Origin of the sequence: Parasphingorhabdus marina DSM 22363 (assembly GCF_900128895.1) — a bacterium.
Taxonomy (GTDB): Bacteria; Pseudomonadota; Alphaproteobacteria; order Sphingomonadales; family Sphingomonadaceae; genus Parasphingorhabdus; species Parasphingorhabdus marina.
Genome location: NZ_FSQW01000002.1, coordinates 1485001 through 1542501, shown reverse-complemented (window position 1 = coordinate 1542501; position 57501 = coordinate 1485001). Strand labels below are relative to the sequence as shown.

Below are 57501 nucleotides of genomic sequence, written 5' to 3'. Positions count from 1 at the left end.
ATTCCGGGTGTTTGACAAAGGATTGCGGATCAGATGAAGCTGATTATCCAGATACCCTGTTTCAACGAAGCAGACAGTCTGCCCGAAACGCTGGTGGCGCTGCCGCGCCGGATAGACGGGATCGATTCCATTGAACTGCTGGTCATCGATGATGGCAGCAGTGACAATACCAGCGAGGTGGCCGCCCGTTTCGGTGTGCATCACATCGTGCGGCACCGGACCAACCGCGGACTGGCCGCAGCCTTTCAGTCGGGCATTGCCAGGGCGCTGGCCGAAGGTGCGGACATTATCGTCAATACCGATGCCGACAATCAATATGAGGGGCAGGATATCAGCAAGCTGGTCGCCCCGGTGCTGGCCGGTGAAGCGGATATCGTCGTGGGGGATCGCGGCGTCCGCAACAATGCCCATTTCGGCCCGTTCAAACGGCTTTTGCAGATGTTCGGCAGCGCCGTCGTCAAGCGGCTCTCCAACACCCAGATTACGGATGCGGTCAGCGGATTTCGCGCGATCAGTCGCAGCGCGGCCCAGCGGATCAACATTACGTCCAGTTTTTCCTACACCACCGAGATGCTGATCCAGGCCGGCCGCAAGCGGATGGCGATCGTCTCGGTTCCGATCCGGACCAACAGCGCGGTGCGTCCGTCACGTTTGTTCAAATCGATCCCGCAATTCATTACCAATACCGGCGCGACCATGATCCGGGCCTATGCCATGTACAATCCGCTTAAAGTCTTCATGCTGATCGGCGGACTGGCAGTGATCGTCGGGGCTGCCCCGATTCTGCGATTTCTCTATTATTTCGCGATTGGCGAGGGCAATGGCCATGTCCAGTCGCTGGTCATCGGCGGGTCGCTTGTCACACTGGGTGTCATTGCGGCGATGTTCGGTGCCATTGCCGATCTGGTTGGGCGCAACCGCCAGCTGCTGGAACAGGCCCTCGAGCGATTGCATCAGGTAGAGGACACACTCCGCTCCGGCAAGGATGCTGACACCAGCGCGGGGCAAGCTCTGAAACAGCCGCGAAACGGAACCGATGGCTGATCTCGCTTCCGGCATGATGACAACGGACAGTGCATCGGGAACCGCAGCCATGACTGGCTCCGGATCTCTGCCGGTCCATCAAACCCGGCTGATTTTCGCGACGCTCGCCGTCGTGATCCTGTGCCAGATCTGGCTGATCTTTGCGAAAGCAATCAACTGGGACGAGTTTCTGCACTTTGGTCAGGTCTACGAGTTGCAGGCCGGGCAGCTGGGCAGCAGTATCCAGACATTGCCAACCCGCTTGTTCAGCTGGGCGACGGACGTTTCGGACGATATCATTTCCCAGATCCAGGCAATACGGCTGGTCATGCTGGCTTGTGCGGTGCTGGCGGCTGCGGCAGTCGTGGCGCTGGCCAGACGTCTGGTCCGCTTCGAGATCGCCCTCCTGAGCGGTCTGGTCTTCCTCACCGCGGGCTTTGTGTTCACCAACGCCTTCACCTATCGCACCGATCCTGTCGCCGCCGCCGCGCTGATGTGGGCTCTCTATGTTTTTGCATCCGGACAGCTGAACTGGAAGCGTGTCGCGCTGACTGGATTGCTGGTCGGATTTGCCGGGGCGCTGACGATCAAGAGCATTTTCTATTTGCCCTGTTTCGCGGCGTTCGCCTGGCTCCGCTGGACCGAAAAGGGTGAGGGCCGGCTGCGCCGGTTTCTGGAATTTTGCAGCGTCGGGCTGGTCGCAATGCTGTGTTTCGCCCTGCTGGTTGGTCTGCATGGTGCGGGGCTGCCTGCGAGCGAAGCACAAGGCAGCAATGTCCAGCGCAGTCTGGGGAATTTCCTGCGCTTTTTCGAGTTCCAGAAAATCCGTTATGTCTTTGCACAAGCAGCCTTTGCACCGGTTGTGACCGCCGGTCTGATCGCGCTGCCTTTCGTTGCGCGAAACATGTCTTCGCGCACCATCATCATGCTGCTCGGACTATGCGGCCCGCTGCTGTGCATATTGTTTTATCGCAATACATTTCCGTATTTTTTCACCTTCCTGCTGCCACCGATCTGCGTCGCGATTGCGCCGGTTCTGGAACGCGCGGTGACACGCTATGGTCAGGTGCCGGTTATCGGCTTTGCCCTGCTGGGACCGATCTTTCTGCTGACGCAGGAACCCTGGGGCACACTGGAACGACAGCGTGCAACGATTGACGAAGTGGAGCGTCTCTACCCCGAGCCGACTCCCTATCTCTCCTATTCGGGATATATGCCGCACTATCCCCGGCAGTTTCCCTCCCTGATTTCGGGAGTCGGACTCCGGCGCTACTGGGAACAGCGCAGTGGCCAGATCGCGGAGGATATCGAAGCGGGCCGCATCGCCTTTGTCATCGCAACGGGCGACGCACTGGATGCGATATATGCGAGTGACGAGCCGACGCCCTTCCTGCCCGAGCGTGACATAGCTGCGCTGCGCACCAACTATTTGCAGCACAGCGACACGATCTACCTTCTCGGCCGGGAAATCTGCCCCGCTGCACAGGTACAGGACGTGTTGATCGTGCGATCCGGGCCCTGGTCGCTGGATGGCGGGAGCCTGACCATCGATGGCCGTCGCATCGGGGACGGTGCGACCGTCCGACTCGAGGCGGGAGTCCGTCAAATTGGCTATACAGAAGGAACCTGCTTGAAACTGTGGGGGCTTGACCATGTCCCGCAGCTGCCAGAGGGTTTCCCAGGCGGACCGATTGCGGGAAGCTTTTAGATGGAGATGCCCGATCACAAGATATTCAGTCGCACTGGCCAGATGAACGTGCTTTTCCTGACCTCGACCCTGCCGCGTTTCGCGGGCGACATGCAGCCGGCATTTGTCCTCGACCAGGCGCGTGCCTGGCAGGCTGATCGCCCGGCTGATCGGGTGTCGATCCTGGCGCCGCATGATGCCTCCGCGGAAAGAGAAGAAATGACCGGCGGCGTCCGGGTCCGGCGCTTTCGCTATGCCTGGCCGGAACGGGCACAACAGCTGGCCTATCCGGCCATTTTGCCGAATATCAAGGAACGGCCGGTGACGGCACTGCTGATACTGCCCTTTCTGATCGCCCAGTTTTTTTCTGCCCTGTTCCTGGTGCGCAAGGAACAGCTGGACCTCATTTACGCCCACTGGGTGATGCCACAGGGGCTGACCGCCTGGCTGATCAGGCTGTGCACGGGCACCCCCTATATCATCCAGAACCACTCGTCCGACCTGGCGGTCTTCTCCCGGCTGGGCGGGCCGGGACGGGCACTGGCCCGGACGATCATTCGCGCATCGGAAAAACTGTTCTGCGTCAACAGTGCCCAGCGACGGGCGGCGCTGGACCTGTTTCCGGCTGCACAGCGCGCGCAAATGGAGCACAAGATCCTGACCCTGCCAATGGGTGTGGAATCGGACTTCGCCGCTGCAGACCAGTCCCGCTATGACGAGACGGCCGATTTTCGTTATGATTTTGGAACCATCTCGCGCCTGTCCCGAAAAAAGGGCTTGCCGCATCTGATTGATGCCCTGAGCGGACTGCAACGGGAAGGATTGACGGTTTCGGCTGGCATTGCGGGTGACGGGGAAGACCGGGAAGCGCTGGTGGCCGCGGCAAGCGACGCCGATATCGAATTTCCCGGCTATCTGAGCGGAGCGGGCAAGAAGCGGTTTTTCGAACAGACCAAGGTCTTTGTTTTTACCTCGGTGGCAGCCGGTTCGGATGTTGAAGGCCTGCCGGTCTCGCTTCTCGAAGCGCTGTGCCTTGGCAAGATGGTCATCGCCAGCCGGGACACGAATATCGAAATGTTGCCCGAATGGGATGCATTGCAACAGGAGATATTCTTTGTCGCCGATCCGGCCGATCTCGACAGCCTGAAGCAGGCGCTTCGGTCCGCACAGGAGCTGGACATGACAGAACTTTCCAGGCGTTCGGCCCGCATCCGGCAGATCATGTCCCGCTATCGCTGGGAACGGCTGATCACCGAATATCTGGGTTCAGCCGGTATTGCGTCCCAGCCGGTCGCGTAGTTCCCCGACAAGCTGCGCATATTGCGCGTTCAGCCTGGGCGCGGCCTGTTCGACACATTTCCAGAACGGGGCCGGATCTTTCCGCAGGGCTTCTGCCTGAGCGGCAACGAGGGCAGGATCGAATGATCGCGCATCATGCACCCACTCGCCCAGTCCGAGATCTTCATAGGCTCCCCAGCCCTTGCGTTCATAGGCAAGGTGGATGGCAGGCCGGCCGGCAATCAGGCTCGCAATCGCTCCGTGCAACCGGACCGAGATGACAACTCCGCCGGAACCTGTTTCCAGCATCGTCGCAAGCGGTCCGTCATCCACAATATTCTGCCGCTGATAAAAGGCGCGGTCGCTGCGGTCTCCGGCGACATCCGCCTGGACCGCCCAGAGCGGATCGGTGAGCTTGTCACCCAGCGATTGCAGGCGGCTGACATAGTCTGCCGGGCGGGGAAGGTCTCTTCCGACAATGATCGGGGCGCCGTCCACTGCCATTGACTGTCCGCCGATGTCGCCGCCCCGGGCGAGTTTCAGCACGGCAAGATCGGCGCAGCGGATAATATTGTCGCCGCCAATCTCCTCCAGCGTAATATCATCGCGGGCGCAAAACAGGTCGACGGCATTGAGGTGGCGTTTCACCGCCTGGCCTACAGGTCCCTGCAAGGGGCCAGCGCTTTGTGGAAGATAGATGGACGGGATGGACGCGCGGGCGGCGGTTCGCAACTGCGCCAGATGGTTGAGCAAAACTCCCGACTGGCGGACAAGGGAATCCGCCACCAGATAGCCTCCGCCAACGGCAATCACACCCTGCGCCCTGGCGACAAGGGTTTCGATCTTGCCCGAGGCCAGCTGGTTGGCCAGTAATTCCATGCCGGCACCGACCAGTTTGGGCGACAGTTCGGCAAAGGGTTCGCCTGGTGCGCGATGCACTTTGGGTGGTTCTTCAAAGCTTTCCGGGTCGAGGGCGAGGATTTCGATTTGCGACTGGTCTATCCCGGCGTCAGCCAGCGCCTCGAGTGTCAGATCGACGAGCAGGCCATCTCCTGAATTCCTGCGGCTGAATGCGTGAAGCACGAGAAACATTGACACTCCAAAATGGCATTATTCCGGATGCTTGCACATCGCCTGATCACCTGTGATAGCGTGATCCGGTAAGGATTTGGTAACCATATTCGGGCTAGATGGAAAGCGATATTCCGGACATGTGCTGCCGGTATGCACCAATCGAGGTCAGGGACTGGATTTTGCCCGAAATACTGCGAAAATTTCTGGCTGTAGCCGACCATGTCATGGGCTTGATACCCATGAAAAGCCCGCGATTTCGCCGGTCGGTCCTGATTGTTGCGGTATTGGCCCTTGTCGCCGGGATTTATCTCTCCCTGCGCAACCAGCCGGAGCTGCTCCAGGACGTCCAGTGGACCCCGCTGGTTGTTCTTGCCCTGTTTGCGGTGCCCGTCACCATGTTTTTCAACGCGCTGGAATTCGTTTTGTCAGCCCGGTTGATTGGTCACCGGGTGGGCATGAAATCGGCGGTAGAAACAACGATTGTTGGCAGCGTTGCCAATCTCTTGCCTATTCCCGGCGGCGCGATCGTCCGCGTCGCTGCACTGAAATCAGAAGGTGCCAGCGTGGCAAAGGGAACTTCAACAATGATATTCGTTGTTGCGATTTGGGCGGCCGTTTCATTCGGTTATTCCGGTATCTGGCTTGTTGCCGGTGGTATCGGCATGCTCGGGCTGCTGTTTTTGATGATCGGCCTTGCGGGCGCCATTGCCTGTTTCGCGATGAGCAGGCAGCTGCTGGATGACAGCCTGATCACGGCCCAGCTGTTTGCCTGCAAGTTCGGGCTGGTGCTTTTCGATGCACTGCGGCTCTATCTCTGTCTTCTGGCACTGGGTGTCATGGCCGGATTTGGTCAGGCATCCGTACTCACGGTTTCCGGATTTGTGGGCGCTTCCTTTTCCATCGTGCCGGCCGGGCTCGGCATTCGCGAGGGTGTTTCCGCCTTGCTCGGTCCCCTTGTCGGCCTGACAGCTGCGGCGGCTTTTATGGCTTCTGCGGCCAATCGCCTTGTCGGCTTTGCGGTGAGCGCACCGCTGGCCGCCATTCTGGCCTGGAAGACAGATCATTCGGACAAGCCGCAGATGCCGGCAAAGGGAAACGAAACATGAAATCCTTTATCAGGCGGTGGGTGTTTCCCAACAGCTCGCGCGAATATCTCAGGCGGTATAACCAGGCCTTTGCCGCCGAAACCGAACCGGGCATGCGGGTGCTCGATGCTGGCGCCGGCGAACAGCCCTATCGGCCATTTTTCGACCATTGCACCTATGAGAGCGCAGATTTCGAGATGGTCGACAAGCCGTATGCCAGGTCAACCTATGTTTGCGATCTGGCTGACATACCGACCGAAGACAATCTGTTTGACCGGATCGTGTTCAACCAGGTGCTGGAGCACATTCCCGAGCCCGACAAGGTGCTGGCCGAGCTATACCGGGTGACCCGGCCGGGCGGGCGGATAATCTGTACCTGCCCGTTCTACTATGAAGAACACGAAAAACCCTACGATTTCTATCGCTATACCCAGTTTGCGCATCGCCATATCTTCGCCAGGGCCGGATTTGAGATCGACCGGCTGGAGTGGCTGGAAGGCTATTTCGGAACGCTCGGCTATCAGTTCCAGACCATGGCGCATCGATTGCCGGCAAGTCCGTCGCGTTATCTGAAAAAGCCCTGGTGGCCGGTGCTGTTTTGGCCGCTCCTGTTGCTGGTCAAGGGAAGCGCTGCACTGCTTGCCGCCCTGTTCTACCGGCTTGATCTTGCGTGCAAGATCACCGACCGGGGTCATCCGAAAAATTATGTGATTCTGGCCCGGAAACCTGCCTAGCTGGCGAGCCGCAGGTCGGTGACGGCCTGAAGATTGTCCGGCTGATCGGGCCATATTCCCCGTGTGTCATAAACCACCTTGCCGGAACGTTCGTCGAGCGGAATTGACCGGAACATGTCATGATCGGTCAAAGTGATCATCACGGGACAGCTTTCCAGCGCCTCGTCAATATCGATCAATTTTGTATCGGTGCCTTCAAACCCGGCCGGCAACTCGCTGGCATAGGGTTCAACGATATTGATGCGTCCCGGGTAGCGGCGGGCCAGTTTTGCGGCAATCTTCAGCGCCGGGCTCTCGCGAAAGTCATCAATGTTCGCCTTGAACGCCAGTCCGAAGCAGGCCACCTGGACGCCGGGCAATTCGTCGATCATCAGCGAAGCCTGTTCGAGGACATGTCCGACCTTGCCGTCATTGACTTCCCGCGCAATGCGGATCAGCGGCGTATGCTCCGGCGCGCCGTGGATGATGAACCACGGATCGACAGCGATGCAGTGACCGCCAACGCCGGGGCCGGGTTGCAGAATATTGACGCGCGGGTGGCGGTTGGCCAGCCGGATGACTTCCCAGACATCGAGATCCATCTGGTCGGCAACAATGGAGAGCTCGTTGGCGAAGGCAATATTCACGTCGCGATAGCTGTTTTCCACCAGCTTGGTCATTTCTGCAGCCCGTGCAGAAGTGGTCACGCATTCTCCGCGCACGAACCGGCGATAAAATCCCAGCGCCTTGCGGGCACAGCGCGGCGTGATACCGCCAATACAGCGATCGTTATTGGTCAGTTCCTCGAGAATTTTCCCGGGCAATACGCGTTCGGGACAATAGGAAATCGCGATATCGGGAATATCCTTGGTCATTCCGGGGATTTTGAGGTCCGGACGGAGTTTCGCGATCAGGTCGCGCATCTTCTCGGTCGTTCCGACCGGGGAGGTGGATTCCAGAATCACGCAATCGCCGGGTTTCAGCGCGGCCGCGACATTGGTCGCTGCTTCCATGACATAGCTGGTATCCGGAACATGATCGTCGCCAAAGGGTGTCGGAACCGCAATGACGAAGACGTCGGCGGGTTCAACCATCAAAGACGCGCGCAGTGTTCCGCGTGAGACCACGCCCTGGACGAGGCCATCAAGGTCGACTTCCTCGATATGGATTTTGCCGCTGTTGATGGTGTCGACGACATGATCGGTGACATCCACGCCCAGCACCTTGCACCCGGAACGGGCGATCACCGCGGCAGTCGGCAGGCCAATATATCCCAGGCCCAGAACGCAAACGGAAGGCTTCTCGTCGGACAGCATCGTGCAAAAATCTCCTCAAGACGCCAAAAAGGCGCAATTTTCGGGATTTCAGGCTAGCGGAATATCGTAAACAAACCGGTAATGACGCTCTTGCCGGGCGGGTTGGTCAGCGGGTCAGGCTCGCCGCGACAATATCGGCGATGCGTTCGCTCGATTTGCCGTCTCCGAAGGGATTGTGAGCCCTGGCCATGCTGTCATAATAATCCTGTTCATCCAGCAACCTGCAAGCCTCTGTCTCGATCAGATCCGGATCGGTACCGACCAGCTTTGCGGTGCCGGCCTCGACACCTTCCGGACGCTCGGTCGTGTTGCGCATGACCAGCACCGGTTTGCCGAGAGCCGGCGCTTCTTCCTGCACGCCGCCGCTGTCGGTCAGCATGAAATGGCACGCCCCCAGCAGACCGACGAAATTGGGATAGTCCAGCGGCTCGATCATCGCGACATTGTCCAGCCCGCCCAGTGCATTGTTCATCACGGCACGGACATTGGGGTTGAGGTGGATCGGGAAAATCAGGGCCACGTCATCTCGCGCGGCGATATTGCGCAAGGCGGCGGAGATCTGGTTCAGTCCGTCGCCGAAATTCTCCCGGCGATGACTGGTCACACCGATGATTTTCCGGTCCGCAAAACGGCCCAGCAGCGCTGTCAGTTCCGGGTTCAGGGCAATGTCCTTGCCGACCTTTTCTGCTGTGACCAGCAGGGCATCGATTACGGTATTGCCGGTAATGCTGATCTGGTTTTCCGGAATGTTTTCGCTACGCAAGGCCTCTGCCGATGTCTCCGTCGGAGCGAAGTGCTGGTCCGCTATTGTCCCGATAATCTTGCGGTTCACCTCTTCCGGCCAGGGGTGATAAATATTGTAGCTGCGCAGGCCGGCTTCGACATGGCTAACGGGTATCTGCCGGTAATAGGCGGCCAGTGCGCCGCACATGGCGGTGGCCGTATCGCCCTGGACGATTATCCGTTGCGGCTGAACAGCATCGAGTGTCTTCCCGATGCCTTGCAGTAACCTGGTCGTCAGTTCATCGAGGCTTTGATCTGCACGCATCAGGTCGAGATCATGATCCGGCCGGATTTCGGCAATATCCAGCACCTGATCCAGCATTTGCCGGTGCTGGGCTGTCACGCAGGTGACCGTCCGGAGAGCAGGCTGTGCCGACAAGGCACGAACCACCGGAAAAAGCTTGATTGCCTCCGGGCGCGTACCGAAAATGACCAACACCTTCGGAGCAGAGCTGTTTGCGTTGTTCATGGCCGGAAGATCTATCAGCAATTGGCTAAAAATCCGATAATCATGTTTTTCATTCATTGACGGTTAGGGATGGATTGGACAGAAGCCCCGCATGGAATGGTATGAAATCAAGATCTGGTTCGCGGAAACCCTGTCCCTGGATAGAGATGCGCTGCATATTTACGGGGCGCTGCTGATACAGATATTGACGGCCATAATTGTGCGGCGTCCGCTGAGCAGCCCGCTGCCATGGATTGCCGCGTTGATTGTGGCGTTGCTAAACGAATATCTCGATCTGCAACATGCTGGCCCCCAGCAGTGGAGTATCGACCTTTATCGCGCTGCCTCGCTACATGACATGCGCAACACCATGATCCTGCCAACGGTTTTGTTGCTTGTCGCGAGATACTGGCCGAATCTGCTTACAGGCCGAACAGATGACCAGCCGCTTGTTGAAGAAAAAGACTGAAGAACTATCGGTCAAGCAACTTCCGCCCTGGGCGTCAGTTCTCGCGGTTCAGTTCCATCAGGATCTTCTTGACGTTCTGGGATTCTCCGCGCGGGAGCACCAGAACCTGGTTTCCGCTGGTGACGATTATCATATTGTCCACGCCATAGGTTGCCACGCTGATTCCGTCGGACCGCAGGAAATTGCCTGTTGAATTCACTGCCAACGCGTCACCGCTGGTCACATTCCCCTGATCATCCGGGGTCTGCACTTCGAACAGCGAATCCCAGCTGCCGACATCCGACCAGCCCGGGTTCACCGGTGTTACCGCGACTTTTTCCGCCTTTTCCATGACCGCATAATCAATCGAGTCCGAAGGAGCTGCGGAAAAGGCCCCTTCCTCAGGGTTCACCCGGTTGCCGTCATGCACAGCCTTGTCCATGGCTTCCCGGGCGGCTCGCAGCATTTGCGGATTATGTTCTTCCAGCGCTGCCAGATAGCAATCTGCCCGAAACAGGAATATTCCGGCATTCCAGAAATAACCGCCTTCATCGAGCATCCGTTCTGCATTTTCGCTATTGGGCTTTTCGACGAAGCTGCGCGCGGCAAAGCTGTTGGCGCTGCCGAATATCGGTTCCCCCTGACGGATGTAGCCATAACCGGTTTCAGGGGCCGCTGGCTCAATCCCGAAGGTCACCAGCCAGCGGGCCTTGGCCAGCGCGAGAGAGTTGCGGACAGCTCCCTGGAAGTCGGGTACATCCTTGATCAGATGATCACTCGGCATGACCAGCATTGGTGTTTGCGGGTTATCGCAGGCGAGAGCGGCCAGAGCGATGGCCGGGGCAGTATTGCGCGCGCAGGGTTCGAGAATATGGGTTCCGACTTCTGCTCCAACCTCGTCTATCTGTTGTTCCGCCAGTCCGGCATGACGGGCCCCACCAACGATTATCGGTGTGTCAAACAGGTCATCTTGCTGGCAACGCTGCAATGTCAGCTGGAACAGACTGAGCGGGCCGAGCAGATGAAGGAACTGTTTGGGCTGGTCATCGGTGGACAGGGGCCACAGACGGGTTCCGGAACCACCGGACAATATTACGGGAGTTATCAGATCCTGATCGGTCATCCGATGCTCACTTCACCGTGGTCGCGATCAGGCATCGCTGGTTTTGAGACAAGTCGATCTCGGACAGCTTTGTGCAAAGGCCGCATTCTCCGGGAGCGATTAGCTTGTCCCGGACCGTGGTTTTCCCCTCGAGCGGAACGACTTGCCACTCTGCCGCCTTCGCCTCGCCCAGCGTTCCCACATCAGTCCCGGCGACATGGAACAGGCGAAAATGCCGGCCTTCGCGCAATTGCGCGGTGGTACCGGGATCGACTGCCAGATGATTGTCGTCGGCATAGGGTTTCAGCGTTGCCGCTTCCAGTGCCTGTTCGAGATGCAGCTCCCGGGGACGGCCATAATCATATAGCCGATAAGTCAAATCGACATTTTGCTGAACCTCGATCAGAGTTATGCCCGGACCGATGGCATGGATGGTGCCAGCCGGGACATAATAGAAATCACCTGCCCTTACCGGTTTCCAGTCGATCAGGGGCTCCAGCTGTCCGCAGGCAACAGCGGCATGCAATTTGGTGCGGCTCACCTCCTTGGTCAACCCGAGACCAAGCAAGGCTTCGGGCTCCGCGTCGACAACATACCAGCATTCGTCCTTGCCGTGCGGATAACCCTCCCGCCGGGCGAGCCGGTTGTCGGGATGAACCTGGATGGACAGCTTCTCGCTGGTGAACAGATATTTGGTCATCAGCGCCGGCGTGACACCCTTCGGCGCCTGAAACCAGATTTCGCCAGTCTTCTCCTTCTGCTTGCCGCCAAAAATCTCCGGCAGTGCCGTCTGGCCCCACGGTTTTTTAACTATTTTGCGCCGGAGTTTCATGTGACTGTTCCCGCCCGGTCAGCTGCGCCCGACGCTGGTATAGGTCAGACCGCTTTTGGCGACGTCCGCCGGATGATAGATATTGCGCAAATCGACCAGGACGTTTCCTGACATGGCGTTGCCAAGCTTTTCCAGATCAAGTGCGCGGAACGCGTCCCATTCCGTCACGATGACCACCGCATCAGCATTCTCGGCGGCGCTGTAGCTGTCGGACATCATTTCAACGTTGGGCATCAGTTCAGCTGCAATCTCCATGCCTTCCGGGTCATAGGCGCAGACTTCAGCCCCCGCATCGACCAGGGTCTGGGCAATGGCAATCGCCGGTGCATCGCGCATGTCGTCGGTATTTGGCTTGAAGGTGAGACCGAGCAGCGCGATTTTCTTGCCGCGCGCTTCGCCGCCCAGTGCATGCACGACCTTCCGGCCCATCGCACGCTTGCGCTGGTCATTGACCTGGACAACTGCTTCCACAATGCGCACCGGACTCTCATGATCCTGGGCCGTTTTGAGCAAGGCCAGCGTGTCCTTCGGGAAACAGCTGCCGCCATATCCGGGGCCAGCATGCAGAAATTTGGATCCGATACGATTGTCGAGACCAATACCGCGCGATACTTCCTGGACATTGGCACCCACTTTTTCGCACAGATCAGCGATCTCGTTGATGAAGGTAATTTTCGTCGCAAGAAAGGCATTGGCAGCATATTTGATGAGTTCAGCGGTGCGACGACCCGTGAACAGGATCGGTGACTCATTGAGAAACAGAGGCCGGTAGATCTCGCTCATCACGTCCTTCGCCCAGTCCGTTTCCACCCCGATAACGATCCGGTCTGGCCGTTTGAAGTCTCCGATGGCCGCACCTTCGCGCAGGAATTCCGGATTGGAAACAACGGCAAACTGGCTGGGGTCGAGTTTTTTCGACAGGATCATTTCCACTTCGTCACCCGTGCCCACGGGAACGGTGGACTTGGTTACGACAACGGTCGGCCGGGTGATTGATGCCGCGATTTCTTCGCTGGCAGCGTAGACATAGCTGAGATCGGCATGACCATCGCCGCGCCGGGAAGGAGTCCCGACTGCGATAAAGACAGCATCGCAATCCTTTACGGACTCCGGGAGGTCGGTCGAAAAGGACAGCCGGCCATTATCGACATTCGACTTGACAAGATCGGCCAGACCCGGCTCGTAAATCGGCATGATATTCTGGTTCAGGCGCTCGATTTTTCCAGCGTCCTTGTCGACGCAAACGACCTGATGCCCGAAATCCGCAAAACATGCACCGGACACGAGTCCCACATAGCCCGAGCCAATCATCGCTATTTTCATTACTATTCCTTAAAACCCAAATTGTTTGCCGCCCTGAAAAAGGTGCTTACCCGACCGCTTGTGGCCTGTTGCACTTTGCCGGTCAAGGTTGGCAAACGAATGGCAAACGGCCGTTGTTAATGGACTGTTTCCTAAAGAAAATGTGTAAATTTACCGTTGCGTTTTCGACCCTGACACCGATTTTTTCCCTGTAGGCGAAGGGTTTTGAACATCCATGCGTTGAATCGGTACAGGCTTTTCGCGCTGAATGATTTGGCAAGCAGACGAGTCTCGACTAAAAGCGCGGGCCAGTATTGTTGTACAAGTTGCGAAAAGGGCCAAGGCCTAAGATATGGAAACTCTGACTGCCATTGTAACATCCTTGCTCAAGCGCGTTGCCGGACTTTCCAGGTGGCAAAAGCAGGCAGTCGTTGTCCTTCTTGACATCGTTTTGTGCGTTCAGTCCATCTGGATAGCCTATTCGCTCCGCATTGGTGTCTGGGTATTCTGGGACCTTGCCGTGCAGAAGCTGGTATTCGGGGCCCTGTTGTTCATGCTGCCGATCTTTTATTTTACCGGCGTCTACAACGCGATCTTCCGCTATGCGGGCTCCGGCATGATGAAGACGCTTGCACGCGCATTCATACTCTTTGGAATGCCGATGGTGGTCGTATTCTCGGTCATTGGCATCGATGGCGTTCCCCGCACGGTGGGCGCTATTCAGCCGATGCTCTTTTTCTTCCTTGTTGGTTTTTCCCGGATCATGGCGCGATATCTGATGGTCGACATCCTGGGTCGCCGGCTGTTTGGCGGTCAGGTGAAGACTGTTCTGATTTACGGTGCGGGAAGTGCCGGACAGCAGCTGGCTTCGTCGATGCGCTCCGAACCTTCCACCCGCTTGCTGGGATATGTGGATGATGATCGTCGACTGGAGGGCCAGAAACTGGACGGAGACAGGGTTTTCTGGAGCGGGAAGCTCCAGAGCATTATCGAGAAGCATGAAATAACCGACATTTTGCTGGCGCTGCCAAATATCTCGAGAAAAAAACGGCGGGCCATTGTTGACCAGGTCCAGCAATTCCAGGTGCATGTTCAGACCCTGCCGAACATGAAGGAAATCATTGATGGCAAGGTTTCGTTCAACGACATCCGGGAGCTGGACATCGAGGATCTGCTCGGGCGGGAACCGGTTGCACCGAACGAATTGCTCCTGGGCCGGACAATTGTCGGAAAGACCGTTCTCGTAACCGGAGCGGGGGGCTCGATTGGCAGCGAACTTTGCCGCCAGATCGCGCAATGCGGTGCACGCCGGTTGATCATGTTCGAACTGTCGGAATACTCGCTTTATGCGATCGAGAAAGAATTGCGCAATCTCGGGAAATCCCGGTCGCTGGAAAACCTTCAGATTGTTCCGGTTCTGGGATCCGTGACCGATGCCGGCCGTGTCAGGGAGATCCTGGCACGCTGGAATCCCGACACAATTTTTCATGCCGCAGCCTACAAACATGTGCCGCTGGTGGAAGCCAATCCGGTCGAAGGGATCCGCAACAATCTGTTCGGGACGTTTGAAGTTGTGAATGCCGCCCACGAGGCGGGCGTCAGCGACTTCATTCTTGTCAGTACCGACAAGGCCGTCCGGCCCACCAACATCATGGGAGCCTCCAAAAGAGGTGCCGAACAGGTGGTGCAGGCCTTCGCCGCGATCAGCAAGAAAACCAGATTTTCGATGGTTCGTTTCGGAAATGTGCTGGGATCCAGTGGCTCGGTCGTGCCGCTTTTCCGTCAGCAGATTGAATCCGGTGGTCCGATCACTCTCACCCACCGGGATGTGACCCGGTATTTCATGACCATACCAGAGGCCTCACAACTGGTCATTCAGGCGGCCGGGATGGCCAAGGGCGGTGAAGTTTTTGTTCTCGACATGGGCAAATCCGTGCGCATCGCCGATCTGGCGAAGACCATGGTACAGCTGTCCGGCCTGACGGTCAGATCCGAATCACATCCGGATGGAGACATCGAGATTCAGGAAGTCGGATTGCGTCCTGGTGAAAAACTCTACGAGGAACTGATCATCGGCAACAATCCGGAGAAAACGGTGCACGACCGGATCATGATGGCGCATGAAGATTTTCTTGACCGGGACAGGCTTGAGGAGCTGATCCATCGGTTCCGTAATTCTCGTGAACGCTCAGAAGTGATTGACCTGCTCAACCAGCTGGTACCCGAATTTGAGCACGAACGGGACAATGATGCGGAACAGCAGGCGTCCTGATCAGGAGGCTGAGCAGCGGGTGATGTTCAGCTGCTGCCAACAAGTGCCAGAATGGTTTCCGCATCCTGCTTGTGACAGATCAGCAGGTCAGGAAGATAGGGATTGCGGCAATTATAGGCGAGCGGCCCGCCATCTATCCGCGAGCAATGCAGGCCGTGCGCCTGCGCCACGGCTACCGGCGCGCAATTGTCCCATTCATATTGTCCACCGGAGTGGAGATAGACGTCCGCTTCCCCGCGCACAATTGCCATTGCCTTGGCGCCGGCTGATCCCATCGGTATCAGCTCGGCATCCAGTTTTTTCGATACCGCCACTGCTTCCTTCGCGGGTCGCGATCGGCTGACGACCATCCGAAGCGTATCGGCCCGCCGCGGAGAGATATCGGGCCGCTCGCTGCTCAGGGTCATTTCGAGCGCGGGCAGGGCGACCGCGCCGATGGCAGCCTTGCCGTCAACTGACAGCCCGACATGCACCGCCCAGTCGTCGCGCCCTTCGCCATATTCCCGGGTGCCATCGACCGGATCGATGATCCAGACCCGCTTTTGTGACAGTCGGTCTTTGGTATCCTTGGATTCCTCCGACAACAGACCATCATTCGGTCGCGCCTTGCGCAGGGCCGTGACCAGCAGTTCATTGGCAGCGGCATCTCCGGCATCACCCAGTTCCCGGCCTGCCATCCCGGAGGATGTACGCAGGTCAAGCAGCAGCGCACCAGCCGCGCGGGCCAGGGTCTCGGCCAGTTCTCCGTCGGACATGTCGCTGCGGGTCATATGGTATAAGACCAGATGCCGGTAATCTTGTTCACGATGAGTTCGGCCGCTTCTTCCGGGCTGGTTCTGGTCGTGTCGATCCGGATTTCGGGATTGCGCGGGACTTCATAGTCACTGTCAATTCCGGTGAAGTTTTTCAGTTCACCGGCCCGGGCCTTTTTGTACAGCCCCTTCACATCGCGCTCTTCCGCCACTTCCAGCGGGGTATCGACAAACACCTCGAAAAACTCGCCTTCCGGGAGCATCGACCGGACCAGCTGCCGTTCGGCGCGGAACGGAGAGATGAAAGCGGTCAGCACAATCAGTCCGGCATCCGCCATCAGCCGGGCGACTTCGCCGATGCGGCGGATATTCTCCACCCGGTCCGCATCGGTAAATCCGAGATCCCGGTTGAGCCCGTGACGGACATTGTCGCCGTCGAGCAGGAAGCTGTGTTTGCCCAGCGCATGGAGCCGTTTTTCGACCATGTTGGCAATGGTGGATTTGCCAGATCCGGACAGGCCGGTGAACCACACGACCCTTGGTTCCTGATTCTTCTGCAGGGCATGGGCGTTCCGGTCCACATCGACCGCCTGCCAGTGGACATTTTGCGACCGCCGCAGACAGAAGTGCAGCATGCCCGCCGCCACGGTGGCATTGGTCAGCTTGTCGATCAGAATGAAGCCGCCAAGATCGCGATTGTCGGCATAGGGCTCGAACACAATCTGCCGGTCGGTGGCCAGTTCCGCGACACCGATGCCGTTCAGTTCCAGAGTTTTGGCGGCCAGTTGCTCCATATTGTTGACGTTGATCTGGTATTTCGGCGTCTGGACAGTGGCGCTGACCATCTGGCTGCCGATTTTCATCCAGTAGCTGCGGCCGGGGAGCATTTCATTTTCATCCATCCAGACCAGCGTGGTCTCGAACTGATCCGCGGTTTGCGGCGGGGCATCCGCGGCGGCAATGACATCGCCGCGCGAACAGTCAATTTCGTCAGCCAGCACCAGCGTCACCGACTGGCCGGCAACGGCCTCATCCAGCTCGCCATCCATGGTCACGATCGACTTGACCGAGGATCGTCTGCCGGAGGGCAGCACCCGCACTTCGTCACCGGGTTTGATCGTGCCGCTGGCAATCTGCCCGCTGAATCCGCGAAAATCGAGGTTGGGGCGGTTGACCCACTGGACCGGCATCCGCAGCGGTTTTGTGCGATTGACCGTATTTGTCAGTTCGACCGTCTCCAGATGCGCAACCAGATCCGGTCCGTCATACCAGGGGGTGTTGGGCGAAACGCTCGTGATATTGTCGCCCGCGAGACCGGAAATCGGAATTGGCGTAAAGTTTTCGATACCGATTTCGGTGGCAAATTTCGCATAGTCCGCGATGATCTTGTCATAAACGGCCTGATCGTAACCGACCAGATCCATCTTGTTCACGGCCACGACCAGGTTTTTGATGCCGATCAGATGCGCGAGATAGCTGTGCCGGCGGGTCTGGGTCAGGATGCCCTGGCGCGCATCGATCAGGATGATCGCCAGATCGGCGGTCGAGGCGCCGGTGATCATGTTGCGGGTATATTGTTCGTGCCCAGGGGTATCGGCGACGATGAACTTGCGTTTCTCGGTGGCGAAGAAGCGATAGGCGACATCGATGGTGATGCCCTGTTCGCGCTCGGCTGCGAGCCCGTCGACGAGCAGGGCAAAGTCAATCTCCTGCCCCTGGGTGCCGACCTTTTTGCTGTCGGCTTCGAGCGCGGCCAGCTGATCCTCGAAGATCATCTTGCTGTCATAGAGCAGCCGCCCGATCAGCGTCGACTTGCCGTCATCCACCGACCCGCAGGTGATGAACCGCAACATCGACTTGTGCTGGTGCTTTTCCAGATAAGCGTCAATATCCTCGGCGATCAGCGCCTCGGTCTGGTAGCTGGTATCCAGCTGCTCGGTATCGGACCGGGCCATCAGAAATACCCTTCCTGCTTTTTCTTCTCCATGCTCGCTGTGGCATCATGATCAACCGCGCGTCCTTCGCGCTCGGAAGAGGTCGCGAGCAGCATTTCCTGGATAATCTCCGGCAGGGTTGCCGCTGAACTTTCGGTGGCACCGGTTAGCGGATAACAGCCCAGCGTCCGGAACCGCACGACTTTCTCTTCCGGAACCTCGCCCTCTTCGAGCCGCATGCGCTCGTCGTCAACGACCAGCAGCAGTCCGTCGCGCTTCACGGTTGGCAATTTGGCCGCATAATAGAGCGGGACGATGTCGATCTGCTCGAGATGGATATATTGCCAGATATCGAGCTCGGTCCAGTTGCTCAGCGGGAAGACACGGATGCTTTCGCTCTTCGCCTTGTTCATGTTGTAGAGCTTCCACAGCTCCGGCCGCTGGTTCTTCGGATCCCAGCGATGGCTGCTTGAGCGGAACGAGAAAATCCGCTCTTTCGCCCGGCTCTTCTCTTCGTCCCGCCGTCCGCCGCCAAAGGCCGCGTCAAACCCATGTTCGGTCAGCGCCTGTTTCAGCGGATCGATCAGCATTTGCTGGGAATAGACGCCTGCGCGGGCATCAAACGGATTGATTCCGGCATCGGCGGCTTCCTGGTTGTGCGCGACGATCAGCTCCATGCCGATTTCTTTCGCTGTGCGATCGCGATGGTCGAGCAGCGCCTGGAAGTCCCAGCCGGAGGCGATATGAAGCAGCGGGAAGGGGGGAGGCGACGGATAAAACGCCTTTTTTGCCAGATGCAGCATGACCGCACTGTCCTTGCCAACCGAGTAGAGCATGACGGGTTTCTCCGCCTCGGCCACAACTTCGCGCATGATGTGGATGGCTTCGGATTCGAGGCGCTGGAGGTGAGTGAGGTTCATCGGTACCTTCCTTTGGGGTGAATAATTCCAGACGAGAAGCCTGTGAAGTGCCGGATTGCGTGCGCTACCCCTGCTCATATATACAAATTGTCCGGGCGTGGCGGATAGATTTTCTAGGCCGAACTAAAAGTCTTGTATAAGTGACGACCGGCAGATATTCGACCGCAGTTCATTACACGTGAGATTGGTAGGGCCGCAACGTTGCCTAGAAATAAAACGCATGTCAAAACGGCTGAAGAGCTGGTGTCCGCGCTTTCTTCCGATCGTGCAAGGCTTTTCGCCTTTCTGACTTTCATTCTGTGTGTCTTTGCGCTTGGCGGCGGATCACGAGACGACATACAGTCCCTGATTATATTGAGACCGCTGGCGATATTGTTCTGCGCCTACGCCGTGATACAATGCAATCGGCGAATTCTCGCGCTACACAAAATGCCTCTTTTGCTTATTTTGGCCTTGATGATTCTGATGGCTGTGCAACTGGTGCCGTTGCCGCCAGCGATTTGGACACAGTTACCTCAGCGCGAAATATATCTGGAAATTGCGCTACTGATGGAAATGGAGCAACACTGGCGTCCGTTATCGCTTGCTCCGACCAAGACATTGAACAGCCTGTTTTCGATGAGCATCCCTCTGGCCACATGTCTGCTGTTCATTATTCAAACCCCCGAGTCGAGAACCAGGATCATGCCATTTATTGCTGTGCTGGGGCTTGTGAGCGGAGGAATCGCACTGCTTCAGTTGCTTGGTTCGCCAAACGGACCACTCTATTTTTACGACATTACGAATAATGGAGCAGCTGTCGGACTGTTTTCGAACCGCAATCATCAGGCGATATTTCTGGCGAGCGTGATTATCATGCTTGCTTGGCACTTTTCCGTCATTGGCGCAGGTCGGCATCCATCGACTCTTTCCCTGCTGGCAATCACTCTGGCAGTCCTCGCAATCATTCCGCTGATCCTGGTTACCGGATCTCGGGCCGGGATTCTGGTGATGTTGGTCGCGATTTTCCCGTGCGCATATTTCTACTATGCCGCGGTCAGGCGCAAAAACCGGCGTTCAGCAGACAAGATTTCGAAGAATCGCAAGCTGATCATCATGGGCCTGGCCGTCGCCTTCTTGTCAGTGATAGCTCTGGCATTCGTTCTGGCAAGAGCGGAGGCTCTCGACCGCCTTTTGAATACCCGCTTTTTCGAAGGGATTCGCGCTAATTTGCTGCCTGTTCTCTGGCAGATGGCGAAGGATTATTTTCCATTCGGATCAGGTTTCGGCTCCTTTCAGCACATATTTACCCGTTACGAGAGCCTGGAATTGCTGCGACCTAACTATTTGAACCAGGCCCACAATGACTGGCTGCAATTCTTGATCGAGGGTGGTGTAGCAGCGGTGTTTGTTGCGATCGCCCTGCTGATCTGGATATCCGCGAAGACGATTGACGTGTTTCGCAATACACGGGCCTATTCCGGCCAACGACGACTGGTCATTGCCAACTTGTCGATCTTGGGAGTAATGGCTCTTGCCAGCGCTGGAGACTATCCGCTTCGGGTGCCGATTATAATGATGGTCAGCACTGTGTCCCTGTGCTTGTTGGGATCACTGGAAAGGGTGGAGCGACGATCGGTTAAGACCGGGTAAATTTTGACTGACTATTTGGTAATTTCTGCGTACAGGTCTTGCCAGGAATTGCCAAAGATGGCGCAAACTCTTCGAAGGAAAATTGCACCAATGAAATCAATGGATGATCTGGTATGAGAGAAAAATTGACAATGCTGCTGGTCGTGCTGTTGCTAGGCGGCTGCGCGAGCAATCAGTTTGGCTTGGGCGCGGATGTTCAGGTTGTTTCGACAGATGCATTTCCCGAGCCCAAGCGATCTGACCTGCTGGCGGCAAACCGGCCCTATCTTATCGGACCCTTCGACAAACTGAAGATTGACGTGTTCGGAATTGAGGATCTGGAGAAAGAAGTTCAGATAGATGCCAGCGGACGTCTCTCATTCCCGCTGATTGGTGTGGTGGAAGCTGCCGGATTGACACCTGGTGAACTTGCAGAGGAAATGGAATCCCGTTTGCGAGGACGGTTTGTTCGAAATCCGGAAGTGACGATAAACCTGGAAGAAACGGTGAGCCGTGTGATTACCGTTGATGGAGAAGTAAATGAGCCGGGCCTCTATCCCGTAGTGGGCCGTATGACTCTCATGCGTGCGGTTGCGACGTCCGGGGGTACCACTGAGTTTGCGAAACTGAGCAACGTAGTGATTTTCCGTGTCGTAGATGGTCAGCAAATTGCCGGATTGTACAATCTGAAGGCAATCCGTAGGGGAAATTATTCCGACCCTGAGGTATTTGCCAACGATGTGATCATCGTCGGTGATTCTCAGGCGCGCCGGATTTTCAAGGATGTGCTGCAGGCTTCGCCCCTGATCACAACTCCATTGATCATCCTGTTTAACAGAAGATAACGCTTGCAGAAAACATGACCGGGAACACAGAGCAATGCGAGAGATCGGAGATATAGTTTTTCAATGGTAGTTGAAGCCAAAAACACGACAAGTCCACACAATATGAATCAAGTAGATGTGAACTCCGACGACCGCCGCGATGAGCAGGTGCCCTTGCTGTTGCAATATTGGCAGGCGGTGTCCCGATATCGCATCGGCATAGCTTGTATTGTGCTGGGTACAATTGCGCTGGGAATCATCGTCACGTTGCTGATGACGCCCTATTATACGGCAACGTCCCGTATTGAGATCAACCGCAATCAGGACAAGGTCACCAATGTTGAGGGTCTGGAAGCCGAGGATGTCGGACAGAATCTGGAATTCTATCAGACTCAATATGCCCTGCTCGAAGCCCGGTCTCTGGCAGATCGGGTGGTCCGTTCGGAAAACCTGGCGACGGGAGATGCTTTTTTTCAGACGTTCAATGTTGACCCCGACGAGAACGGCATAATCTCCGGAAGTGATAGCCGCCAGTCATCCGAAGACCGTCGCCGACGTTTTGAACTTGCGATACGATTGCTGCTGGACAACGTCTCGATTTCCCCGGTGCGGGGCTCCAGCCTCGTTGATGTCAGCTTCCGCAGTCCCGATCCGCAGCTGTCAGCTTCAATAGCCAACGCATGGGTTGCACAATTTGTGGACTCTAATCTCGACAGGCGTTTCGATTCCACAATAGATGCCCGAAAGTTCCTTGAGGAACGGCTTGCGCAATTGCGTGCCAGGCTGGAGGATTCGGAACGACGGCTTGTTCGCTATGCTGACAACAAGGAAATTGTAACGCTTTCTACGACAAGGGACGCCGAGGGGAGCACGGTAGGTGGTGATACCTTGATCTCGTCCAATCTCGCAGCTTTGAACAAGGCGCTGACGGATGCGACGGCCGATCGCATTGCTGCTCAGGCTCAGGCCGATCAAAATGGTCTTAACAAGGACGCAATCGAAAATCCGGCGATCAACGGCATGCGTCAAAAACGAGCTGAAATTGCATCTGAATACGCCAAGATACTGGTCCAGTTCGAACCGGAATATCCCACCGCGAAAGCGCTTGAAAGGCAAATATCTGACCTTGATGAGAGTATCGAAAAGGAAGAGTTGCGAATGCGAACGGGCGCACTTACGCGGTATAGTGAGGCGCTGAAACGGGAACGCAACCTGCAAAACCAGGTAGCGCAACTGAAATCCAAGTTCAGCGGGGAACGCCAGGATACAATCCAGTACAATATTTTTCAGCGGGAGGTTGATACCAACCGCCAGCTTTATAACGGGTTGCTTCAGCGGTACAAAGAGATTGGTGTTGCCGGGGTGGGTAGCAACAATATCGCAGTTGTTGATCCGGCCCTGGCACCGGAACAGCCTTCCAGCCCCCGGATATTGCTTAACATGGCGCTCGCCATGCTCATGGGTCTGGGGCTGGCGGGCGCCTATGTTGTGGTGTCGGAGCAGATTGATCAAACCATCAAGGACCCATCGGATCTGAAAAACAGGCTGAATCTTGCGCCGTTGGGTTCTGTGCCCGATATGCGGAAAGACGACATTATCTCAATGCTGCAAGACAAAAAATCGGTAGCTTGGGAAGCCTATATTTCCATTCAGACCAGTCTGTCTTTTCTGACGTCTCACGGGGCGCCGCGTTCTTTTCTCATGACCAGCACCCGCCCGAACGAAGGCAAGAGTACTTCGGCATTTGCCCTGGCCGCGGTGCTGAGCAGTACAAACCGGAAGGTTCTGCTGATCGATGGCGACATGCGCAATCCCTCTCTTCACCAGATGATCGACCAGAAAAACGTGCAGGGTCTGAGCAACTATCTGTCGGGCGATGATGACATTGACAACCTCATCCAGAAAATGCCTGATCAGGGGTTTTGGGTCATGACAGCCGGCCCAATTCCGCCCAATGCGGCGGAACTGCTCAGCAGTCCCAGGATCAAGAAACTTTTTGATCATCTGGAAGAGAAGTTTGACTGTGTAATTGTCGATGCGCCGCCGGTTCTGGGGCTAGCCGATATTCCGCTTTTGGCCAATGCCGTTGAAGGGGTCATTTATACGATCGAAGCCGGCGGGGTAAAAGTTCGCGGTATTGAGTCGGCTCTGCGGCGAGTGCGATCATCTCATGCAACGATTTTCGGAGCGATCATTACCAAGGTCAAGTCCAGTGGGACGGGTTATGGGTATGGCTATGACTACCAGTACAGTTACGGGCAACAGGATCCTTTGCCGGCACCAAGCGCATAGGCGGTGTTGATGTTTCGACTTATAATTTTCTGGTCATCGGCTATTCTCTTGGCCGTTTTGGCTGCCTGTTTTTCAATCTCCAGCGCTGCTCGAAAAAACAATACGGAGCTGGCGCTGTCATTTTGGCAAATGGACGGCTTTGCCCACCAGCAAAAAGCGAGCGCCGAATACCGGGAATATGCCTCCGGATCAAAGCCGTATGAAGAGATCGTCGACTCCAGACTATTTGACACGGCGAGAAAGGCTTTCGTTCTGGAACCGACGGCTTCAAAAGCGCTGGCGATTTTGACGCTTGATCCCGATATTTCGGAGGCTGACAGGCTGGGAGACTATGCGGTCGAGCTGTCCAGGCGGGATCCTCTGACAAACGGCCTCATGATTCAGCGCAGTGCTGAACGAAACGATCTTGAGGCCTTGCTTGGTTTCTACGACGTCGCAATGAGATCAAGTTATGCCGCTGCCAGTACGCTGAACATCAACATGAGCCAGGCGCTGCACCATCAGCAGGCGATCAATCCAATCACAAGGTTGCTGAGGCGGAAACCGCCTTGGTCGCGATCATTCTGGGACGTTGTTGTGAAGGACCGAGATGCCTTGACCAATGCCTCAATCCTTCGCCAAAATCTGACGCGTGACAGCGCTTCAACTGCCAGTTTCAACGACACGGAGCTGTTCCGGTACCTGATTGGCTACGGAAAATTTGCGGAAGCAAAATCTCTCTACAACTATCTCCAGGACGAGTCAGACGAGAAGCGCCAGATCGTCGCCAATCCGTCCTTTGAGAGGGTTCCCGCCTATCCTCCCCTTGACTGGCAGTTCTTTTCCGAAGGCGATTTCAGTGCCGACATCGATCCCGCAAAAGAGATGGTCAGCTTCGAGACATTTAGCAGCGGTGAAAAGATCTTCGCGCGCCAGCTGCTGGCCCTCGAGGGCCGCAAATTTCGCCTCGATATTGCGGCAGACAGCGAACAGCCTGCGGGTCAGTTTTTTGTCAGACTGAAATGTTCCCGTCCGAGAGAAGCAACCGGGGAACCGCTCAGCTTTGAAGTCAGCAAAACCAGGCAGCAATTCGAATTTGCTGCCGCGGAAATCGGCTGTGTCCATGTCTGGCTGGAACTTGTCGGTCGACCGACATCAAATAACTCGGCAACTTTTGCCGACCTCGAGCATGTACAGATTCATGTTTCATCATGATGCCCGGCCTTTGACCGAGGCCCACCTGGTGTTTTTTGCAATTGCCCCTGGTCAGAATGCGGCTTGTCCGGATCCGGCGACGGCCTGCTGATCACAAAGGATTGTTGATGAAAATCGTAGTGACAGGGGCCAGTGGCTATATTGGCAGGCATCTGGTTCCGAAACTAAAATCAGACGGTCATGATCTGCTGCTGGTTGGCAGGTCCCCGGAGCAGCTGGCCAGGCTACATCCGGACTGCGCAAGCTGTTCCTATGACTCTCTGGAACAGCATGTTCGAGGCTACGAAGCCCTGGTTCATCTTGCCGTTCACAACAACACCAGTGATGCGGATCTGGAGCAGTTCACAGCGGTCAACGTGGGATTGCTGAAACAGGTTTTTGACATTGCAGCATCTGCAAATATTGCGAGATTTGTCTACATTGCAAGCTTTCACGATCAGTCAGGAGGCGATCCCTATTCAGTCAGCAAGGCCGAGGCGGCCGATTGGCTGGATCAGCAAAACGGGACAAGCATAACCAAGATCCGGATACCAGCCGTGTACGCAGAAACTTTTCAGGGAAAGTTGTCCATGGTCAGCAAGTTCCCAAAATTTGCGCGTCCTGCGGTTCTGACATTTGCCCGGGCTCTGAAACCGATTGTGGCCATGGACCTGGTTGTTGCAACAATCACCCGTTCGCTTGTGGAACCACATTTTCCCGAGACGATGCATGTTTCTGACGATGTAACCGGAAATATGCCATATCGAATCTGGGACAGCATACTCAACGCATCATTCGTGCTGGTCGTTGTGTTGGGCTTCTGGTGGTTGCTTGCCGCTTTGTGGGTCGCGATTCGGGTTACTTCTCCGGGACCGGCAATATTTGCACAAAACCGCGTTGGTCTGCATGGACAGGTTTTTACTTGCAGAAAATTCCGAACAATGCACGCCGGTACGGTCCAGGCGGGTACCCACAAAGTCACGGCAGACTCCATTACGCGCATAGGAGCCGTGTTGCGGCGCACCAAACTTGATGAACTTCCGCAGGTGTGGAACATTTTGCGGGGACATGTGTCGCTGATTGGTCCGCGCCCCTGTCTCCCGATCCAGCATCAGCTGATTGAAGAACGCCGACGAAAGCATGTTTTGACGATCAAACCGGGCATCACAGGGTTCGCGCAGGTCAGAAACGTCGACATGAGTGACCCCAAGCGGCTGGCGACCGTTGATGCTCAGTATCTGGTAAGGAAAAGCATCACCGCCGACATCGGGATCTTGTTGGGAACGCTTACCGGTCGCGGACTGGGAGACCGGGTTCGGAATTAGGTGCCCGCGGTCGAGGAGGCCTTGCTGTCAACATTTTCGGACGCTTCTCTCAACCATGCGATCAGGTCTCCGTAGACTTTGTCCCGGGAATATCTTTCAAGAAAATAGGTGCGCGCAAGTTCGGACATTTTCTGACGTTCTGCTGCACTGGAACTGACCATTTTGCGTATCGTTTCAGCCAGTTTTGCCGGACTGGATGCTTCGGCGACATAGCCCGCTCCGGATTGTTCGAGAATGCGGGCACCTTCGCCATTCAGTGAGCCGACAATTGGTTTCCCGCACGCCAGGTAACATTGCATTTTGAACGGCACGGTCAGATTGAATATCGCATTGTCCTTGAGACTGACCAGCATGGCGTCTGCATGTGAAAAGAAATTGGGCATCCTGTTCATGGGGTGGCGACCCAGGAACAAAAACTGATCTTCCAGACCCAGATCGGTTATCCGCTTGCGCGCAGATTCCAGACCTCGCCCTCCGCCGATGATCACCCAGACGAGTGCCGTTTCTGCACGCAGCAACCGGGCCGCCTCGATCAGGGTATCGAAATCCTGACTTTCGCCGATATTGCCCGCAAACATAAGACGAAAACCATTTTGGGGTACAAGGCACGCCTCGTCCTTGCTTTCGTCTCGCGTTTTTGGTGCATATTCTTCCGGTGCAGTGTTGGGCAAAAAACGAATTTTGTTTGACTGTACGTCGAATCTCTCGATCATGGCCGGGAACTGTTTGCTCTGGACCAGAACCAGATCCGCCTGCCGATAAATCCAGCCACAGATCCATTCCAGCGGTTTGACGATCAGGGCACTTTTCAGATTTAGGGTCAATATTGGGCTTTCAGGCCAGATGTCCTGTACCCAATAGACCAATGGCACTCCTTTTGTGCGTTTCAGGAAAATGCCGGCAATTGCCTGGGTCAGCGGGGAGGGCATGGAGACCAGAGCAACATCCGCCTGTTTCAATTTGCGTGCGATCTGCCACGATGCTGTTACCGGGAAGGTCAGATAGTTCAGCAGTAGCGCGATTTTCGATTTGCCGCGCGGCAGCGTCCAGGCACGATACACATTTGCGCCGTGCAATTCCTCCTCACGTCGATCGCGGTTCGAATATCCCTCGTAAAATTCGCCGGCCGGATAATTGGGGACACAGCAAAATACGTCGACGGAATGCCCATTTTCAAGCAATGCCCTGACCATGTCCGTATTGGAAAAGGGCTCGGGATGAAAATACTGGGAAATGAATGCGATTTTCAACTCAGGCGCTTTCTTGATCATTGAGGCGGATGCCGTCCCACTTGTTCGAAACTCGCGCTGTTCCAAGGATGTGCTTGACGACCCGTTCGGACGTGTTCGTGATGGTATAGTCAGCAGGTATCGGAATGCCTGATCCGTCTTTCCCGCGTTCCTCGTACATTCGCGTGACGATTTCGACGGCGTTTACAATTGACTCCTTGTCGACACCCGTCATCATGATGCAGCCAACGTCAATACCTTCCGGACGTTCGATAGCGTCGCGTGGTGTTATTGCCGGAAAACCCAGAATCGATGCTTCTTCAGCAATGGTGCCACTGTCCGAAATCACGCAAAAGGCACTTTTTTGAAGCCTGTTATAGTCGTGAAAACCAAATGGTTTTTCAAAAGCCACGTTTTTGTGAACTGACATGTCAAGTTTTTCCAGGCGCTGTCTCGTTCTCGGGTGGGTCGAGACCACGAGCGGATAGCCATATTTTTCGCCAAGTTCGTTTAGCGCTTCCAGCAAGACCTTTAGTCTGGCCTGATTGTCGACATTTTCTTCGCGGTGAAGTGAGACGACAAAAAACTCCCCCCGGGTCAGGCCGAGCGTGGAAAGAATCTCCGATTCCGCTATTTGCCGGGAGAATTGATCCAGCACCTCACGCATGGGGCTCCCAGTCAGATTTATCCTGCGGTGGGCAATACCTTCCGTCAGGAGATGCCGGCGCGCATGTTCCGTATATACCAGATTGAAATCCGCAATATGATCTACCAGCAACCTGTTCGTTTCCTCGGGCACATTCCGGTCAAATGACCTATTGCCTGCCTCCATGTGGTAGATCGGGATTTTCATGCGGCGCGCCATAATGGCCGATATCGCGGAATTGGTATCTCCAAGAATGAGAACCGCATCGGGCGCTTCTTTTTCCAGAACTTTTTCCGTTTCCGCAAGAATTCCACCAAGCGTTTCTCCGAGACTTCCGCCTCCGACGCCCAGAAAATAATCCGGTTTTGGAATCTCGAGATCCTCGAAGAACACCTCGTTCAGTTCATAGTCCCAGTTCTGTCCGGTATGCACCAGTACATGATCACAGTACAAACGCAGCCCCTTCATTACCTGTGAGAGCCTTATGATCTCCGGCCGAGTGCCAAGGATCGTAACAACCTTGAGTTTTGTCATGTCATACCTTGTCTGCATAAGTGTCGGGATATTCAGGATCGAATATCTCGTTGCTCCAGAACATTGTCAGCAGCGGCGTTGAACCAATATTCTCAATATTGTGCGTGTGCAAAGTGGGCATATCGATAAATACCGGTTTTTCACCGCACACGCGAAATTCCCGCACAGTGTTGCCAAGTATATGCCGTATCCGGATCATTGCTTCACCCTGGATGACGAGGAAGCGCTCGATCTTGTTGATGTGGAAATGATCGCCGCGAACTATTCCGGGTTTTGTCACAGACATAAAGGTCTGTCCGCTCGAAGCCTTGACTGCCTCAAACAGCACTCCGCGATCGTCCACATTCAACTCGACCTGACGCGGCCAGCCCTCGGGGTAGGTTGCCGAGCGATAAGTGTTGAAAAGCTGCACGTCAAAAACGGTTGAGAGCTCCGGCACGGTCTCTCCGACATATTGGGAATGAAAAGTCTGCAGCTTTTTTGCCAGATCCGCTATGCTGAGCGGCAAGCCTTCCGGTTCCATAATCCCTGTATGGCCCTGGTCCATAGCGTCGACAGCGATCTGTGCCGCTTCTCCTGCATGCAGCAGGCTTACCTGCCCTTCCGGATTAATCGTCAGCGGTTCCTCTTTCAGAAGCTGATCGACAAGCGTTGCAGTGACATTATTGTAATAGGGCCGGGCTCCTTCCCCGAAAATGTGAGGCAAGGTCAAATCCGTATATCTTTCGGCAAAATTCTCAAGTTTCTCTCCCGCAACTCTCTTCGAGCGACCGTACGCACTGTCAGACCTTGAATGGGTGGAATTTGCATAGATAATGTGAGGCGAAATCCCGGCCTTGATGCAACTTGCAATCAGGTCGTCCGCAATTTTTGGGTTGGCTTCTTCAACTTCGTTTTCCGGCCCGCGGTTCACTCCTGCAAAATGGAGGATGCTGTCCACGCCTTCCAGCGCCTCGGCCAGTTCGACTGGATCGGAAAACAGGGCATGATCAATGGCAACAATATCATGGACGATGTCCTTTCCCGCGAACCTGGCCGCGCAATTGGCAGCATGCAGTCTGGCATGGGCGTGCGAGCCGATAAGTCCCTGTACACCCGTAATGGCTACCTTCTTCACCGACCTTGTCCTTCCGCGAGTTCTTTCTGAATTTCGGGCAAACTGAGCAACAGCGACTCGACTTCTTTCACGGACAGTCTTTGAGTATTGTGCGAATGATAATCTTCCAGTTGAGACGTTTTCTGATCACCTTCACTGAAGTAGGACTTGTAGTTCAGGCCCCGGCTGTCGAGCGTTATGCGGAAATAGTCTGTCATGTCCTCTGATGTTGCAAGCTCCTGCGCGCTGGCCAGGGTTTCGTAGAGCTTTTCCGCATGGCGCCAGCCGATAAATTCAACCGGGTGCTCTGGCGCACCGAACAGATTCTTTAACGCGGTTACCAGATCGATGATCGTCGATGCAGGGGACTTCTTGATGAACAAATCACCCTGGTTGGCATGGTCAAAAGCATGATTTACCAGCGCCACGGAGTCGCGAAGCGGCATCAGGAATCTTGTCATCTTCGGTTCGGTGACAGTGATTGGAATCCCCGCCTTGATCTGTTTTACAAAAAGAGGAATGGCCGATCCGCGAGAATACATGACATTGCCATATCTCACACATGATATTGTGGTGCGAGAGTCGTCCCCCAATTCCCGGGCGGCTGCCTGGGCAGTTTTTTCCATGATCGCCTTGGACATGCCCATCGCATTGACCGGGAAAACAGCCTTGTCGGTTGACAGGCAGACCAGACTGCCAACGCCACTGGCAATGGCAGATCTGATCACGTTCTCGGAACCGAGCACATTTGTCTTGACGGCTTCCAGGGGAAAAAATTCGCACGACGGCACCTGTTTGAGGGCAGCCGCATGAAAAACGCAATCTACTCCCGCCATGGCCCGGTCAACACTGTCGCGATTCCGGACGTCACCAATATAATATCGAACACGGTCATCCTGCAGGTCGTTACGGAGTGCGTCCTGTTTCTCTTCGTCCCTGCTCAGAATCCGCAGTTCAGAGACACCTTTCTCCAAGATATCCTTCAGCATCATTTTCCCAAATGATCCTGTTCCGCCGGTAATGAGCACTGTGTTTCTAGTTGTTTTCACCAAGAGTGTCCTGTCGTTTCTGTTGAGAGGATGATTTAACCATTTGCGCCGCCGGCGCCCAACGTTTTCCATAGCTGGTTTGCCGAATTTGACCAGCTATAGGCTTTGCTCAACTCGTAAGTCTTCTTTCCCAGACTGGTCATCTGTTCCGGCTCGGCTGCCAAAAGCATGATGGCATCCTTGATGGAAACGGGGGAAAATGGATCAAACAAGATAGCAGTTTCGTTTAGAATTGACGGCATGGGTCCCTTGTCCGAGGACAGGATGGGCAATCCGGACGCCATTGCTTCAATGAGTGAATTGGGGAGGTTTTCGCATGACGAGGCATAAAGAAATGCATCAGATTGACGAAGAATCTCTCCCACCTCTTTTGATGAACGCTGCCCGGCCAGATTTATCCATTCTCCTTCCGGATCATAGGCATTCATTGCTGATTCCAGTCGCTCGCGAAAGGGGCTGTCCATGTTCCCGACGAGGTTCAATGTTGCCTGAACTCCGGAAACGCGCGCAGCGGCCACGCCTTCTATGACGTTCCACTGGTGCTTGTATGCGTCGAGATTGGAAACATATGTGATCTTGAGCGTGCTGCGCGTTCGTGTCTCTGACTGTTCAGAAGGATAGAACTGTTCCCGGTTGACACCATGAGGAATGATCGGGAATTCTTCCGGGTCATCATCCAGATATTCTGCAACCAGATCACGGGCATATTCGGACAAGAAAATCACTTTTTCGGCGTTTGAATAAGTTCGCAACTGTAGCCAGCGGTTAAGTCGCAACCTGATTTGCTGTTTCGAGTGCCACGGGTAAAGTTCCCGCTGTCCAGGTTCGAAACACAAAAGATCCCGGCACATTGCTACCTGGGGCTTGTATCTGCATACCGAGACGCCATTCGGGATGTACAGCAAGTTGCAGCCCGTGCGATCAAGCTCTTTTGGAAGTTTCGTGCGCTGCCAGAAAACTTCGCGTAAAAGATGATCGGCAGCTGAGCCAATGGAATGAGGTTTCAGCCATGTCCGATCGGGTATGGCGTCAAGTATATGCGGTGCCGCCCAAAGATGTACTTCCGAGATGCCAAAATCGCGCGGATCGCCATTTTCAAAAATGTTTTTCAGGTAGCCAATTGCTCCTCCGGAGCGGCTTCGCGTGCCATCAATGCCAATAATCATTTCTGTCGACCAGCCTTTACCTGAGGACCTTGCTGATATCGTCCAGGTAGGATTCCGCAACATGCTGTTCACGGGCCAGCTGAAGCGCGCCTCGGGATTTTTTGTTATAGGCAGATCTGCTGGAGTACAAGCTCGTCAGAGACTGGGCCAGGGCGCTGCTTATATCTGTACTGTTCAATGTTACGACCGCATCGAAAGCGCTTGCGTTGCGGGCGAAAGTTGAATGGTCAAGGACCATGACCGGCACACCTTGAGCCCAGCTTTCGACCGCCTTGGTTGGAAAGCCGGCTTTTTCATATCGCGCATCGTCCCGGAATACCGCCGAGAAATCGCTCTGCTGATACAGCGTTACAAGATCTTCTGATTTCAGGCGTCCGTGAGCAACCGTCGTAAACTTGTCAGTGGAGGCAGGAAACAGATTTGCCAATTCGGAATGCTCGGGACCCGCAATATGCAATTCACAGGCGAAGGGCAGTCGGGGTGCAATTTCGTGCAGGGAATCAGCAAGCAATCGAACCTTGTCCTTTGCCCCTGGAAAGCCGGCATATAAAAACCGCACTGTGTCGCCTGTTGCGAAATCCCGTTCGCGTGGTCCATCGAGAATTCGGTCTTTTCTGACGAGTGGAGGAATAACCGCAGAGTTGGCAATCGAAAGCTGGCTGTCCAGAAACGGAGATACCAGAATTGCTCGACGAAACATTCGGTAGATGACGTACATCCTGGCGATGACTTCCAGTTTTGCATGGACGGAATCCAGATGACTGGATTCGTACCATTCGGTGCAATCGAGCACCGCCTTGAATCCGCTGACCTTCGATCTGACAAGACATGCCAGGGCCAATGCCGAACTCGGATTGTACAGGATCACGTGGGAGTAGCTTCGCGACTTTGTGGCACGGATGCCTGTTGACACTATGTCCCGGTATGAGCGATCCCGACAGTCTCCCGCCGCCTCATACAGATTCCCGGGTTCAAACAGGACTGGCACTCCGTTTGCGCTGTTCATGGGAAGCAGGTAGACTTCATGACCCAGAAGATGCATTCCAAGAGACAGTTCGAGAACGCGTTTTCCGGCAGCATCAACAGGATTCAGCCGGAAATTTCCGGCATAAAGGATACAGGTCATCGTCTGGCCAAGCCCGGATCTTGATTGTCCGCTTTCTTCGATGTCCTTTTTAGCAACGCGATGAAGACAAAAAGAACGGGAACGAGAACCGTGTAATATCTGCCGTTGATCTGCGGATTCAACAATATGGCGGCGAAGATTGAGATCAGGCAGTAATAAGTGATTTTCAGGTTCCCGTCCCAGTGTGCCCGGCCTTTTACATAGGCACCAAAGGCTATGGGGATCTGTAGCAACAAATAAATGGCAGCGGGTGCTCGCAGGAATTTCGCGGCATCGATCTGGCCATTCTCGTAGATAAATACACTACCAAAAAATTCCCATTGATACAGCGCAATTCGAAGCGGCACTCCGAATGGAGCGAGGATGGGATTCTGATAAAAATATCGCGTGATTTGTCCCGTAAAGCCCTCACCCAGTGTATCGAGCGAAATGAAGCTTTCCGCACGTAGCACAAGGATCCCGAGTACACTGGTGACACTGAACAAGGCTATCGTATTGAACTTCAGGCTTTTTTGCGTCAAAATGGACAATGCCATGAAAGAAGCAATGAAGTAAACCAGTTGCTGTCTGATCAGAAAAGCAGGAATAATCAGCAACAAAACATAAGTCCACTTTCGGCACAATCCGAAATAAAGGGCGGCAACCACTATCGCGAGCGTAATCATGTCCTTGTTGATCAGCAGTGAAAAATAAAGCACCGATGTATTTAACATGATCAACAGAAAGGACTGGATCGGAAGATCAAGTTTCTCGCAAATTTTTACATAGAGGATTCCGTAGATCCCCAGGAAAAAGCAATTGACGGCAAATGAAACCTGTTGAATGTCACGCCCAGGCAACAGGTTGTATATAAAAGAAATTCCATAATTATTGTCAAATAACCGGAATTCAAATGCTGATCGGTAATTTATATAGTTATAGTAAATCTTGTGATCATGGATATTGGCAGGACGTGACCAGAGATTATCCAGGGAATACAGATACGCATCCCCAATAAATAGATAGTACAGATAGGAGCTGGCCAGCAGTGTGACCACGCAGCCATATCCAAATTTTTTCCTGTCACTTAATGTCATCATATTTCTTTGCAAAATATGCCCGCAAAGCCTTGTCTTTTTCTGGGCCCTGCAATCTGCCAAAGCCAAGCGAGCGTTTGCGCGCGGAGTCCAGATATTCATCAAATGTTCGGATGATGCGGGCCGGGACACCGGCCACAACGGAATTGTCCGGAACATCCTTTGTCACCACTGAGCGTGCGCCGACAACAACGTTGCTGCCAATCGTAACTCCCGGCAAAACGAGTGCGCCCATGCCGAAATACACATTGTCGCCGACAACAATTCTGTCGGTTAATTCCAGATCTGGATCCAAATGACGCAGAACCAATGTGCCACCGTCATGCGTCACAAAATTTGTTCCGGAAACGATGTGTACATTTTTCCCCAGTTTCACGAGCCATGGCTCACTACCAAACGCGCCGGGTTTGAGTCCGTAAAAATACACCGGACCTTCAACATCCACACCGATCTTCCTGGCGTAATGCAGGGCTCCCTTGAGTAGCCAGATTCGGTGAATAATTGATGTCTTTAATGATGAAAGCCTAGACATTCTCCGGTTCCCTGTAGTTGTTCGCGGCGATCCAGCCACACAGAATGGTGGCAAGATTCTGCACGATCAAAACTGCTCCAATCATTGTGATCCAGTCGAACGCGGAGCGATATGGGAAGAGCAGAGTAAGGGCAATGAATATTATCGTCATGAAATCGATGCCCAGTTGCCATTTTTGTTTTTTGCAAATCCTGATCATCTGGCGGAACGGGGAGGAGGCGAGGAACACAATCGCCGCGCTGAACATTATCGGGCTTATTCGGGCTGCCAACATCCATTCGGTCGACAGAATGAATAACATGATCGGTTGAAGAACGATCCAGGAAAGGCTGACCCCCACAATTGCCAGCAACAGCAGGTGATAATATCGGATTTGTTTCAGCACCTCGAAAAACTGCGATGGCTTTTGACCCACAGCACCGAGAAAAGCCCAGCCAAAACCAACTGACACAACGACTACCGGCCCCCATATCAATCGGTGTGCCATTCCGAAATTTCCCAGCTCGGCTTCGGAGAATAGTCTTGCACAAAGAAAAAATGGCATAAACACGACTGCCACGGAAACGAATTCCTGAATTGTTCCCCAGAATGAGAAGTCTGAAAACTTTGCAATTGTTGCCTTTTGGAGTCCCTGTTTAACATGGCTGAACAGCCGGAGTCTCTGACGGCTTTTCAAAAACAGGAACAGGCAAATGCACGCTTCGCCAAAAATTAATCCGGCTACCAGTCCGTTCAGTTCGAGATTGACCATCACCGCCTGACCACCAACGATGCATACAGCACGGCCCAGATTGGCGAGCGCAACAAGGTGGATCCTGTTCAATCGAACCAGCATGGCTCTGCTGCTATTGGACAGGCAAACCAATATTCCAATGAGAGCACCCGTTGCCAGAATTCCATCAAGCAAAAGAAGTACGGCAGTCGATATAGCACCAAGAATCAAGGCGTTACATACGATCGCGTGAGCAATGTCGTTTACTGTTCTTTCATCTCTGACCGTTGGGATGGCAAGATGCAGTTGCAGGCCAAATGCAATTGCACACAGCGCTGCAGTATTGATCGCCAGCGTTAGCTCGCCAAAGGATTCTACCGCATAAACCTGCGTCAGCAAAATGATGCCAACAAGTTGCAGCGCCTGGCCAACAGCGCCTGAACCGGACATCAAGGCCGTCGAATTTGCGATTCCCATGTGCTTTGGCATTATTGCACCGGATCCCGACTCTGCATGCCGAAATCAATCATGCCGGAACTCGATGGAGATGATGATGCTATACTCCTTCAGCCGTTGGGAAAGAAACCGGACCTACAGGCACCAGTATATTCGATCGTCAAACCTGTTGTCAGCCAGTCTCGACTTGATATCCACAATCACACCGCCTTTTCGGACCATTGACATGACGGACGATGGACTGAGGTTTATGGAGCGGTGGGGAACGGCATAGATCAGGCAGTCGAGATCTTTAAACTCTTCGATGCCACAAAGCTGAAGGCCATATTCATCCATTGCTTCTTCCGGATTGGCGTGTGGATCATGGATGAGGGGCTGGATCCCGTAGTCTCGCAACTCCGATACAATGTCGGGAACCTTGCTGTTTCTGAGATCGGGAACATCTTCTTTGAAAGTGAGGCCCAGAATACCAACCTTGCATTGCCTGACCGTGAAATCTTGTCTGACCATCAGCTTGACAGCTTTTTGCCCGATCATGGCCCCCATATCGTCATTGATCCGCCGTCCTGCCAGGATTATCTCCGGATTATATCCAAGTTTCTGGGCTGCGCTGGTCAGGTAGTAAGGATCGACACCAATGCAATGCCCCCCGACGAGGCCGGGTCTGAACGGCAGGAAGTTCCACTTTGTTCCGGCGGCTTCCAGCACGTCGCTCGTCTTGATCCCCATGCGATCAAATATCAGCGCAATCTCATTGATCAGTGCGATATTGATGTCACGCTGGGTATTCTCGATCACTTTTGCAGCTTCTGCAACCTTGATGGATGGGGCGACATGAAGGCCAGCCTCGACGATGGAACCGTAAACGTTCCTGAGCCGATCGAGGGTTGCATCATCATCGGCCGAAATAATCTTCACAATCGATGACAGCGTATTGACCTTGTCGCCGGGATTGATCCTTTCGGGACTGTAACCCAGCGAGAAATCCTTTCCCCGGTCAAGCTTTGAGAGCCGGGAGATAATGGGCGCACATATGTCGTCGGTCACACCCGGATAAACAGTTGATTCAAAGACAATCACCGTTCCTTTCCGGATTCTGGGCCCAATAAGGGCGCACGCATCACGGATAGGTGACAAATCTGGCCGGTTGTCGGCGTCAATGGGTGTCGGCACAGTGACAATGATGAAATTTGCGTCGCACAACACATCCGGATTATCACTGACTTTCAGTTTCGTGGCAGCCATTTCCCGGTCACTGATCTCCCCGGTCCAGTCATTTCCTTTTTTGAGATCTGCCACACGCTTTTTCGAAATATCAAACCCCGTGACATGGTCGAATTTTTTTGCCAGCCCGACAGCGACCGGCAACCCGACATATCCCAGTCCCAGCACAACGATTTTTTCCACTTTTCCCTCCAAGGACAGAATGGTATTTATGGACTCAACTTGTGATTTAACTGTCACATCCGGTAATATTCGCGATACCATTGAACGAACTTTTTGACGCCTTCACGATAATCCGTCGTTGGCTTGAAGCCGGTGAGATCGTGAAGAAGCCGGGAGCTCGCCCAGGTGGCTGGAACATCACCGGGCTGCATGTCCAGCATGTTCATTTTGGCTTTCCGGTCTGTTTCCGCTTCGATCGCCTGAATATAGTCGAGCAACCGCACTTTATCGGAATTCCCGATATTGACGATCCGGAAAGGAGCGACCGGCGACAGGCTGTCTCCTGCAATCTCCGACGTTCTGTTGTCCTGATCCGGCGGCGGAGTATCAATCAGTTTTGAGATTGCACTTACCAGGTCCTCCACATAGGTAAAATCCCGCCACATGTTGCCATGATTATAAACATCGATCTCGGTGTCTTCGAGTATGCCTTTGGTGAACTTGAACAACGCCATGTCCGGACGGCCCCAGGGGCCGTAAACCGTAAAGAAGCGGAACATCGTTACTGGCAGGTTCCAGAGATTTGCATAGCTGTGACCCATTGCCTCGTTGGCTTTTTTGGTCGCAGCATACATGGTGAGCGGTGTGTCGGTTTTTTCATCTTCCCTGAATGGCATGTTGCTATTGGCACCATATACGGATGATGTTGACGCCATCAGCAAATGGTCAACTTCAAGCTCGCGAGCGCAATCCATGACATTAAGCGTACCGACCACGTTGGCGTCGATATAGGCCCTTGGGTTTTCGATGCTGTAGCGAACGCCGGCCTGGGCGGCCAGATGCACGATTACATCCGGGTTTGCCTCGACGGCAATTTTCCGGAATGATTCGGTTTCTGTAATGTCTGCAATATGGCAAGTGAAATTATCATGCCGGGAAAGAATCTCATGACGCGCTTTCTTGATCTCCACATCATAATAGTCCGTTAGCGCATCTACACCGATCACCCTGCAGCCTTGCGCCAGCAACACTTGCGACAGGTGAAACCCGATAAAACCGGCAGAACCGGTAACAAGAACAACACGCACGACATACTCCCGCTTTTTTGGTGAAAGGGTCTGTAAACTTATATCCCGAGCAAGCCCAGTGGAATTATGAGCTTTTTGCGCTTTGCGGTCCTTTTCGAGGTTTGACGTTCCAATTGCCAAATTCGTTTTTGCACCGGGAGCGGTGAACGGGCAAGTTTTTCAGGCCAGTCCCCTCATCGGCGCATAGCTGACATCCGGGGCCGGACCGGAATAATCAATCTCGATGATATCACCCGGTGCGATGAAGTGAGTTTCCGGTGTGCGGTCCGAACCCTGCCAATTATCGCTGCCGCGGTGGTATGTTACGGTCAGACTTTTCCCGGACTGGATAATCACGGAAGCCCATGATCCGGTATCGTTCCGCCATCTCAGGGGAGATTGACGAGCACGCAGCCGCTTGCGCGTGTCATGGGGATAAACATGCCTTGCCTGATCGAGATCATAAATGTTGCTCCAAAAGGTCATGCTGCCTTCATCAAGCAAGCCTCCGTTACCGGTGTTCCAGGCATTGATCGAAACATCTTCAATTCGGCAACCTGTCGCACTTGCGTGCAATTGGATGGATTCATAGTATCCGCCGATCACACGGCAATTTCGACCCTGCAAAACCATCTTGTGGGATGAGTAGCAATTCGAATAACATGTTGAAATCCCGGCGTCACTGACGTCAGCAGACATCGCGTCCAGATTTTCAAATCCCACCGCCAGAAAGCTGTTGTATCGGCATTTCGGACTGACCAGCAGCCCATAAACGCTGCATGCCTCCGCTGATCCGCCGAGAAACAGATTCTGGTCGGCGCCGGTTAATCGGACCCCGATGGCGATGGTTTTTTTCTTTCGCCTGCCGCCACCTTCGAAATAGCAATTGGTAAAAGTATTGTTCGAACTGTTCCCCAGCGGCGTTAAAGCATTGATCCGCAATCCCTCCCGCGGAGGGCTGGCCATGGGTTGCCGGTTGAGGGAACACATGACCATGCTGAACTGATTCAGCGAACAGCCATCCATTTGCCAGGCGATTCCTGTTGTTCGGGAGCCTTCGCACAAATTGATGTCCGACAGGCAGGATCGGGAAAGAGCGATGGTTCTCAGGATAATGCTGGTGCGGGAATTGCCGCTAATCGTGAAGCCCGAAATTCTGACCCCGTTCCGGAAGCCTGATTCGGTGCCGATGGTCAGAGCCACGCCGCCCGCTGTACATTGCAAAATCGTATAGGCCGACCCCGCTCCGGTCCATCTTATGTCCTCGCTATCCAGACCTTCCAGACTGGTGAACAAATAACGACCAGCCGGAAAATAGAGCGGTTTTCCCGATGCAATGGCCGCATTCAGCGCGGATGTGTCATCGGTGTGGCCATCTCCCGTGGCCCCAAAATCCCTGACATTTGCATATGCGATCGCCCGCTGTGCGTCGGCCTGCAGTTCTGCAACTGCCTGCTCCGGATCGACGCCGGCCATATCGTTTGCCGACGGATTCGCGCCTCCCGGACCAGTCGCGAGGGCTGTTTTGGCATCGGCGACATTCCGGGCGGCCAGGATATAGGGAGCAGCTCCGACGCCAACGAGAGTAGTCAAGGTCCTCCGGCGCGTCTGGTTTGCGGGTCCGGCGGGCGGGTCATTTGCGTGTGCGGACAGGATTCTCCGGGACCTGTCAAGAAGCCATGTTAGCAGCCTGCGCATTGTTCGGCACCTTGTCCTGTGAAACGGCACTTTAGTTCCGGAAATTCCGGAATGCCAATGGATAAAGCGGCTTTATCCTTCGAATCGAACAGGTCGTCCAGTCAACTGGAAATGTGGCGTTTGCCCGGGACTTCTGATCTCAATCCGGCCCCGTCAGCCACCGCAATCAACCCCCGCCGCAAAGCGCTGCACCGCCGCGATCACCTCCGGCGTGATCCCTTCGCCGGTACGGATATTGATCCGCCGCTCGCCGGTCCGCTCCTGCTCCTGTTCCAGCCGCGCGCGCATGCGGTCGAGCTTGGCATCGATCCGCGCCCGGGTATCGCCGTATAGCGTCACCGCATCGACCTTCTCGCCGCGCCCGTCAAAGCCCATCCCCGCGCGCCATTCGTCCTGCGTCAGGATCTTGTCGGCGGTGCGATTGCCGATCCGCTGCCGCCCCGCGCCGTCACCGCCCATATCACCATGCTTGATCAGCAGCGCCAGCATCGCATCGCTCGGCTGGATCCGCCGCTCGACCTCCTCGCCCTTGCGGATAATCACCGTCTCGCGCCCGACCACCGCCCGCTCATGCGCCACCGCAATCAGCCCCCGCCGCGCATCGGCCAGCGCTTCATCCCAGGCGGCCCGAAACACCGCATCCCGCTTGCGCAGCCGATAGCCGGAAGCCGTCGACATCCCGATCGTCCGCGCCGCATCGGTCACACAGCCCGTCTGCCGCAACGTCGCCAGAAAGGTTTTCGTGCGGGCCGGCGTCCAGCCATCATGGCGGATCTTGCGATTGCCCGGATTGTAGGAGGGGATAAGGGGGTTTTTGGGTTTCTTCGCTGTCACCCGAGGGGTGTATCAGGGGGTGGGGGGTGTAGGAAAGGGGGGAGATTTATTCTAGTTAGATCAATAAAGATCTAGATAGATCGAAAAAGATCTGATACAGCGGCATCAGGAGAATGACCATGAGGCAAATTGAGGTCGATACTGACGTTTTCGCGAGTATCTGGGCACATCGTGCAGAAGGAGAGGAATCTGAGAATGATATTCTCAGAAGACTGCTTGTGCCATCCGCGCCTGGTGAGGAGGAATTTGCAAGGTGGAGAGATGATGTGCGTTCAGCTTTTCGGTGCCTCGATGGTGCGGTTGAACTGAAAAAGATCTACAAGAAAGTAAGAGATATCAGAGCCAAGAATGGGAGATCGCTTCCCCGGAACACCGAGGCGATTATCCGGCGGGAAATAGAGCAGAATAGCTCTGATTCAGATGCCTATTTGGGGCATAGGGATTGGTTCAAATCAGTTGGTGGCATTGGATCTGGGCTTTGGACTATTCGGAATTAGAGATTGCTGTTTGCAATCAAGGCCTGTTGCCTTTGTAGGCGGAAACTCATTGTTGGATATATTTTTTGAGTTTGATTGAAGGTACTATTAAAGAAGACATACAGAATACACATATATTCAACAGTATGTTTTTTGGCTCTAGTGTATTGGATGCATTTTAATAATGTGTCGATGTTTTTGGGAACACAGTTATGGACGCACTAAACTTCCATTTTCAGGGTGGATTGGCCGATTCAAATCGCATGGATTTTTATGAGGCTGCTAGGTTTCAATACGCTGCAGCTCGTCTTTCGGTGAAACTTGATCAATTCAGGAAAACAGGTCGTTTCTCCAAAAGAGTAACAGCAGCTTCTCGAACAAACATAGATTTGTTTCCATTTGAAAAGGGAAGCTTTAATCTCAATGTGGCGGCGTCAACATCCGAAGATGACGAAGCAAAAATAGATGTCCCGCTGACAGCACTTTGGACCTATATTATAGAACGGGTATTTCAGCCCATAGAAACCAGTGCAGCGCTAGATCTTATCGATGACAATGCGCTCCGCTCCGAGTTCTTTGAGTTGGTCGATCACAATATCTTCGACAGTAATGAAGCGATTGAGGTCCTTCGATCTCGTTTTGAGACAGATCGAGGATTGGAGCCTAGTGAGAACGAGTTGCTCGATAGATTAATATCTGAAGTTGAACGGCGAAGTTATCTCAAAAGTCACAGAGACTTGCTTGCGCAAATCACCCCAGACCAAGATGCTGCACTGGTGACAATGGCCACTCCACTCCTCAGCGAATTGGCTGTACCACTAAGACGTAGCGCAAAACTAGTGACAATTTCCACGATCGACGGGCTTGGCAAAAGGCCAATACTCACCGCCAACCAAGAGACTGCAAGTGCATTGGAATCAATCAGAATTGACAAAGAAGTAACTTCGATTGATGTTAATATTGTACAATACAACAAGGAAACAGGTTGGGGGAAGTTTCGGAATGTTTACTGGGAAGGTATTCCATCGTTCTCCGTTCCAGCTGATCGAAAAGATGATCTGAAATTCGATCTTCTATCGGCGATGCAGGAGGACAAAGTCAGTGTCGATGCTTACATTGTGCGGAGTACTTCTGGAGAGCCTCTTCGTCTCATAGTAGTTGATGTTAGCACCATTGATGAAATCGACGATTTGCTTTGAGTTTGAGGATGCCTTCGAACAACAAACAAAAAAATCGGCCAAGGGAAATCGGCCTTGTAGATAGCGTTTCTGACGCGCTTATTAGAGTGCAAAAACTGTCTGATGAATCAGATACGTTCAGTTGCTATCGAGGCCATGGCTCCATTTCTTGGACGGCAACTCCAAGCATATTTAGACAATCTCAGAGAATTTTGAGTTCCGAGTACACAATTGTGCGAGATCTGGTGTCGAGATACCCCGATCATTTTTTGCATGACAACACGATGTTTGACCGGCTTGTGCGGATGCAACATTTTGGATTGCCAACGCGGTTAATGGACGTGACCAGTAACCCGTTGGTGGGGCTTTATTTTGCTGTAACCGAGTGCGAAAATGAAGACGGCTCATTAATAATCTACAGAATTAGTGCTGACAGAAAAAAGTATTATGATAGCGATTCAGTGAGTTGTGTGTGTAACCTTGCAAATTTAAAAATGTCGGAAAAAGAGATACTTGAGAATACTACAGCATCCAATATTTCTGATTTTCATAAGCTACATCCGACTGATCGCTTGCTTCAGTTTATCCGGGAGGAAAAACCTCATTTTCAGGCCAGGATAAAAAAGGATGATCTTTTTCGACCCTACTATGTTGTCGCAAAGCAGAACAACGCCCGGATCATTGCTCAGAGTGGTGCGTTTCTGGCATTCGGTTTGAAACTGGAGGACAGTTCTGCATTTTCGAAAGAAATTTCCTCATACTCCATTCGTATACCTAAAAACGCCAAGAAAAAAATAAGGAATGAGCTGAGAGCAATCGGGATCGACGCAGGTACACTGTTTCCAGAGATTGATCGGGCAGCAGCACAAATAGTGGAAAACTATAAGTAGAAATCAAGGCGCTTGCTTATTGAGATCAAGCCCCGCAAGTATAACCGATTGCAACTCGCCGGAATCAAAACTTGTTACCGTCCAACGAACAAGGATCTCCAAACAGCTAAGCTTCACAGCTAGCAAGCCGAACTCACGCTAGTTTTGACTTTAGGTACTGTTGACGCAATACTTCCCATTGCCACTCCGCCCCTCATTCACTAAACCCTCACCCGCAGCGGGCCAATTCCCGCTGTGAGGCATAGTAACCTCATGATTGCACGCTCTGGTCGTTATAATAACGACCGGGTGGCCGTCACGCATGTCCAGGGTCCGCCTAAAGGTGGCGGCGCTTCATGCGTGCATGGGGTTACTATCACCCGGTTCGACCCTGCCGCGCCTCTTGCTTTAACAAAAGAGGTCGCACTCCATGCCGCGCAATCCCGCCCCCAATCCTGATCGCTATGAAATTCTCGTCCGCCGTCTGTGTGCGGTGGCCTTTGCCGGGCTGGGGCTATGGATGCTCTGGATGGTGGCGGCATGACCGGACCTCGGCGCGGCAGGCGGGCGCGGGTGGTTGAGGGGCTGGTCTTTGCGGTCTCGGTGGTGATCATCCTGTTGCTGGCGCGCGACTATGCGCGGTGGTTGTGGGCGCTGGTCCTTCGACTGTGCTCAGGATGAGCGGGGCTTCGCGGCTTCGCACGCATCTGTTGCGTGTCGTCGCTCTGGATCCCAGCCTGCGCTGGGATGAAATGGGGTAGGGTGGGGGCTGGGGATTTACCGGTGGTTCCGCTTTTCCTTCCCGTCATCCTGAACTCGTTTCAGGATCCATTGTGCCCCGATCACAGGTGGCGCGGGAGGAGGAATGGGCCCTGAAACGAGTTCAGGGTGACGGTTGGGGCGTTCAGGGTGACGGATTGGGGCGTTCAGGATGACGGGTTGGGGAGTTCGGGACGACGAACCGGGGCGGTGCTCCCGGTGACGGGCTATGGGTTCCAGCTGCGCGCCGGCCCTTCGTGCCTTCGCGGCTTCGCGTGAGTCTGTTCCGTACAGCCGCCCGGGATCCCAGCCTGCGCTGGGATGACATGGGGTGTGGACGAGCGGTCGGGTGTGGTTGCCTGAGATCCCAGCCTGCGCTGGGATGACGATTTCGACCCATGGAAGCCGCCAGCAACGAGAATCCCACAATAATTCCCGTCGCCACATTGCACCAGCCACGGTGCTGCGCTAAAGCGCTCCCGAACAATCGATTCACCTGCTTTAGCCTGATTGTCTCCCTTGCGGAGGCTTTCCCCAATCCGGCAAAAAGTACCACTTTTTGACGAAGGACCTTCCATGACCACCACCGGCAAAGACGCACTCGGCACGCGATCCACCCTTTCTGTCAACGGCACCGACTATGCCTATTATTCACTGGCAAAGGCCGCCGCGAAGCTCGGCAATATTGACCGGCTGCCCTACACGCTGAAAGTGCTGCTCGAGAATATGCTGCGCTTCGAGGATGGCGGTCACACGGTGGCGGCCGAGGATGCGCAGGCGGTGGTCGACTGGCAGAAGGATGCCCGCTCGGACAGCGAGATCCAGTACCGCCCGGCGCGCGTGCTGATGCAGGACTTTACCGGTGTTCCGGCTGTTGTTGATCTCGCGGCGATGCGCGACGGGATCAAGGCGCTGGGCGGTGACGCGGAAAAGATCAACCCGCAGGTGCCGGTGCATCTGGTGATCGACCACTCTGTCATGGTCGACGAATTCGGCACCCCGCAGGCGTTCGAAAACAACGTCGCGCTAGAATATCAGCGCAATATGGAGCGCTATGAATTCCTGAAATGGGGTTCCAAAGCGTTTGACAATTTTTCCGTCGTGCCGCCCGGAACCGGCATTTGCCATCAGGTGAATTTGGAGAATATCGCAAAAGCCGTCTGGTCGTCAAAGGATCAGAATGGCGATCTCACCGCCTATCCCGACACCTGTGTCGGTACCGATTCCCATACAACCATGATCAACGGGCTGGGCGTGCTCGGCTGGGGCGTTGGCGGGATCGAGGCGGAAGCCGCGATGCTGGGCCAGCCGGTGTCGATGCTGATCCCCGAAGTGGTCGGGTTCAAGCTGACCGGCAATCTCGCCGAGGGTATTACCGCGACGGACCTTGTTTTGACCTGTGTGCAGATGCTGCGCGAAATCGGCGTGGTCGGGCGCTTTGTGGAATTTTACGGGCCCGGCGTGGCGGCGCTGTCACTGGCTGATCGCGCGACGATCGCAAACATGGCGCCGGAATATGGCGCGACCTGCGGCTATTTCCCGATTGATGACAAGACGCTCGACTATCTGCGCCTGACCGGCCGCGACGAGCAGGATATTGCGCTGACCGAAGCCTATGCGAAAGAGCAGGGCTTCTGGCGTCATGATGACGAGGTCGAGGCGATCTACACCAAGACGCTCGAGCTCGACATGACCAGCGTTGTGCCGTCCCTGTCGGGGCCGAAGCTGCCCCAGCAGCGCGTGTCGATGGCCGATCTCGACGAGGGCTTCAACAGTGACATTACCGAAGTGTTCAACTCCGCCGACCCCGACAAGCGGGTGCCGGTCGAGGGTGCGGATCATGATCTCGGCCATGGCGACGTGACCATTGCCGCGATCACCTCGTGCACCAATACCTCCAACCCGAGCGTGCTGATCGCCGCCGGGCTGGTCGCGAAAAAGGCGCGCGAAAAGGGTCTGCAGCGCAAGCCCTGGGTGAAGAGCTCGCTCGCGCCGGGATCGCAGGTGGTGACCGATTATCTCGACAAGGCCGGGCTGTCCGATGATCTCGACTATCTCGGCTTCAACCTGGTCGGCTATGGCTGCACCACCTGTATCGGCAATAGTGGGCCTTTGCCGGCACCGATTTCGAAGGCGATCAATGACAATGATCTGGTCGCCGCCTCGGTGCTCTCGGGCAACCGGAATTTCGAGGGCCGCGTGTCGCAGGATGTGCGCGCCAATTATCTCGCGTCGCCGCCGCTGGTCGTGGCCTATGCGCTGAAAGGCACGGTGCGCGAGGACATGTATGAAACGCCGATCGGGCAGGGCAGCGATGGTGAAGATGTCTATCTGAAGGATATCTGGCCGACCAATGACGAGGTCAATGCGGCGATGGGCGGGGCGGTTTCGCGCGAGATGTTCGAGGGGCGCTATGCCAATGTCTATGACGGCGATGCCGCGTGGCAGGATATCGATGTGACCGGCGGCGACACCTATAGCTGGCGCGCCGGATCGACCTATGTCCAGAACCCGCCCTATTTCGAGGGCATGGAGATGACCCCAGCGCCTGTTGGAGATATTATCGATGCCAAGACATTGGCATTATTGGGAGATTCCATCACAACCGACCATATCTCCCCCGCTGGCGCGATCAAGGAAGACAGCCCCGCAGGCGAATATCTCCGCGACCACCAGGTCTCCAAACAGGACTTCAACTCCTACGGCAGCCGCCGCGGAAACCACGAAGTCATGATGAGGGGGACATTTGCAAATATACGCATCAAGAACCTGATGGCCGACGGAAAAGAAGGTGGCTACACCAAATATAATGGTGAGATCATGCCGATCTACGACGCCGCGATGCGTCACAAGGCGGATGGCAATGACCTGGTCGTCATCGGCGGTGAGCAATATGGCACCGGTTCGTCCCGGGATTGGGCCGCGAAAGGCACCAACCTGCTCGGCGTCAAGGCGGTGATTGTGGAAAGCTATGAGCGCATCCACCGTTCGAACCTGATCGGCATGGGCGTTCTGCCACTGCAATTTGCCGAGGGCGTCGACCGCAACACGCTGAGCCTCGACGGCACCGAGACATTTACGATCAAGGGTGTCGCCAGCCTCGATCCGCGTCAGGAAGTCGAAGTCGAAATGACCCGTGCCGACGGGACAACATCGACCTTCATGACCGACTGCCGGATCGATACCGCCAATGAAATGGAATATTTCCTCAACGGCGGCATCCTGCACTATGTGCTGCGGAACCTGGCGGGGTAGAACCGGCTGAAATTATGTGCATAGTCGGGGCACAGGAGAGAAGCCCATGCCCCGACTGCGCGAGATTCCGCGATCTGAAGTGACTGATGAATATGTGCTGGCGCTTTACGGCACATTGTTCGGAGACCGTGATCCGGTGACCGAGCCGGGAACCGCGACCGGCACGCCGGGCAACTGGTGGACAGTTTTTGCGCAGGTGCCAGATGCGTTCAGGCACACAACAGAGGGGTTCGGTTTTTACCGCTCGCCCAATCGACAGCTCGATCCGAAGCTTCGCGAACTGGGGCAGATCCGCGCAGGCTATGCGGTGGGCTCGCAATTTGTCTATTCACAGCACAGCAAGGCGATGCGCTTCGAGGGATATTCGGAAGAACAGGTCAAAGCCATTCCGAACTGGTCCACCGCTGCTTGCTTCAGTGAGGTCGAGCGCGCGGTGCTGGCCTATACCGATTGCCTGGTACTGGAACGGGGCCGGGTGCCGGACGGGGTGTTTGAACTGCTGAAGAAGCATCTGAGTGAAGTCGAGATCCTCGAACTCACTTACATCACTTGCACCTACATGATGCACGCGGTGATGAGCCGGGCGCTGAAACTGGAATTTGACGATGTCGCGGAGCGCGTGGTTGAAGTGCCCGCGCCGGAAGGGGCGACCGCCGATGTCATGGGCATGGTCGACAAGCGAAAGGATGCCGACAAATGAGTTACCACCATCTCGCGCTGGCCGCGAAAGACATGAAGGCGATCCATGCCTTTTACGAAGACATTATGGGGTTCGAGCTGGTGAAGGTGGAAATCGCACCGGTCATGGGCGGCGGCTGGGGCAAACATTTCTTTTATCGCATGAATGGCGACGACAGCCGGTTTATCGCATTCTGGGAGCTGAATGACACGCCGGGTGAGGGGACATATGCCTTCGATCTCAATGAGGCTGCCGGCACCCCGCAAGGGACCAACCATTACAGTTTCTCGGTTGATAGCCAGCAGGAACTGGATGAGTGGCGGGCCAAATGGAATGCCGCCGATCTGGACGTGCTGGAAATTGATCATAACTGGTGCCGGTCGATCTACACCCGTGATCCGAACGGGAACATGGTGGAATTCTGCCTGACCACGGGCAGTTTTTCCGACGATGACCGGGCGCGGGCGATTGCCGCGCTGGATGAAAGGGAAATGCATGCTTCCCCGCCACCGGCGATGATGAAGCAGTGGCTGGCCAAAGACGCCTAGAGCATTCTGCCGAGAGCAACCGCCCCGGCGATCAGCAGCAACACCAGGACAAATCCGCGCCAGACGGGTTCTGATATCGCCCCGAAAAAGCGTGATCCGAAATGGTTGCCGATGACCATCAGCGGGCAGGTCAGGGCAGTCAGGATCAGGGCCTGTTCGTCGATCATCCCGCGCCACCAGGCTGCAACGGTTCCGGCAATCGCGGTGACGAAAAAGATCAGCATCATTGAGCTGCGGGAGACAGCCGGCGCCACCTGATCCCGAACGAAATGCAGGATCACGGGCGGGCCGGGAATCGCGGCAAAGCCGTTCAGAAGGCCGGACGAGCTTCCGACAAGCAGCAAACGCAGCGGACTGTTGTTCATCACAGGCGCGCGCTTCAGCATGAACAGGAAGAAGCTGCCCAGAGCGATAGCCGTGATCAGCAGCCGGGCGATATCGGCACTGACCATGTCGAGCAGCCACAGGCCAAGCGGTGTGGTGACGCAGGCGAAGGCCGAAATTTTAAAAATGAGTGCTTTGTCGGCAATCCGCAGATTCTGCCGGATTCCGATCGGACCCATCAGCAATTGCATCAATATCGCCATGATCACAGCGACCTGTGGGGTAGCAACCAGACCGACAAAAGGAACCGCGAGTATTGCGTAGCCGAAGCCGGTCAGGCCGCGGAAAAAGGACGCTCCGCCGACGGCACAGCATACCAGCAGGAAAGAGAGCAGCGACATGTCCGCATGGGACTGGAACCACGTGTCGATTGCGAACATCATGGCGGCTCATCGCCGAATTCGCGGGATCAGGCAATATGAAACGGAGCCGGTCATTTTTTGAGTGCACATTATCGCCTGAATTCTGGCGATTTTGACTGGTCCGCAACCGTGTTGCGAACCTCCCGAAGGCCGCCGACGTGTAACCCAACCGGCCGCTGCGGCGAATGACCAGTTGTTCCTATCCCCCAAGGAGACAAGTAATGATCAGGTTTTCATCCCTCGCTTTAGCTGGTCTTGTTGCGCTCGCCGCATTCGCTCCGGCTCAGGCTGCCAATATCTCAATAACCGGGCCGGGTCCCGTTGGTGCATCGCCCATCAGCCCTCTGATTTCGGGCGACACGCTGGCCGGGAAAGCCGAAAACCGCGGCCATGTCCGTTCGCGTGGCTTTGGCCGCAGCAGATTTGGTCACCGCGGGTTTCGGTCGCATCGCGGCTTTGGTCTGCACCGCAACAGCCATCGCGGTCTCTCTGGTTTCAAGCACAAGACATTCCGGAAACATCACCGCGGATTGGACCGGCATTTCCGGAGCAAATTCAAACATCACGGCAAATACGGGCATTCCCGTTTCAATCGGGACAATGTTTTCCGCCACCGCTAGACCGGCGGAAAAGACCCTCACATTCCCGTGAGTGGAGGGTCGCAGGGTCAGGCGGTGTGTCGGAAGACAGGCCGCCTGATTCTTTTTGCGTCAGGAATCTTTCTGAACCGGTCGTTCATCGAAGAGCAAATCGGTCTCGCCTATCTCTCATGGTGGAAGGGAGAATATTACATGCGACATGTTTTCGGCCTGGCTCTGGCGCTGATGGTTATCGCACTGGCCCCGGTTCATGCGGAGGAGGTGCAGGTTCCGGCCAACCCCCAGGTGGACTATCGCGGTTTCGTTGAAATGGCAGCCGGGCTGCAGGATTATCGCAGCAAGCGCCTTGTCGATCTCGCGACATTCCGCCAGCTGGCCGCACAGCCTGACGCGATCATTCTCGACACACGATCCGCTGCCGCCTTTCAGACGGGACATATATCGGGGGCAGTGAACCTGCCCTTTTCGGATTTCACAGAGGAGAAACTGGCAGAGGTCATCGGCGACAAAAATCGCCCGATCCTGATCTACTGCAACAACAATTTTTCGGACAATATGCGCCCGGTCCGGCTAAAATCTGCGCCGCTCGCACTCAATATCCCGACCTTCATCAACCTCCATGGTTATGGATATGAGAATATCCATGAACTGGCGGATGTGGTCAGTATCCGGGATCCGGACCTGGCGTGGAAAAGCGCGGCAGTATTTGCGCCCCGATAAACCGGATTACCCGACGACGTGCAGGGCCTTGCCGTCCATGGCGCGCTGGGACGCATTGGCATTCAGCCCGGTCAGGATTGTCCCGATCACCTGGCGCAACCGGTCTTCGGTGGCGAGGTGCATCATCTGCATCATCAGCTTGGGATTGCAGAAGGGCTGCATCATGGTGTTGACCAGAGACACCACGGCATCGAGCTCTAGTCCCTTGAAGTAACCGGCCTCCATCGCTTCGGCGAGGATCGTGGCCATATAATGGTCAGCGAGGTCGACATAGCCCTTGATGACTTCAAAATGCTCGTCGCCCAGCTCCATATAAGATGCAAACAGCTCGGGATCTTCTTCAAACCGGGCACGCTTGATTTCCAGCCGCCGGGCGAAAAAGGCGAACAGCTTTTCCTCCACCGGCATGTCGGCATCGACAAGCTCGCGCATGATCACTTCGAGATCGGCAAACCATTCCCCCGCCATGGCTTCGGCGAGGGCATCCTTGCTTTCGAAAAACCGGTAGAGGTTGGATTGTGACATTCCGGCCGCTGCGGCGAGATCGGTCATGGTAAAGCTGATCGCGCCCTTGTCCTGAATGATCTGGTCGGCCGCTTCCATGATCTGCTGTCGCTTGGCTTCCATGTCGGTTTCGGGACGGGGCATGAGGGAGTCTCCTGGGGGAATTCACGGCGGCACCATAGCCGCTGCGCTCTATATAGTTGATACGGTTTTCTGATAAAAGAGGAAATTGTTCATTTTTCAATTACCCGGCAGGTAATATTTTTCGTTTCACGCGCTGATCTGAATGGTTACAACAGCTTATGACCGACCCAAGGGCATCTGCGCCTGATCAGGAAAAACGGCTGGATCAGGAGAAAATGGAGGCGAAGCGCCGTTCGGGCATGTTTTCGCCGATCAGCGGCAGCTACCGGCTGCTCCGGCGCTGGTGGCGCATGGCGGTCCAGGCGGAAGTCGACCAGCCGGCGGTAATTGAAAAAATCAAGGCCGACTGCAGCTTCACGCCGCGCTATTCCTTTCTGATATGCATGTCGGCTGGCATAGCCATTCTTGGCCTGTTGCTGTCCTCACCGGCGGTGGTCATCGGGGCGATGCTGCTGTCACCGCTCATGTATCCGATCATGGGCGCCGGATTTGCATCGGCAACCGGCGATTCTGCATGGCTGAAAGACACCGGCTGGGCGCTGTTTCTCGGGACCATCATCGCAGTCCTGTTTTCCGCCTTTGTCGTGCTGCTGTCACCGCTGCAAACCGTGACTCCGGAGATTGCCTCGCGCACCCGGCCCAATCTGTTTGATCTCGCGGTCGCCCTGTTTTCCGGACTGGCGGGAGCCTATGCAATGATCCGGGGTGGAATGGGCACGATCGTGGGTGTTGCCATAGCGACGGCCCTGATGCCGCCACTGGCCGTGGTCGGTTTTGGGCTGGCCACCGCAAACTGGGCGGTCTTTGGCGGCTCGCTGCTGCTCTATTTCACCAACCTGATGACCATCGCGCTGACCGCAACGGTCATGGCCTGGCTCTACGGCTTCCGGTCCTATCTGTCGGAACGGCAAACCCAGTTTCAGATTTTCGCAATGGTGGTGGTTTTTGTTGGCCTCGCCATTCCGCTCGGGATCTCGCTGGTCCGGATCGGCCATGAAGCGAATATTTCCCGTTCGGCCAATGGCTATATCAAGGACCAGTTCGGTCCACGGGCCCGGGTTTCCCAGATTGATATCGATTTCAACGCCTCGCCAGTCCAGGTCAACGCTTCGGTGTTCACTCCCGTCATCAACCCCGGTGCGTCGGAGCAAAGCTCGCGAGTGCTCAGCCGGGCGTTCCGGGAGACCATCGAAGTGCAGATCGAACAATATCGGGTCGAAACAGGCGATGATGCGGCAAAAGCTGCCCTGGCAGCGGTCCGGGCGAAGGAACAGCAACAGGCCGTCGAGACGCAGGTCGCGCGGCTGCGGGACAATCTTGCGCTGATTGCCGGAGTGGGTCCGGATGACGTGGTGGTGGACAGCGCCAAACGCCGGGCCATCGTCATGGCGAAGCCGTTACCCGGAGCGTCGCTCCAGACCTATCGGGCACTGGAACAGCGCATGGTGAGCCAGATGCCGGACTGGGCGATCAATATCCAGCCGCCGCCAACAACGCTGCCAGAACTGGTCGTGGCGGAAGGGGAGCTCACCAGCGCATCCAAAGCCAAAATGGAGTTGATCAGCTGGGCTGCATTGCGCAGCCCCATGACCATGTCGATGAGCGGGGCCCAGGCCGACCTGGATGTGGTGGCGACCGAGATGGCGAAGCAAAACCTGTTTTTTTCCAGTAACAAAGTGGATGAAGAATCCCGCGGCCGCGTGCGGTTTGTCTGGATGATGCCGGAATCGGGCGAACAGGAAACCGAATAGCGTTTAAGCTACATTCACTTTCGGCTCGATAGACCGGTCTGTACGAACGATGGAGAGAGAAAACATGCGGCTTCTAGCTTTTACCGGACTGGCCCTGGTGCTGGCCACCACACCGGCTGTCAGCCAGTCATCCGGACCGGGTGACATATCGGTGACGATCTACAACAACAATCTGGCCCTGGTCCAGGATACTCGCCGTCTGAACATCCCGTCCGGACGCTCGGTACAGACCTTCCCGGGAGTATCAGGTCAGATCCGGGCCGAAACGGTTGGGTTCAGCGCAGCCAATGCCGGAATTGTCGAGCAGAATTTCGACTATGACCTGCTGTCGCCGGCGAAGCTGATGGAAAAGGCCGTGGGCGAAACCGTGACCATCGTCCGGATCAATCCTGCCACCGGTCAGGAAAAGCGGGAACGTGCCAAGGTGCTCGCGGCCAATGGCGGTGTCGTTCTGCAAATCGGCAGCCGGATCGAAGTGCTGCGCGATGACCGGCTTCCCACGCGCGTCATATTTGACAAGGTCCCCAGCAATTTGCGGGCGCGTCCAACCCTGTCGGTCACGCTCAACAGCTCACGCGGCGGGGTCCGTCCGGCGCAACTGAGCTATCTGACCAGCGGCATGGGCTGGAAAGCCGACTATGTGGCCTTGTTTGACGAAAATGCCGGGCGCATGGATGTGCAAGGCTGGGTCACACTGACCAACAATACCGGCACGACTTTTGACAATGCCAAAACCCTGCTGGTCGCCGGCACGCCGAGTGTGAACGGGCAACGGAGAAACAACCGCCGCAACAATATCCGGCGCGCTGGCACCGAGTCTGCCAATCGCGAATCTCTGGGGGACTTCTATCTGTATCCGCTGGCTGCCCGGACGACGATTGCCAATGCCCAGACCAAGCAGGTCAGCTTTCTCGACGTCACCGGTGCGCCCGCACAAAAGGCCTATGAATATACCAATCGCTGGCTGGGTACGCAGAGTGAAGCACAGAGCGCCAACACCGTGTTGCAGTTCAGTTCGTCCAGCGACGGCGGCCTGGGCGATGCGCTGCCTGCCGGAACTGTGCGCGTCTACATGAAGGATGCGTCAGGCCAGCCGCAATTTATTGGCGAGAACAGCATTGGCCATACGCCCATGGGTTCAGAGCTGGGTCTGAAAACCGGAGAAGCCTTCGACGTGAAGGTGAAGCCCACGGTGACCGAGCGGCGGCGGCTGTCTTCCCGCAAATGGCGAACGACCATGAGCTATGAGCTCAGCAATGCGCGGCCGGCACCGGTCACGATTTCCCTGATCCAGGACGGGCTCGACTTTTACTGGAGCGACACCCGGATTGTCAGCGAAAGCATGGCCAGCGAACGGCGTTCCTCGAACAGTATCGCCTGGAAGGTCCCGGTCCCGGCCAATGGCCGCGCAACCGTGACCGCCACGTTCGAGACGCGGTTTTGATATCATGTTGAGACGAACGCTGATCGCGTTCCTGGTGACCGGCCTGATCGCCGGCTGGGCTGGCAGTGCGGCCGCGCAGTCCGTTGCCGGGTTGCAGACCGTGATTTCCGACGGTCCGTCGGCGGTATCCGTGACAGTATATCGCAACCCGCAGCGATCTTCCGGCACCGTGATGAATCTTCAGTATCTGGGGGGATATGCGCTGGTAACGGAACAGCGAACCGTCAATCTCCCCGCAGGAGAGGTGGAACTCCGGTTTGAAGGCGTGGCTGGCGGGATCATCCCACAGTCGGCAATTGTCACCGGACTGGCCGACGGCGTCATCGAGAAGAACCGGAATGCGGCCCTGTTGTCACCCTCCGCCTTGCTCAACGGACATCTGGGGCGCGGCGTGACCATCCGCCGGACCAATGTCGCTAGCGGCAAAACGGAAGAATTTGATGCCATGATCCGGACCGATGCCAGTGCCGGTGTGGTGATCCAGACAGCAGATGGCTTCGAGGCCCTGCGGTGCAGCGGGCTCAATGATGCTATTATCTATCCTGCCATTCCCGAGGGACTGTCTGCGAAGCCGACCCTCTCTGTGAAAAGCCGGATCACGGAGGCCACGCGGGCGACGGTGACCTTGTCCTATCTGGCCACCGGCTTTGACTGGGAAGCCAGTTATGTGGCCGATATCGCCGATGACGGCCAGACGCTGAACCTGTTTTCCTGGGTGACGCTGGCGAACAGCGATGAAACAAGCTTCCTCAATGCCCAGGCCCAGACCGTCGCCGGGCAGCCCAACAAGGAGCGGGACGATATCGCGCCGATAAGCGGTGGTTCCATATCCCTGCGATGCTGGCCCCAGGCGACAACGAGCGACATTGCCTTGCGCAACCGGGCCGCACTGGGTCGGCTGAATTCCTGGAGAACGGACGAGCAGGATGTCATCACTGTTACCGCATCGAAAAGGAGCGGTGCCCTGATGGAAATGGCAGCCCCGCTGGCGATCACGGCGCAACAGGAGGAACTGGGTGATCTGAAGCTTTACCGCATTCCGGTGCCGGTGACGATTGCCTCCCAGAGTCAGAAACAGGTTGCGATGTTCGAAAAAGAGCAGGTGCAGTTTGTTCAGATATACAAGGCCGAACTGAGGGCGTCCGCTTCTTATGACTCGCCGGTCGGGCTTTCGACCGTGTTGCGGATGCAGAATCGCAAGCGCGACGGGCTGGGTCTGGCGATGCCCGCAGGGCGTCTGGTGGCTTTTCGCGAAGCTGGCGGTGCTCGGCTGATGCTGGGCGAAGGCAGCGTGGACGACAAGGCGATTGGCGAGGAGGTCGATATCACCATCAATCGCAGCCCGCTGGTGCGCTACACATTGAGTACAGTCGATGATGTCGATGTTGAAAGCCGCAGCTACGCGGACAAGCAAGTGACTATCACCAATGCGTCTCCCCGCGCCGCGAAGGTTGAGGTGAAGATCCGGCGGTACGATACAGAAAGAATCACACGAGCCAGTGAGAAGCTGGGGCGCAAGGACGGCAGCGATTTGTGGTCGGTGACGGTTCCCGCCAATGGCGAGCGAACCCTTTCGTTCAGGCTGAACCGCCGCCGGTAGCGTCAAGATAGCGGGTTTTTGATTCTTCGGGGATCGGTCGGGGCTGGTGGTTCTCGTCCAGCGCGACAAATGTGAAAAGCCCGCTTGTCACCGGAACCCATTCTTCCCCGAGATTTCGCGAAGCAATCACATCCAGCCGGATCGCGATCGATGTGCGCCCGATTCTTTCGACCCGCGCGTAAACCGAGATCAGATCGCGCTGCAGGATCGGTGCAATAAACTCCATCGCTTCAATCGCGACAGTAGCAGTGGAGCCCTGCGCGACCCGGGCGGCCATGATGCCGCCCGCCGTGTCCATCTGCGACAGGACCCAGCCACCGAAAATATGACCATTATTGTTGAGATCACGCGGGCGCGGCGCAACCCGCAGGACCGGCTGCATCTTGCGCAGGGTCTGGACGTCGTCTTCACTCATCGGGAGTCAGCGAACTGGAAACCGGATCGTCTATGCATTCGTCATGCCCGGTCCCGCTGGACATGAACACCAGCCCCATCAAGGCAGAGGTGAGCAGCAGCGCGAAGGCAACGCCACCGGCTGCGGCGATATACATGTGGATGGAAACAAGACCGTGGAGGTAAAAAAGGATGCCCAAAGCCACGATCACACAGAGCAAGGTGAGCAGGCTCATCCAGCGCATCAGCCTCCAGTAACGTGACCAGGCGATGCTTGCGTTGAGGGGGTCGTCAAGCTGTGAGGGTCCGGGCAATTTCCATACTCCGTTGTTATGGGTCACTAAGTGAACCCGATTGCGATGCGCTTCAAGTCCAACTTGCCGATAAAATGTGCTACATTGCGGAAAAGATCAGAGAATCATTTGGGAAGGAGAGGGGCCAAAATGACAATAAAGACAATTCTGGATGGCCGGAGCGGAGATATTTTCAGTTGTACCGCTGACATGAGCGTGTCGGACGCGGTTGCGATACTCGCGGAAAAACGGATTGGCGCCTTGCCCGTGCTGGATGGCGATCGTGTGGCCGGAATTTTCTCCGAGCGCGATGTGCTGCACTGTGTCCGGGAATTCGGAGCCGCCGCCATGGTCAAGCCGGTTGCTGACGTGATGACCGCCGACGTGATTGCCGTGGATACCTCCAAAAGTGCCATCGGTGCGCTGTCGCTCATGACCAAGCGCCGGATTCGTCATCTGCCGGTGGTCGAGGACGGCCAGCTGGTCGGCTTTGTCTCTATCGGCGATCTTGTCAAATATCGGATTGACAAGATCGAGAGCGAAGCGGCAGCTATGCGGGACTATATCAACTCCGCCTGATCCCGGCGGATGCGAAAAAGGTCGCGCTGCGATCCTTTACGGCGCGGGCCCGATCCGAAGCATCGGGAAAGGCGTCGCGATAGAATTTCGAGCGGACTTCGAGGCTGAGCGGGATGTCGGCGGGCAGGGCGCGCAATATGTTCTGCACCGGCAATTCCCCTTC

General features: G+C 55.4%; 52 protein-coding genes (1 of these 52 only partly in view). 24 read left to right on the top strand and 28 right to left on the bottom strand.

What is annotated here, in order from left to right; translation table 11 throughout:
- The first annotated feature begins 33 nt into the window (after window positions 1–33).
- Genes BUQ90_RS17160 through BUQ90_RS17150 form a run of 3 tightly spaced genes read left to right on the top strand, consistent with a single transcriptional unit; the run spans window position 34 to window position 4009 of the window.
- A complete protein-coding gene (locus BUQ90_RS17160; RefSeq protein ID WP_074206289.1) occupies window positions 34–1044 on the top strand; it encodes a glycosyltransferase family 2 protein in 1011 nt (336 codons plus the stop codon).
- Complete coding sequence (locus tag BUQ90_RS17155) at window positions 1037–2731, top strand: glycosyltransferase family 39 protein (RefSeq protein ID WP_074206288.1); 1695 nt, start codon at window positions 1037–1039, stop codon at window positions 2729–2731. The genes BUQ90_RS17160 and BUQ90_RS17155 overlap by 8 nt, the downstream gene beginning before the upstream one ends.
- A complete protein-coding gene (locus tag BUQ90_RS17150) occupies window positions 2732–4009 on the top strand; it encodes a glycosyltransferase (protein WP_074206287.1) in 1278 nt (425 codons plus the stop codon).
- Here the strand turns inward: BUQ90_RS17150 and BUQ90_RS17145 are convergent.
- The gene (locus BUQ90_RS17145; RefSeq protein WP_074206286.1) at window positions 3977–5080 is read right to left on the bottom strand and encodes a polysaccharide pyruvyl transferase family protein; all 1104 of its coding nucleotides are present in this window, start codon (window positions 5078–5080) and stop codon (window positions 3977–3979) included. The two genes, BUQ90_RS17150 and BUQ90_RS17145, sit on opposite strands and share 33 nt — an antisense overlap.
- A 161-nt stretch (window positions 5081–5241) precedes the next feature.
- Between BUQ90_RS17145 and BUQ90_RS17140 the strand changes: the two genes are divergently transcribed.
- Together BUQ90_RS17140 and BUQ90_RS17135 are read left to right on the top strand one after the other, a co-directional pair.
- The gene (locus BUQ90_RS17140) at window positions 5242–6168 is read left to right on the top strand and encodes a lysylphosphatidylglycerol synthase domain-containing protein (protein WP_159437136.1); all 927 of its coding nucleotides are present in this window, start codon (window positions 5242–5244) and stop codon (window positions 6166–6168) included.
- Window positions 6165–6881: a class I SAM-dependent methyltransferase gene (locus BUQ90_RS17135; RefSeq protein ID WP_074206284.1), complete on the top strand. Its 717-nt coding sequence runs from the start codon at window positions 6165–6167 to the stop codon at window positions 6879–6881. Before BUQ90_RS17140 ends, BUQ90_RS17135 begins: the two co-directional genes overlap by 4 nt.
- Here the strand turns inward: BUQ90_RS17135 and wecC are convergent.
- Both wecC and wecB (BUQ90_RS17125) read right to left on the bottom strand, forming a co-directional pair.
- A complete protein-coding gene (gene wecC / locus BUQ90_RS17130) occupies window positions 6878–8176 on the bottom strand; it encodes a UDP-N-acetyl-D-mannosamine dehydrogenase (protein ID WP_074206283.1) in 1299 nt (432 codons plus the stop codon). The two genes, BUQ90_RS17135 and wecC, sit on opposite strands and share 4 nt — an antisense overlap.
- A gap of 106 nt (window positions 8177–8282) precedes the next feature.
- Window positions 8283–9428 carry a non-hydrolyzing UDP-N-acetylglucosamine 2-epimerase gene (gene wecB, locus BUQ90_RS17125; RefSeq protein WP_074206532.1) on the bottom strand — a complete coding sequence of 382 codons (1146 nt, stop codon included), beginning with the start codon at window positions 9426–9428 and terminating at the stop codon, window positions 8283–8285.
- A 91-nt stretch (window positions 9429–9519) separates the two neighbouring features.
- Between wecB (BUQ90_RS17125) and BUQ90_RS17120 the strand changes: the two genes are divergently transcribed.
- Window positions 9520–9876, top strand: a complete 357-nt coding sequence (locus tag BUQ90_RS17120; protein WP_074206282.1) for a hypothetical protein — start codon at window positions 9520–9522, stop codon at window positions 9874–9876.
- A gap of 34 nt (window positions 9877–9910) precedes the next feature.
- Here BUQ90_RS17120 and BUQ90_RS17115 read toward each other — a convergent pair whose 3' ends face one another.
- From BUQ90_RS17115 to BUQ90_RS17105, 3 genes are read right to left on the bottom strand one after another with little or no spacing between them, the layout of a single operon-like run.
- Window positions 9911–10978 carry a mannose-1-phosphate guanylyltransferase/mannose-6-phosphate isomerase gene (locus BUQ90_RS17115; RefSeq protein ID WP_074206281.1) on the bottom strand — a complete coding sequence of 356 codons (1068 nt, stop codon included), beginning with the start codon at window positions 10976–10978 and terminating at the stop codon, window positions 9911–9913.
- A 7-nt stretch (window positions 10979–10985) separates the two neighbouring features.
- The gene (locus tag BUQ90_RS17110; RefSeq protein WP_074206280.1) at window positions 10986–11789 is read right to left on the bottom strand and encodes a class I mannose-6-phosphate isomerase; all 804 of its coding nucleotides are present in this window, start codon (window positions 11787–11789) and stop codon (window positions 10986–10988) included.
- Between the two features lie 18 nt (window positions 11790–11807).
- Window positions 11808–13112, bottom strand: coding sequence for a UDP-glucose dehydrogenase family protein (locus tag BUQ90_RS17105; protein ID WP_074206279.1), 1305 nt, complete (start codon window positions 13110–13112; stop codon window positions 11808–11810).
- A gap of 331 nt (window positions 13113–13443) precedes the next feature.
- Here BUQ90_RS17105 and BUQ90_RS17100 point away from each other — a divergent pair, with 331 nt between their 5' ends.
- On the top strand, window positions 13444–15363 hold the full coding sequence (locus tag BUQ90_RS17100; RefSeq protein ID WP_074206278.1) for a polysaccharide biosynthesis protein: 1920 nt from the start codon (window positions 13444–13446) through the stop codon (window positions 15361–15363).
- A gap of 26 nt (window positions 15364–15389) precedes the next feature.
- On the opposite strand, the gene BUQ90_RS17095 is transcribed toward BUQ90_RS17100, so the two are convergent.
- The 3 genes from BUQ90_RS17095 to cysD are packed head-to-tail and all read right to left on the bottom strand — an operon-like array spanning window position 15390 to window position 18969.
- Window positions 15390–16133 (bottom strand): 3'(2'),5'-bisphosphate nucleotidase CysQ, encoded by a 744-nt coding sequence (locus BUQ90_RS17095; protein ID WP_239447461.1) that lies wholly within the window; start codon window positions 16131–16133, stop codon window positions 15390–15392.
- The gene (cysN, locus tag BUQ90_RS17090) at window positions 16130–18070 is read right to left on the bottom strand and encodes a sulfate adenylyltransferase subunit CysN (RefSeq protein ID WP_074206277.1); all 1941 of its coding nucleotides are present in this window, start codon (window positions 18068–18070) and stop codon (window positions 16130–16132) included. The genes BUQ90_RS17095 and cysN overlap by 4 nt, the downstream gene beginning before the upstream one ends.
- A complete protein-coding gene (gene cysD / locus BUQ90_RS17085; RefSeq protein ID WP_074206276.1) occupies window positions 18070–18969 on the bottom strand; it encodes a sulfate adenylyltransferase subunit CysD in 900 nt (299 codons plus the stop codon). The genes cysN and cysD overlap by 1 nt, the downstream gene beginning before the upstream one ends.
- Window positions 18970–19434: 465 nt before the next feature.
- On the opposite strand from cysD, the gene BUQ90_RS17080 reads away from it, so the two are divergent.
- From BUQ90_RS17080 to BUQ90_RS17060, 5 genes are all read left to right on the top strand, one after another.
- The gene (locus BUQ90_RS17080; RefSeq protein WP_159437135.1) at window positions 19435–20601 is read left to right on the top strand and encodes an O-antigen ligase family protein; all 1167 of its coding nucleotides are present in this window, start codon (window positions 19435–19437) and stop codon (window positions 20599–20601) included.
- Between the two features lie 131 nt (window positions 20602–20732).
- The gene (locus tag BUQ90_RS17075) at window positions 20733–21425 is read left to right on the top strand and encodes a polysaccharide biosynthesis/export family protein (RefSeq protein WP_239447478.1); all 693 of its coding nucleotides are present in this window, start codon (window positions 20733–20735) and stop codon (window positions 21423–21425) included.
- 117 nt (window positions 21426–21542) lie between these two features.
- The gene (locus BUQ90_RS17070) at window positions 21543–23696 is read left to right on the top strand and encodes a GumC family protein (RefSeq protein ID WP_204244813.1); all 2154 of its coding nucleotides are present in this window, start codon (window positions 21543–21545) and stop codon (window positions 23694–23696) included.
- A gap of 9 nt (window positions 23697–23705) precedes the next feature.
- Window positions 23706–24890 carry a hypothetical protein gene (locus BUQ90_RS17065; RefSeq protein WP_159437134.1) on the top strand — a complete coding sequence of 395 codons (1185 nt, stop codon included), beginning with the start codon at window positions 23706–23708 and terminating at the stop codon, window positions 24888–24890.
- Window positions 24891–24997: 107 nt separating this feature from the next.
- Window positions 24998–26194 (top strand): hybrid nucleoside-diphosphate sugar epimerase/sugar transferase, encoded by a 1197-nt coding sequence (locus BUQ90_RS17060; protein WP_074206529.1) that lies wholly within the window; start codon window positions 24998–25000, stop codon window positions 26192–26194.
- Here the strand turns inward: BUQ90_RS17060 and BUQ90_RS17055 are convergent.
- From BUQ90_RS17055 to BUQ90_RS16995, 13 genes are all read right to left on the bottom strand, one after another.
- Window positions 26191–27465 carry a glycosyltransferase family 4 protein gene (locus BUQ90_RS17055; protein WP_074206272.1) on the bottom strand — a complete coding sequence of 425 codons (1275 nt, stop codon included), beginning with the start codon at window positions 27463–27465 and terminating at the stop codon, window positions 26191–26193. The two genes, BUQ90_RS17060 and BUQ90_RS17055, sit on opposite strands and share 4 nt — an antisense overlap.
- Window positions 27446–28603: a non-hydrolyzing UDP-N-acetylglucosamine 2-epimerase gene (gene wecB, locus BUQ90_RS17050; RefSeq protein WP_074206271.1), complete on the bottom strand. Its 1158-nt coding sequence runs from the start codon at window positions 28601–28603 to the stop codon at window positions 27446–27448. Before wecB (BUQ90_RS17050) ends, BUQ90_RS17055 begins: the two co-directional genes overlap by 20 nt.
- Window position 28604: 1 nt before the next feature.
- Window positions 28605–29720 carry a polysaccharide biosynthesis C-terminal domain-containing protein gene (locus BUQ90_RS17045; protein WP_074206270.1) on the bottom strand — a complete coding sequence of 372 codons (1116 nt, stop codon included), beginning with the start codon at window positions 29718–29720 and terminating at the stop codon, window positions 28605–28607.
- A complete protein-coding gene (locus BUQ90_RS17040; RefSeq protein WP_275425823.1) occupies window positions 29717–30727 on the bottom strand; it encodes an SDR family NAD(P)-dependent oxidoreductase in 1011 nt (336 codons plus the stop codon). The genes BUQ90_RS17045 and BUQ90_RS17040 overlap by 4 nt, the downstream gene beginning before the upstream one ends.
- Window positions 30728–30783: 56 nt before the next feature.
- Window positions 30784–31914: a glycosyltransferase gene (locus BUQ90_RS17035; RefSeq protein ID WP_074206269.1), complete on the bottom strand. Its 1131-nt coding sequence runs from the start codon at window positions 31912–31914 to the stop codon at window positions 30784–30786.
- A gap of 16 nt (window positions 31915–31930) precedes the next feature.
- Complete coding sequence (locus BUQ90_RS17030; protein WP_074206268.1) at window positions 31931–33040, bottom strand: glycosyltransferase family 4 protein; 1110 nt, start codon at window positions 33038–33040, stop codon at window positions 31931–31933.
- A complete protein-coding gene (locus BUQ90_RS17025; protein ID WP_074206267.1) occupies window positions 33037–34119 on the bottom strand; it encodes a hypothetical protein in 1083 nt (360 codons plus the stop codon). Before BUQ90_RS17025 ends, BUQ90_RS17030 begins: the two co-directional genes overlap by 4 nt.
- Window positions 34103–34648, bottom strand: a complete 546-nt coding sequence (locus tag BUQ90_RS17020) for an acyltransferase (RefSeq protein ID WP_074206266.1) — start codon at window positions 34646–34648, stop codon at window positions 34103–34105. Before BUQ90_RS17020 ends, BUQ90_RS17025 begins: the two co-directional genes overlap by 17 nt.
- Window positions 34641–35849, bottom strand: coding sequence for a lipopolysaccharide biosynthesis protein (locus BUQ90_RS17015; protein WP_159437133.1), 1209 nt, complete (start codon window positions 35847–35849; stop codon window positions 34641–34643). Before BUQ90_RS17015 ends, BUQ90_RS17020 begins: the two co-directional genes overlap by 8 nt.
- 102 nt (window positions 35850–35951) lie before the next feature.
- Window positions 35952–37223: a nucleotide sugar dehydrogenase gene (locus tag BUQ90_RS17010; protein ID WP_074206264.1), complete on the bottom strand. Its 1272-nt coding sequence runs from the start codon at window positions 37221–37223 to the stop codon at window positions 35952–35954.
- A 53-nt stretch (window positions 37224–37276) separates the two neighbouring features.
- Window positions 37277–38290 (bottom strand): SDR family NAD(P)-dependent oxidoreductase, encoded by a 1014-nt coding sequence (locus BUQ90_RS17005; protein WP_074206263.1) that lies wholly within the window; start codon window positions 38288–38290, stop codon window positions 37277–37279.
- A 159-nt stretch (window positions 38291–38449) separates the two neighbouring features.
- Entirely contained in the window at window positions 38450–39862 is a 1413-nt protein-coding gene (locus BUQ90_RS17000; RefSeq protein WP_074206262.1) for a glycosyl hydrolase family 28-related protein, read from the bottom strand.
- Window positions 39863–40120: 258 nt separating this feature from the next.
- Entirely contained in the window at window positions 40121–40801 is a 681-nt protein-coding gene (locus BUQ90_RS16995) for a hypothetical protein (protein WP_074206261.1), read from the bottom strand.
- A gap of 119 nt (window positions 40802–40920) precedes the next feature.
- On the opposite strand from BUQ90_RS16995, the gene BUQ90_RS16990 reads away from it, so the two are divergent.
- From BUQ90_RS16990 to BUQ90_RS16965, 7 genes are all read left to right on the top strand, one after another.
- Window positions 40921–41298: a hypothetical protein gene (locus BUQ90_RS16990; protein ID WP_074206260.1), complete on the top strand. Its 378-nt coding sequence runs from the start codon at window positions 40921–40923 to the stop codon at window positions 41296–41298.
- Between the two features lie 191 nt (window positions 41299–41489).
- Window positions 41490–42476: a hypothetical protein gene (locus BUQ90_RS16985; protein ID WP_074206259.1), complete on the top strand. Its 987-nt coding sequence runs from the start codon at window positions 41490–41492 to the stop codon at window positions 42474–42476.
- Between the two features lie 8 nt (window positions 42477–42484).
- Complete coding sequence (locus BUQ90_RS16980) at window positions 42485–43345, top strand: FRG domain-containing protein (RefSeq protein WP_074206258.1); 861 nt, start codon at window positions 42485–42487, stop codon at window positions 43343–43345.
- Window positions 43346–43864: 519 nt separating this feature from the next.
- Window positions 43865–44005 carry a hypothetical protein gene (locus BUQ90_RS17725; RefSeq protein ID WP_159437132.1) on the top strand — a complete coding sequence of 47 codons (141 nt, stop codon included), beginning with the start codon at window positions 43865–43867 and terminating at the stop codon, window positions 44003–44005.
- Between the two features lie 654 nt (window positions 44006–44659).
- Complete coding sequence (acnA, locus tag BUQ90_RS16975; RefSeq protein WP_074206257.1) at window positions 44660–47338, top strand: aconitate hydratase AcnA; 2679 nt, start codon at window positions 44660–44662, stop codon at window positions 47336–47338.
- 46 nt (window positions 47339–47384) lie between these two features.
- The gene (locus BUQ90_RS16970; RefSeq protein ID WP_074206256.1) at window positions 47385–48038 is read left to right on the top strand and encodes a carboxymuconolactone decarboxylase family protein; all 654 of its coding nucleotides are present in this window, start codon (window positions 47385–47387) and stop codon (window positions 48036–48038) included.
- Window positions 48035–48565, top strand: coding sequence for a VOC family protein (locus BUQ90_RS16965; RefSeq protein WP_074206255.1), 531 nt, complete (start codon window positions 48035–48037; stop codon window positions 48563–48565). Before BUQ90_RS16970 ends, BUQ90_RS16965 begins: the two co-directional genes overlap by 4 nt.
- On the opposite strand, the gene BUQ90_RS16960 is transcribed toward BUQ90_RS16965, so the two are convergent.
- Both BUQ90_RS16960 and BUQ90_RS16955 read right to left on the bottom strand, forming a co-directional pair.
- A complete protein-coding gene (locus BUQ90_RS16960) occupies window positions 48562–49332 on the bottom strand; it encodes a sulfite exporter TauE/SafE family protein (protein WP_074206254.1) in 771 nt (256 codons plus the stop codon). The genes BUQ90_RS16965 and BUQ90_RS16960 overlap by 4 nt on opposite strands.
- Before the next feature lie 278 nt (window positions 49333–49610).
- Window positions 49611–49892: a hypothetical protein gene (locus BUQ90_RS16955; protein WP_074206253.1), complete on the bottom strand. Its 282-nt coding sequence runs from the start codon at window positions 49890–49892 to the stop codon at window positions 49611–49613.
- Window positions 49893–49985: 93 nt separating this feature from the next.
- On the opposite strand from BUQ90_RS16955, the gene BUQ90_RS16950 reads away from it, so the two are divergent.
- On the top strand, window positions 49986–50630 hold the full coding sequence (locus BUQ90_RS16950) for a rhodanese-like domain-containing protein (protein WP_204244812.1): 645 nt from the start codon (window positions 49986–49988) through the stop codon (window positions 50628–50630).
- A gap of 6 nt (window positions 50631–50636) precedes the next feature.
- On the opposite strand, the gene BUQ90_RS16945 is transcribed toward BUQ90_RS16950, so the two are convergent.
- A complete protein-coding gene (locus BUQ90_RS16945; protein WP_074206252.1) occupies window positions 50637–51278 on the bottom strand; it encodes a TetR/AcrR family transcriptional regulator in 642 nt (213 codons plus the stop codon).
- 158 nt (window positions 51279–51436) lie between these two features.
- Between BUQ90_RS16945 and BUQ90_RS16940 the strand changes: the two genes are divergently transcribed.
- The 3 genes from BUQ90_RS16940 to BUQ90_RS16930 all read left to right on the top strand — a co-directional run bounded on the left by BUQ90_RS16940 (window position 51437) and on the right by BUQ90_RS16930 (window position 56073).
- Window positions 51437–53029: a DUF389 domain-containing protein gene (locus BUQ90_RS16940; RefSeq protein ID WP_239447459.1), complete on the top strand. Its 1593-nt coding sequence runs from the start codon at window positions 51437–51439 to the stop codon at window positions 53027–53029.
- 64 nt (window positions 53030–53093) lie between these two features.
- Window positions 53094–54473 carry a DUF4139 domain-containing protein gene (locus tag BUQ90_RS16935; protein WP_074206251.1) on the top strand — a complete coding sequence of 460 codons (1380 nt, stop codon included), beginning with the start codon at window positions 53094–53096 and terminating at the stop codon, window positions 54471–54473.
- Between the two features lie 4 nt (window positions 54474–54477).
- Entirely contained in the window at window positions 54478–56073 is a 1596-nt protein-coding gene (locus BUQ90_RS16930) for a DUF4139 domain-containing protein (RefSeq protein ID WP_074206250.1), read from the top strand.
- Here BUQ90_RS16930 and BUQ90_RS16925 read toward each other — a convergent pair.
- Both BUQ90_RS16925 and BUQ90_RS16920 read right to left on the bottom strand, forming a co-directional pair.
- Complete coding sequence (locus tag BUQ90_RS16925; RefSeq protein WP_074206249.1) at window positions 56051–56488, bottom strand: acyl-CoA thioesterase; 438 nt, start codon at window positions 56486–56488, stop codon at window positions 56051–56053. The two genes, BUQ90_RS16930 and BUQ90_RS16925, sit on opposite strands and share 23 nt — an antisense overlap.
- Window positions 56481–56780, bottom strand: a complete 300-nt coding sequence (locus BUQ90_RS16920) for a hypothetical protein (RefSeq protein WP_074206248.1) — start codon at window positions 56778–56780, stop codon at window positions 56481–56483. The genes BUQ90_RS16925 and BUQ90_RS16920 overlap by 8 nt, the downstream gene beginning before the upstream one ends.
- Before the next feature lie 129 nt (window positions 56781–56909).
- Between BUQ90_RS16920 and BUQ90_RS16915 the strand changes: the two genes are divergently transcribed.
- Entirely contained in the window at window positions 56910–57338 is a 429-nt protein-coding gene (locus BUQ90_RS16915; RefSeq protein WP_074206247.1) for a CBS domain-containing protein, read from the top strand.
- On the opposite strand, the gene BUQ90_RS16910 is transcribed toward BUQ90_RS16915, so the two are convergent.
- A protein-coding gene (locus tag BUQ90_RS16910) for a sugar phosphate isomerase/epimerase family protein (RefSeq protein WP_074206525.1) crosses the window boundary here: on the bottom strand, window positions 57325–57501 show its end. The gene runs 627 nt beyond the window's last position; 177 of the gene's 804 nt are visible here — the last part of the coding sequence; its start codon lies beyond the right edge, outside the window; the stop codon is at window positions 57325–57327. The two genes, BUQ90_RS16915 and BUQ90_RS16910, sit on opposite strands and share 14 nt — an antisense overlap.

Coding starts and splice junctions, on each gene's coding strand:
- BUQ90_RS17110 (WP_074206280.1), bottom strand. CDS start 11,789: ATGAAACTCCGGCGCAAAATAGTTAAAAAACCGTGGGGCCAGACGGCA.
- BUQ90_RS16980 (WP_074206258.1), top strand. CDS start 42,485: ATGCCTTCGAACAACAAACAAAAAAATCGGCCAAGGGAAATCGGCCTT.
- BUQ90_RS17035 (WP_074206269.1), bottom strand. CDS start 31,914: ATGATTATTGGCATTGATGGCACGCGAAGCCGCTCCGGAGGAGCAATT.
- BUQ90_RS17135 (WP_074206284.1), top strand. CDS start 6,165: ATGAAATCCTTTATCAGGCGGTGGGTGTTTCCCAACAGCTCGCGCGAA.
- BUQ90_RS17115 (WP_074206281.1), bottom strand. CDS start 10,978: ATGACCGATCAGGATCTGATAACTCCCGTAATATTGTCCGGTGGTTCC.
- BUQ90_RS17160 (WP_074206289.1), top strand. CDS start 34: ATGAAGCTGATTATCCAGATACCCTGTTTCAACGAAGCAGACAGTCTG.
- BUQ90_RS17100 (WP_074206278.1), top strand. CDS start 13,444: ATGGAAACTCTGACTGCCATTGTAACATCCTTGCTCAAGCGCGTTGCC.
- BUQ90_RS17155 (WP_074206288.1), top strand. CDS start 1,037: ATGGCTGATCTCGCTTCCGGCATGATGACAACGGACAGTGCATCGGGA.
- BUQ90_RS17075 (WP_239447478.1), top strand. CDS start 20,733: ATGCTGCTGGTCGTGCTGTTGCTAGGCGGCTGCGCGAGCAATCAGTTT.
- BUQ90_RS17015 (WP_159437133.1), bottom strand. CDS start 35,849: ATGCCAAAGCACATGGGAATCGCAAATTCGACGGCCTTGATGTCCGGT.
- BUQ90_RS17060 (WP_074206529.1), top strand. CDS start 24,998: ATGAAAATCGTAGTGACAGGGGCCAGTGGCTATATTGGCAGGCATCTG.
- BUQ90_RS17065 (WP_159437134.1), top strand. CDS start 23,706: ATGTTTCGACTTATAATTTTCTGGTCATCGGCTATTCTCTTGGCCGTT.
- BUQ90_RS16970 (WP_074206256.1), top strand. CDS start 47,385: ATGCCCCGACTGCGCGAGATTCCGCGATCTGAAGTGACTGATGAATAT.
- acnA (WP_074206257.1), top strand. CDS start 44,660: ATGACCACCACCGGCAAAGACGCACTCGGCACGCGATCCACCCTTTCT.
- BUQ90_RS16965 (WP_074206255.1), top strand. CDS start 48,035: ATGAGTTACCACCATCTCGCGCTGGCCGCGAAAGACATGAAGGCGATC.
- cysD (WP_074206276.1), bottom strand. CDS start 18,969: ATGAACCTCACTCACCTCCAGCGCCTCGAATCCGAAGCCATCCACATC.
- BUQ90_RS16940 (WP_239447459.1), top strand. CDS start 51,437: ATGACCGACCCAAGGGCATCTGCGCCTGATCAGGAAAAACGGCTGGAT.
- cysN (WP_074206277.1), bottom strand. CDS start 18,070: ATGGCCCGGTCCGATACCGAGCAGCTGGATACCAGCTACCAGACCGAG.
- BUQ90_RS17150 (WP_074206287.1), top strand. CDS start 2,732: ATGGAGATGCCCGATCACAAGATATTCAGTCGCACTGGCCAGATGAAC.
- BUQ90_RS16915 (WP_074206247.1), top strand. CDS start 56,910: ATGACAATAAAGACAATTCTGGATGGCCGGAGCGGAGATATTTTCAGT.
- BUQ90_RS17025 (WP_074206267.1), bottom strand. CDS start 34,119: ATGATGACATTAAGTGACAGGAAAAAATTTGGATATGGCTGCGTGGTC.
- wecB (WP_074206271.1), bottom strand. CDS start 28,603: ATGACAAAACTCAAGGTTGTTACGATCCTTGGCACTCGGCCGGAGATC.
- BUQ90_RS16925 (WP_074206249.1), bottom strand. CDS start 56,488: ATGAGTGAAGACGACGTCCAGACCCTGCGCAAGATGCAGCCGGTCCTG.
- BUQ90_RS16960 (WP_074206254.1), bottom strand. CDS start 49,332: ATGATGTTCGCAATCGACACGTGGTTCCAGTCCCATGCGGACATGTCG.
- BUQ90_RS17120 (WP_074206282.1), top strand. CDS start 9,520: ATGGAATGGTATGAAATCAAGATCTGGTTCGCGGAAACCCTGTCCCTG.
- BUQ90_RS16930 (WP_074206250.1), top strand. CDS start 54,478: ATGTTGAGACGAACGCTGATCGCGTTCCTGGTGACCGGCCTGATCGCC.
- BUQ90_RS17725 (WP_159437132.1), top strand. CDS start 43,865: ATGACCGGACCTCGGCGCGGCAGGCGGGCGCGGGTGGTTGAGGGGCTG.
- BUQ90_RS17020 (WP_074206266.1), bottom strand. CDS start 34,648: ATGTCTAGGCTTTCATCATTAAAGACATCAATTATTCACCGAATCTGG.
- BUQ90_RS16935 (WP_074206251.1), top strand. CDS start 53,094: ATGCGGCTTCTAGCTTTTACCGGACTGGCCCTGGTGCTGGCCACCACA.
- BUQ90_RS17105 (WP_074206279.1), bottom strand. CDS start 13,112: ATGAAAATAGCGATGATTGGCTCGGGCTATGTGGGACTCGTGTCCGGT.
- BUQ90_RS16990 (WP_074206260.1), top strand. CDS start 40,921: ATGAGGCAAATTGAGGTCGATACTGACGTTTTCGCGAGTATCTGGGCA.
- BUQ90_RS16955 (WP_074206253.1), bottom strand. CDS start 49,892: ATGCCCGTATTTGCCGTGATGTTTGAATTTGCTCCGGAAATGCCGGTC.
- BUQ90_RS17030 (WP_074206268.1), bottom strand. CDS start 33,040: ATGACCTGTATCCTTTATGCCGGAAATTTCCGGCTGAATCCTGTTGAT.
- BUQ90_RS16985 (WP_074206259.1), top strand. CDS start 41,490: ATGGACGCACTAAACTTCCATTTTCAGGGTGGATTGGCCGATTCAAAT.
- BUQ90_RS16945 (WP_074206252.1), bottom strand. CDS start 51,278: ATGCCCCGTCCCGAAACCGACATGGAAGCCAAGCGACAGCAGATCATG.
- wecC (WP_074206283.1), bottom strand. CDS start 8,176: ATGCTGTCCGACGAGAAGCCTTCCGTTTGCGTTCTGGGCCTGGGATAT.
- BUQ90_RS17080 (WP_159437135.1), top strand. CDS start 19,435: ATGGCTGTGCAACTGGTGCCGTTGCCGCCAGCGATTTGGACACAGTTA.
- BUQ90_RS17095 (WP_239447461.1), bottom strand. CDS start 16,133: ATGACCCGCAGCGACATGTCCGACGGAGAACTGGCCGAGACCCTGGCC.
- wecB (WP_074206532.1), bottom strand. CDS start 9,428: ATGAACAACGCAAACAGCTCTGCTCCGAAGGTGTTGGTCATTTTCGGT.
- BUQ90_RS17145 (WP_074206286.1), bottom strand. CDS start 5,080: ATGTTTCTCGTGCTTCACGCATTCAGCCGCAGGAATTCAGGAGATGGC.
- BUQ90_RS17055 (WP_074206272.1), bottom strand. CDS start 27,465: ATGATCAAGAAAGCGCCTGAGTTGAAAATCGCATTCATTTCCCAGTAT.